Origin of the sequence: Vibrio sp. 05-20-BW147, assembly GCF_013369385.1 — a bacterium.
Taxonomy (GTDB): domain Bacteria; phylum Pseudomonadota; class Gammaproteobacteria; order Enterobacterales; family Vibrionaceae; genus Vibrio; species Vibrio floridensis.
Map to the genome: position 1 here is coordinate 57,672 of NZ_SZTO01000004.1, position 57,671 is coordinate 115,342.

Consider the following 57,671-nt stretch of genomic DNA (forward strand, 5'->3'; position numbering starts at 1 on the left):
ATACCAAATTTGAATTTGGTTACGTCACTGATGCGGCTGGAAATGAAAAACTGATTTACATGGATGAAGTGGGTACACCAGACTCATCACGAATTTGGGATGCCCAAGCGTATCAAGCAGGCAAAATTGTTGAGAATTCAAAAGAAGGCTTTAGACAATTCTTGCTCAACTACTTCCCTGACCCAGATATTTTACTTAATAAAGATCGTATGCCTGAGCGTGAAGCGCTCGCTCGCGACAACGAACTGCCTGAAGAAGCACTGATGGCGGTGTCTCGTACTTACATTAACATCGCAGAGAAAATTACCGGCAAAGAGATCGTCTTAAGCGACAATCCAAAGCAAGAAATCATCGATATCCTTGGTCGCGAATACGGTTTGATTGACTAAGTCATCGGCAACGATTCAAAACAAAAAAACGCCTGCATCGCTGCAGGCGTTTTTTCTCGTCACTTGACATTACTTAATCAAACTGAGACTCACTGAGATCTTTCAAGCGGATCACGAACACATCTTGTTCTCGGCAGTCAATTTTGCTTTCGCTGCGATTTTGAATGAAGTCGATCTGGGTGGGCTCTAGCGCATACGGCATCACCACCGTCAGCTCGTCTATACCCTCCAGTTTTGCCAGTTTGAGTAGCGTCACCAAGTTGGATTCATCGCTACGGCGTGAAGACATGCTCTTTAAGGCGGCGTCCCACAATCGATCTTCTGGTTCTGAAAGCTCTGCGATACTGTTCTTCCACATCACACCAAAAACTGGAGCAAAGGTGGTTAAGGCTTCTAAAAACGTCCATTTTTTACTGCATGAAGCCCCTAGAAAACTGGTGTAGTCGAATTCGACGTGTCTCTTTCCCTGTTTTTCCATTTTGTCCCCCGACAGATTGGCAACACAACATACTCAATATCAGCCAAGTGTTTTGATATAGCAATAGGATATAAAACAATGGTCTTTTATGCCCTAGTTTCGAGAGGAAAAGAAATATTAAAACCAGAGTTGTAACAATCGTCACTCAGACTCTTTAACGATATGCGTCGGATTGATTAATATTTTGCGTTTAAAACAAATTTAGACTTTAACGAACATCAATCACTCGACTCGCTTTACGATATTGCACTCGCCAGCCGGAAAAACGAGGCAGTTCCCAACGCTTTGGATCGCCTTTGCGGTTGCCGCCAGCGAAGACCACTTGTACCAACTTGCCAGCAGGAAAATATTCCACCGTCAGCTGTAAATCAGGCAAAGAGAGCGATAATGGAAATTGCTCGGCAAAATCCTTGTATCGCCACTCTGGGATCCCTCGATACGGGAAATCTCGGCTTTCAAACAGTGCCATTTCATCCACTTCGTTCACTCCCATGGCATCAAGCTGCTCGCGTAACCATTGGTCAAAGTCCAGTAATCCAATGGGGTGCTGCTCTTCATTCAAGCCTAACGCGCAATACAAGTGCCAATGCGTCATTTGCGTCGTGACACAAGCATAGAGCTCTGGCAGCAATTGGCCTTTTTTGACCAGAGCAACGATGGTTTCAATCGCATCCTCTCCTTGAGGTTGTTCAAGCCTGCTCTCCACCACTCGACCAGCGTAAACCAGTTGCATCTCCACTTCGACCGCATCGTTTGATGGGCGCGTTTCCCCTTGTCGCCACTCACCTAACTCGAGTTCGTTAATCAAGGTCAACGAAGCGGGCATGATCACGCTGGCTAAGTTAAGCGTCTGTTTCACACCTTTCCCCGGCAAGCTATGGCTATCTAACACAAGAGCAAGCTCGTGTTTGTCAGAAAAACGGCTTTGGCGACCAACCATCATTTCCATCTTTCCATTCCCCAACGCCTCACGTCGTTTGGCTCGGCGGATAAAGACCAACTCTGGATGCAAACGAGCGATCGCCTTAACCAGTTCAACCCGCGTGTATCTCGAACTCACCTCAAGATCGGGCAGTTCAAACAGATCGCGCATTTGTTGAGACAAGCCTCGCGCTTCCTCTAACGCCCCTTCATCCACGAGCACACCACTAAAGCGCTGACCACGAATGAGTTGAATCATTAACGTGGCGTCGCACTGTTGCGGCTCTTGTTCAAGTAGTGTCTCAGCTTCTTCTCCCCCTTTTACTTGATAGAGCGCCGCTGGGACAGAGAGACCAGCGGCGAGATCAATCATCGCCTCTTTGAGTGCTTTGGTTGGCATGCGAGTGACAAGGTCGGCGTAAAGCGTGTCAACAGGTAAGGGATAGAGCTTTTTCCCGTGCTCGGTCACTTTGCCTTCAGTTGTGATGGCTTGCATGTCATTGAGGATCTTGTGTGCCTGCACAAGGGATTTCTCTGGCAGGCCATCCAAAAACTCAAGCTCGGCCAAGCGATAGCCACAACAGGCCGCTGCCAGCATCGGCTCACTGAGATCTTCTCGCTGCAATTCGGGTGGCGTGGCCAGTTCAAGTGGCGCGTGTTCACCGTACAGACGCAAACATTGGCCAGCCATAACACGACCCGCGCGCCCTGCTCTTTGCGCCGCACTGGCCTTGGAGATATGAGAAAGGATCAAGGTTGTTCGGCCATTTCGTTGTATGGTGCGTCGCTCTAAACCACTGTCAATCACGGTGGTGATGTTCGGTATCGTCAGCGAGGTTTCCGCCACATTGGTCGCTAACACAACTTTGCGCTGGGCTTGCTCGGTTAAAGCAATGCGTTTCTCTTCCTCTGACACTGAGGCATGCAACTTTGCCACAATCAAAGAGGGTTGCGCTTGCAATTGACTGGCAAGGTTCGAAATCTCTTTCCTGCCGGGTAAGAAAACTAAGATATCTTGGCCATCGGTTTGTAACACTTCCTTGATCGCGGCCATCACGTCATGCTCACACTGTTTCTTGCTGGGCAAAAGGTGACTCTCTTTGGCTCGATATTCGATGCTGACTGGGTAGCAGCGACCTTGAGATTGCAGACGTTCGGCATTGAGATATTTCGCCAGCTTTTCACCCGCCAACGTCGCTGAGGTTAAAACCAAGCGATGGTTATTTTGCGCTTTGAGCATCGCAGTGAGAAGATCCATGTCCCATCGACGCTCATGAAATTCATCAATGATGACGATATCAAATGCGCTAAGACCATCTTCTGCTAACCAACGTAATGCCACACCCGGCGTAACAAACACGATATTGGTCTGCGCGTCATAAGCAGCCTGAAGTTTGATCGCATACCCAACTTTACTACCCAAAGGCTGACCAGATTGCTCAGCCAAAAACTCGGCCAATGACGTACAAGCAATTCGCCTTGGTTCAATCACCAGCACTCGACCGTGCTCTGCCGCCCACAATGGCAAGCGAGTGGATTTTCCTGAACCAGTTTCAGCTTCCACCACAAGATGAGCGTGGCCAATGTGGAGATCAAATTGCGCTTTAATGACGTCGATAGGAAGTACGGACATGAGATTTCACTACGTTTAAATTTGTAACGGAGTATAACCTTAATAGGAAAGAAAAGGGTTACCAGAGCGTTGTTTCGCTATCAAGCCACTCGTAGAATCGTCGATACGGCTGTTTGAATGGTGATTTTTTACGCACAAAGGCACTTTTTTCATCCGGGCTTGATTTGATGTATATCAAGCGCTATTTACAACCAATTAGTGAAGCCGTTATCATTTTGCACGATTCCTCTAAAAACCCTACTAAGGCAGCCAATGCATAACGATAAACGCCCACTCTACATCCCATTTGCGGGACCGGCGCTACTAAGTACCCCACTACTAAACAAAGGCAGCGCTTTTTCCGCCGAAGAACGCATCTCTTTTAACCTTGAAGGTCTGCTTCCTGAAACCACGGAAACGATTCAAGAACAGGTTGAACGTGCCTACATGCAGTACAAAGCGTTCGAAAGTGATATGGATAAGCACATCTACCTGCGCAATATCCAAGATACCAACGAAACCTTGTTCTATCGCTTAGTTCAGAACCACATCACTGAGATGATGCCGATCATTTACACCCCAACCGTGGGCGCGGCATGTGAAAACTTTTCCAATATTTACCGCCGTGGCCGCGGGTTATTCGTTTCTTACGCAAACCGCGACCGCATCGATGACATTCTGAACAACGCCTCCAACCACAATGTCAAAGTGATTGTGGTCACGGATGGCGAGCGTATTCTTGGTCTGGGTGACCAAGGTATCGGCGGCATGGGCATTCCTATCGGTAAGCTCTCGCTTTACACCGCTTGTGGCGGGATCAGCCCAGCTTACACCTTGCCTATCGTACTAGATGTGGGCACCAACAACCCACAACGTCTAGCTGACCCTATGTACATGGGCTGGCGTCACCCGCGCATTACCGGTGTCGATTACGATGCATTCGTTGATGAGTTCATCCAAGCAGTTCAACGCCGTTGGCCAGATGCGCTTATTCAGTTTGAAGACTTCGCACAGAAAAACGCGATGCCGCTGCTTGAGCGTTATAAACACCGCATCTGTTGCTTCAATGATGATATTCAAGGCACCGCGGCAGTGACAGTTGGCTCTTTGATGGCAGCGTGTCAAGCCGCTGGCAGCAAGCTATCGGAACAGCGCATCACTTTCCTTGGCGCAGGTTCAGCCGGTTGTGGTATTGCCGAAGCGATCATTGCGCAAATGGTCTCGGAAGGTATTTCCGATGAACAAGCACGCTCGCAAGTGTTCATGGTTGACCGTTGGGGCTTACTGCAAGAGGGCATGCCAAACCTGCTCGATTTCCAACAACGTCTGGTGCAGAAGAACTCGGTGACCGCAGAATGGGAAACCGAAGCCAATGGTTTCTCACTGCTTGATGTGGTGAAGAACGCAAAACCAACCGTATTGATCGGGGTTTCTGGCGCTCCTGGCTTGTTTACTCAAGAAGTCATTCAAGAGATGCACAAACACTGCCCTCGCCCAATTGTCTTTCCACTGTCGAACCCAACTAGCCGTGTGGAAGCGATCCCTGCGGATATCATTCGTTGGACCAATGGCGAAGCGTTAGTCGCAACCGGTAGCCCATTTGATCCTGTGATTCACGAAGGCAAAACCTATCCAATCGCACAGTGCAATAACAGCTACATCTTCCCTGGTATCGGATTGGGTGTCTTGGCAGTCAACGCCAAACGTGTTACCGATGAAATGTTGATGGAATCGAGCCGCGCTTTGGCAACGTGTTCTCCATTGGCAATTAATGGCAAAGGCGCGCTCTTACCACCACTTGAAGCGATTCACACGGTATCAAAACGCATCGCTTATGCGGTGGCGAAAAAAGCCATCGAACAAGGTGTGGCGTTGGAAATTGCAGACGATGCGCTGCAAGTGGCGATTGAACAACACTTCTGGCAACCGGTATACCGCCGTTATAAACGCACAGCGTTTTAATCCTAGTCAAACAGCCCTCTTTACGAGGGCTTTTTTGACGGAAAAATGCGAGACCTAACCAGAATTTGACTTCAACTACTGCGCGACTTTCCGTTAAGATGTCAGTTCAGAAAAATGGAGAGTGATATGTCGTGTTTCATCGCCTAGCCAGTTTGAAAAAATGGAAAAGTTTAAAACGGCTGATTTGGGGATCGCTCGTTACGATACTCTGCATGATATTGTTTGTCATTGCCGTGGACCGCTGGGTGAGCTTACAAGCTTCGGACAAAATCATCACCAGTTACGACCAAGTAGCAGGTTTTGACGTCGCTGTGGTTCTCGGAACCAGTAAATACATCGGTCGCACACTCAATACTTACTACACGCACCGCATTGATGCCGCCATTGAGCTTTACCGACAAAACAAAATACAACACTTACTACTGAGTGGCGACAACGCCCATCGCTCGTACAATGAGCCTTGGACCATGAAACGTGATCTGCTCAAAGCAGGCGTACCTGAAACAAACATCCACCTCGACTACGCAGGCTTTCGCACCTTAGATTCCATTGTTCGCGCAAAAAAAATCTTTGCCTCAGACCATTTCTTAATCATTACCCAACGTTTCCATTGTGAACGTGCATTGTTTATTGCCGATGCCTATCAAATTAATGCTCGTTGTTTGGCTGTATCTGGCCCTAGCAGCCACAAACAAGTTTGGTCGATGAGAGCTCGGGAAATTCTCGCGCGTGTTAAAGCCTTTCTTGACCTCTACATCATTGATACCCAACCTCGATTTTTGGGTCCCCAAGAGCCCATTAACAGTGAAACGGTGAGTGAAGAGGTTCAACCATCCACCCCACTCGCTGAGTAAATGGGTAGAGTTCTACACATTTTACTTTTTAGAACTCACATTTTGTTATTATCACGTTAATTCTCACCAACATAAAAATCACAACTCTCGTAACATTCAAGCAACGCAAGTCAGAAATCAGCCTCAAAAATAGTCTCCATTCTCCATTTTCGGAGTTTAAGACAGAAAACAATATCCCTACAGAGGCGACGCAAAAGGAGCACATGCTATGACCGCACTCGCTGTTACGTTAAAGAACTGGTTACTCACCAGAAACAGCATCATATTCATCGCGAATATTTTGTTGTTTATTACCCTAATGACCACTCTACCTTTTGATCCTAAGGTCGTTGTAGGCCTCAGTATCTTAGCCTTTGTCGCTGTCCTGTGGCTTACAGAAGCCATACACGTCAGTATTACCGCACTGCTTGTTCCATTGCTGGCGGTCTTCTTAGGTGTGTTTGAAACACAAGCGGCATTGAACAACTTTTCAAACTCCATCATCTTCTTGTTTTTGGGCGGTTTTGCGCTAGCCGCAGCGCTGCATAAACAAAAACTCGACCAAGCCATCGCCGATAAGGTGCTGATCTTGGCGAAAGGCAAAATGTCGACAGCCGTGTTCATGCTTTTTGGCGTCAGTGCTGGTCTATCGATGTGGATTTCAAACACAGCTACCACCGCCATGATGCTTCCGCTCGTACTCGGCGTCATGAGCAAACTTGACAGTGAGAAAAACCACAGCACATATCTGTTCGTATTACTTGGTATTGCGTACTGTGCTTCTATCGGCGGTATCGCCACACTCGTGGGCAGCCCTCCGAACGCGATCGCTGCTGCCGAAGTTGGCTTAGATTTTGTCGGTTGGATGAAATTAGGCCTACCAATTACCATTTTGTTGCTGCCTATTGCTTTGATCATTCTCTACTCGATGACCAAACCAAACCTTAAGCACTCCTTTGAACTCGACCATACACCTGTTGAGTGGACTAACGGGAAGAAAATCACCCTCGCGATTTTCCTTGTAACGGTCTCATTGTGGATTTTCTCTAAGCCTGTCAACGCAATGCTTGGTGGTTTCAAAAGCTTCGATACGCTTGTTGCGATTGGTGCGATCGTTGCTCTGGGTGTTTCACGTGCAGTGGAATGGAAAGACATAGAAAAGACGACTGACTGGGGCGTATTGATCCTATTTGGTGGCGGTCTATGTTTGAGTAATATTCTAAAAGTCACTGGCACCAGCGTATTTTTGGCACAAGGACTTGGTGCGTTCCTTGATCAAGCAGGTATCTTCTTAACCATTCTTGCTGTGGTGACGTTTGTGGTGTTCCTAACAGAGTTTGCCAGTAACACGGCAAGTGCAGCACTGTTGGTTCCTGTTTTCGCGACAATCGCTGAAGCGCTAGGACTTTCTCCAGTGATCTTATCGGCACTAATCGCTGTGTCGGCCTCTTGTGCCTTTATGTTACCCGTGGCAACACCGCCGAATGCAATCGTGTTTGCAACTGGCCACATTAAACAAACTGAGATGATGCGAATCGGTATGGTGCTGAACATTGCCTGTATTGCAGCCCTAACCCTGTTTGCAACCTTGTTCTGGTAAAACATGGCAATAGAGCACTACGCTGCAGGTTAGAGCTTGCTCTGCACCCGCACTTCCCCTAGGGTGAATCTGTAGTTTTCAGTTGGTGGCCAAATTGGCCACCTTTTTTTCCACCACAACTTCAACCAATGTTTATCCTCGCAATAACCGTCTAGCTGAAACAAAAAATGCGTACTAATTTGACTCGTACACTGCAACATTAAACACCTATGGTGATATGAGATGAAGAAGGTTAACGCACTTCAAACCTGTTTGGTGTTGTTCAGGAGAAGGTGGTAGTGACGGCAAAAGAAAATGCCATCTTAGAACAGATGGCATTTGACGATGAAGTAACAGTCTTATATACGGCTAAGCGGAGATTTTTTGCTTACCAAAGTTGACTTCAACCCGATTACGCCCACGATGTTTTGCTTGATAAAGCGCCTCGTCTGCCCGTGCAAGAAACTCGGTCACTCGCTCTTCTTCCATTTGCGCGACACCAATACTACAAGTGAGGATACCGCCATGTACCCACATGTGATGCGCGACATTTTTCCGGATCGTTTCGGCCTTTGCAACCGCTTTCATCAAATCGGTTTCAGGTAGGAAAACAATGAACTCTTCCCCACCCCAGCGCACCAAACGTTCACCGTCATCCAACGAACTGGCAATCACCAGAACAAACTCACGAAGAATATCATCGCCCATTTGGTGCCCATAACGGTCGTTGATCTTTTTAAAATTATCTAAATCCAAATAGAGCACCGACAACCGCTCTTGACCCCATCGCACTGAACGTGCTGTTTTTTCCAACCACGTCCTGACTGCATGACGGTTCATCGCGCCAGTCAGCGCATCACGATGGGCAAGCTCTGCAAACTCGTAGTTCTGCGCTCGCAGATCCGCATTCATTTTCTTTAAATGAGCTTGACGTACTCTCACTTCCACAAAAGCCTGCTTACTTTTTCGCAACTCGTGCAGAGAAAATGCTAATCCAAGCAAAACCCAAGAAAGCAGTAGCGCAAACAGTAGCGTTTCTTGCGCTAAATAGGCCCCTTCAAACTCAATTTTCTCTACGCGCAAATGATGTAGGCCATTTGCCGCACTGGAACCCGTAGCCAGTTCAATACGCGTAACATTGTTAAATTCTGGCGCAGAGTGCTCAATCGGAATTTTATTGTCTGCCAGCCACCAGGTCATCACTTGTAAGTTGGCTAAAGGGATCTCTATCGTTTCCATCTTCGCACTTGGCGTGAACTCCATGCCGTTGTACTTGTAAGTATATTCATTCTCTATATTGGAGTAAGCCGGGTTAAAATTACGCAGATAAACCCGTATGCGACCAAGAGAATCACCGCTTTTGTCGTAGCTCAGTTTTAGTCGCATGGTATGGTAGTTGGAAAGATCAATACCTTTGGTTGGTTCCAACGTATCGGTAAAGATAGAGATACCACAATAAGGCCAAGGATAATTTGCCGTTTGAATATTACAGTTCAAATCGACCGCTTGATTGCCGATCGACATCTCCGTTGTGGTCACACCACCAGCAATACGATCATCTGTTGCATAGTAGTCATAGCGATCTGGCGTGATCACAAGTTTACGAGTATCACCAAGCACACTGTAAAGCGCGACTAAGCTAATGGTGCATATTGCGAGAGCAAAAATAAGTTTATGTATCCACTTCATCACTCGCCTCCAATAAAAAGCCAATTTCACACAAATGTTGATACGTCAATGTTTTTTTGATTATTTTAGTTACATTCTCAATCACGAAACATCATACCATACAGATTAAATGTGATATTCATTCCAGCTTAAATTAGCGTTCTATTATGTAAGCAAATGCGACCTACTTCACGATGTAAAATAAGTTACATAAGAATAGCGGATGAGTAGGCAGATTCCTATCACCTCAACAGGGGGGGAATGCCTGCCAAAAATTCATCAGCCTGCATAAAAACCATTCAAACTTATCGCTCTTGAAAGCCCACCTTCATGCACCTGACTCTTTGTCGCTTTATTGGTATATACTTCCGCAAAAACAAATAATGAGTAATGTCATGACTACAAATGCGAAAGGCACGCTGGATAAAATGCGTGCAACTTTAGAGGGTGTGGTACAATACCGATTGCCTGTTGGAGACACTGAAATCGAGTTGACGCCGTTTATCGGCCAGAACATCACCCTTACCCACACAGGCAACATCTTTTGTTGTTCATGCGGTAAAAAAACCAAGAAGAGCTATGCGCAAGGTCACTGCTATGTTTGCATGAGTAAATTGGCAAGTTGTGATATGTGCATCATGAAGCCAGAAACCTGCCATTACGATCAAGGTACCTGTCGTGAACCCGAATGGGCAGACACACACTGCATGGTTGATCACTATGTTTATCTTTCGAATACCTCTAGCCTTAAGGTTGGCATTACACGCCATACACAGATCCCAACCCGCTGGATCGATCAAGGTGCGACGCAAGGCTTACCGATTCTGAAAGTGAAGACTCGCCAAATCTCCGGCCTGATTGAAGTCGAGCTGGCGAAGCACATTGCGGATAAAACCAATTGGCAAGCGTTACTCAAAGGGGATGGCACGCCCCTTCCGCTTGAAGAGCGAGCGCAACAACTGCTGCCATTGATTGAAGAGAAAATCAGTGAAATTCGCGCCAAGTACGGCGATGACAGTATCGAGATTCTTCAGGACGCAACCACCAGCATCCAATACCCTGTGGAGCAACATCCAAGCAAAATCAAGTCGCACAACTTTGATAAAAATCCGGTGGTGAGTGGTGTACTTCAAGGCATTAAGGGGCAGTATCTGATTTTGGATACGGGCGTGATTAATGTTCGCAAATTCACCTCTTATGAAGTGGAATTTGAAGCCTAATGAGACAAAAGAGCCAGCATTCGCTGGCTCTTTCGTTACTATGCACTCGGTTGATCGACAATACTCTCCAAAACATTAAACAACAAGTCGACCTCTTCGACCGTGTTGTAATGCATGCAACCAATCCGAATCACTCCGCCGCTGAACTCCAACCCTAATTGCCGAATCAGGCCAAGGGCATAAAAGTGACCATTCCAGACACAGATGTTGTGCTCACCCAGTGTTTTTGCCATGAACTCTGGAGAATAGCCCTTCACTGTTATCGCAAATGTCGGGGTACGTTTATCACTTGATGCGTCGTTGATGCCGTATAACGTGACCCCATCCAGTGCCGACAAACGCTGCAAGAAATGCTGACTTAATGTTTGCTCATGTTGAGCATAAAGCGCGTAACTTTGCTCTAGTCGCTGGCGCAAACTGGCACCTTCTTCTCCAAATTGAGCGAGGTACTCTATGGCCGCAGACACACCCGCTAAGCCTTCAAAGCTTTGTGTACCTGTTTCAAAACGGCCCGGCCCAATATTCGTGGCGGGCTCCACTTTATAAGGACGCAGCGTCTCTAACCATGGAGAAGCGACATAAGCAATACCGACATGAGGGCCAAAAAACTTGTATGCCGAGCAGGCAAGAAAGTCGCAATCCAAGGCTTGCACATCCACTAAGTGGTGCGGCAAATAGTGCACCGCATCGACATACACCAAAGCGCCCACACTTCGAGCTAACTTCACCACTGACGCAATATCAACAATGGTGCCCGTGGTATTCGAGGCAAAGGTGACGGCCACTAATTTGGTGCGAGCACTGAGCAACTGTTTAAAGTGTTCCATATCCAAGGTGCAATCTTCAGGATTCACCCGCACTTGGTGAACCGTCACGCCTTTGTCTTCTGCTGCCTGCTCCCAGCTCGAGACATTGGAATAGTGATCCAACGCGGTGACAATGACTTCATCCCCCGCCTGCCAATCTCGGCTAATGGCTCGACTTAACTGAAACGTCAAAGAGGTCATATTCGCACCGAAGACAATATTGTCTTGCGATGGCGCATTGAGTAATGCTTGCGCAGATTGGCGCGCTTGCTTCATTACCTCAACCGTCTTGTGACTGGAAAAATAGTGCCCGCCTAAGTTCGAGTTAAAATGCCCGAGGTAGCCGACCATGGCATCCAACACTGATTGCGGCACTTGAGATCCGCCCGGCCCGTCAAAAAACGTTACTGGTCTTTGGTTATGATACTGTGCCAACGCAGGAAACTGCGCTCGAACTTGATTAGGCGACCAATTCATGTGCCATTCCTTTTGCCGTCAACACAAACACATCCATATGACCTTCTCGTTCTTGCTCAATAGCGCGAATGGGTTTGGCGTTGTGCCACAACTTGCTGTCTGCCAGCATCGCGATTTCGCCATTATTCAACACTTTTCTAAAAAACGGCTCGGAGTGAAAATCACTGTACAGCATGATATCTCCCCCTTCGATGTTATTACGGCCAACACCAACAATCGCAATATGATCAAATCCGTCTTGGTGCACGCCTTCAGGGGCGACCTGCGTCTCGTCATATATTGCGGTAATGCGGATTTGATGCACTTCGATTTCCTGTCCATCCCTCAGGTCATTCTTCACCGCAAACAACTGACACATTTCACGAAAACCTTCGCTGTTGAGTGTGCTCTTTTCAATCGGAGAAAACTGTCGAACCACATCACCTTGGAAACGGTTGATATCTGAAGTCTGTACAAAGTCATGCTTGTCCAGCTCAATCACGCTACCTTGATGCAAGGAGACGACGGAATAGCGTCTTAAACGGAATTTGCCATCCGCATGCTCCGTGTGGGGTAACTTGGAAAAAGATGGCGACAACTGTTCAATTGCGCGACGGCTGAGTTGAGTTAAATGTAGGGTACTCTCGTGCGAATGTAGCATCATTCACTCCTTTGATTGATACATTTGTTATTTTATTGTTAAACACAACTCAGACAGAATAATGTCAAATATCGCAAAATCAACTTTACACCACAAAAAATTCCAATCAAAGTCAAAATAAAGCATTTAATTCCATAAAACAAGATAAGACCAACACACAACACCAAAACAAAAACTTAACATTTTCAAAAAGCAGTTCAGTATTCTGCTAGGAAGAACTGATGCTTAAAAATCAATCAGATAGCACCAAATGTCTCTCTAATATCGCTATACATAGAAGCAAAGACCCAATCATTTGAGATCCTATCTCGATGGGAAAAGTGCAACCTCTAAAAAACAAAAAACGACGAAATGATTGAGTACACCCGGACTTGACCAGTCGCACGACAATTCCTGATCGGAAGGTATAACCTATAACCAGAAATTCGTTATAAGCTCTTGGTTTATCCTTTTATTAGCGCCAAATTTTCCATACAATCTCAACAAACTTAACTGCCCGCTAGGGAGTGCGAATGAGCAACATTAAACACAGTAAATTACTAATTCTAGGTTCTGGCCCTGCGGGTTACACCGCAGCAGTTTACGCGGCGAGAGCAAACCTCAACCCTGTACTGATTACAGGGATGCAACAAGGTGGTCAATTAACCACGACAACCGAAGTTGAAAACTGGCCTGGTGATCCTGAAGGTCTGACTGGCCCTGGACTCATGGACCGCATGAAAGAGCATGCAGAGCGTTTCGAAACCGAGATTATTTTCGACCACATTAACGAAGTGGATTTCTCCACACGTCCATTTGTGCTTAAAGGTGATGCAGCCAGTTACAGCTGTGATGCACTGATCATTTCTACGGGCGCGTCTGCAAAGTACCTTGGTTTGGAGTCTGAAGAAACGTTCAAAGGACGTGGCGTGTCAGCCTGTGCAACCTGCGACGGCTTTTTCTACCGTAATCAAAAAGTGGCGGTCGTCGGTGGTGGTAATACTGCGGTTGAAGAAGCACTTTATTTGTCCAATATCGCTTCAGAAGTTCACCTGATTCACCGTCGTGACGGTTTCCGTGCAGAGAAAATCCTTATCAATCGTTTGATGGATAAAGTGGCGAACGGCAATATCATTCTTCATACCGACCGTGTTTTAGAAGAGGTATTGGGCGACGATATGGGGGTGACCGGCGTACGTTTGAAAGACGTAAAATCTGGCGAACTCGAAGATCTCGACGTCATGGGCGCATTTATCGCAATTGGCCACCAGCCAAATACACAGATTTTCCAAGGCAAACTGGAAATGAAAGATGGCTACATTGTGGTGAAATCGGGCCTTGAAGGAAACGCAACACAAACTAGCATCGAAGGTATTTTTGCCGCGGGTGATGTGATGGATCACAACTATCGCCAAGCAATCACGTCTGCTGGTACTGGTTGTATGGCAGCACTAGACGCAGAACGTTACTTAGATTCGCTAAACGACAAATAACTTTTCACATTTGTGTCATATCCTTACAGCCCGGCGGTATTCCCGCCGGGCTTTCTTTTGTATACTAGGCCCCCTCTTAGTAAAACAATTATCATTAAGCCTTCAAGATGGATAAAAAGAAACAACGCAGCTTGAATCTGTGGCTCAAACAGCAAAGCAAACTAGCCAAGCGCTGGTTAATGATTGCCGTTGGCCTTGGCGTACTATCAAGTGTGTTTTTGTTGGCACAAGCCGCCTTGCTCGCCACCATTCTTCATCAATTAATCATTGAGAAAGTCGACAAACATCAGCTCATTACTCACTTCATCGTTCTTGTAGCACTGATTGGCCTGCGTGCCCTTTGCTCATGGGGCCGCGAGATCGCTGGCTACCGTTGCGGCGAGCAAATTCGCATCTACATCCGCCAGCTGATTTTCGATAAGCTGCGAGAGCTCGGCCCGGCGTACATCAAAGGCAAGCCAGCTGGCGCATGGGCAACCTTGGTTCTTGAACAGGTTGAGAATATGCAGGATTTCTTTGCTCGCTATCTGCCGCAAATGTCCTTAGCCGTGCTGGTGCCGTTTGTGATTCTTATTGTTGTTTTTCCTGTCAACTGGGCTGCGGGGCTCATTTTCTTGATTACCGCGCCATTGGTCCCTCTATTTATGGCGATGGTCGGCATTAAAGCTGCCGACGCAAACAGAAAAAATTTCAAAGCGCTTCAACGTCTGTCTGGTCATTTTTATGATCGCTTACAAGCGATGACGACGATTCGCCTTTTTGATCGTACTCACGCTGAAGTCGAAGTAATGCGTGGTGCATCCGAAGTGTTCCGCACTCGAACGATGGACGTATTGAAAATTGCGTTTTTGTCTTCAGCGGTTCTCGAATTCTTTACTTCGATCTCGATTGCTCTCACTGCCGTTTACTTTGGTTTTGCTTTTATCGGCGAACTTAACTTCGGCGACTATGGTGCAGGCGTTACTCTGTTTTCGGGTTTGTTTATTTTAATCCTCGCTCCAGAGTTTTATCAACCGCTCCGAGACCTGGGTACTTTCTACCACGCCAAGCAACAAGCGGTGGGTGCAGCAGAGAGCATCGTTGAGTTCTTGGAAACTGACGTCAGCACAGTGCGCAGCGGCGAGCAAAAAATTGAACAAGGTCAACCTATCACCATCAAAGCGGAACACTTAGAAGTGTTTTCACCGGAAGGGAAAAAGCTACTTGGCCCAGTGAGTTTTGACATTGCCGCTCAACAAACCACGGCGCTTGTCGGTCCAAGTGGTGCAGGGAAAACCAGCTTAATTAACGCTTTATTGGGATTTTTGCCGTATCAAGGGTCATTAACCATCAATGGCATCGAAAGAACGGAGCTTGACCTTGCTCAGTGGCGCAGCCAGATCAGTTGGGTGGGACAAAATCCGCTGCTACTCCATGGAACTATTCGCGACAACGTCAGTTTAGGCAAGTCGGATATCAGCGATACCGATATCCAAGTGGCACTTGAAAATGCATTTGCTGCCGAGTTTGTAAGCCAGCACGGATTGGATTACGCCATTTCTGATCGTTCTGGGGGCCTATCCGTCGGCCAAGCACAACGTCTTGCTCTTGCCCGAGCTATGGTACAAAACGGCCAGTTTTGGCTACTCGATGAGCCCACAGCCAGCCTCGATGCTCGCAGCGAACGTTTGGTGATGCAAGGCCTCGAAGGACAAATCGCAGGTAAAACAGCACTCATGGTCACTCACCAATTAACGCCGCTTAAACAAGTCGATTCCATCCTTGTGATGCGTGCTGGTGACATCGTTCAAGCAGGCAGTTATGACGAACTTGCTCATCAAGAAGGCTTGTTCCAAGAAATGTTATTGGCTAACCAAGCCCTCAAGCAACTTGATAAGGGGAATCTTGATGCGTGATTTAATTCCCTTCCTAAAACTGTATAAGAAACACTGGTTTGGTCTCTCTCTAGGGATGCTACTGGCGTTTTTAACGCTGTTCGCTTCTATTGGCCTGCTGACTTTGTCAGGCTGGTTTCTTTCTGCCGCAGCCATTGCCGGATTGACCATTGCTCGTGAAACGTTCAACTACATGCTGCCTGGGGCGTTTGTGCGTGGTTTTGCAATGGGACGAACAGCGGGACGTTGGGGTGAAAGAGTGGTCAGTCATAACGCGACCTTCAAGCTCTTGACTGATCTGCGTATTTTCTTTTTCTCTAAGTTAGCGCCGCTGATCCCAGGACGAGTCTCCAATCTTCGTGACGCCGATTTGCTTAACCGCTTGGTAGCAGACATTGACGCAATGGATCATGTTTATTTGCGTTTGATCAGCCCTATGGTCGTCGGCACAATTGGCATACTGGGCTTAACGGCCGTGCTGTGTTGGTTTGATATGACATTGGGCCTGACACTGGGTGCCATTCTTACTCTGTTACTGCTACTCTGGCCTGTCCTTTTCTACAAGCTAGGGAAAAGCAATGGACAAGCGCTAACCCACAATAAAGCAGAGCTGCGTGTTGCAACGTTGGACTGGTTGCAAGGTTACAGTGAACTGACGCTCTTTGGTGCCGAATCACGCTACCACCACGCTATTTTGCACGCACAAGAGAAATTACTGAAAAACCAATACTTCAACGCCCATTTTTCTGGTTTGGCACAAGCGTTATTGATGCTCGCAAACGGTTGGACCTTGGTATTGATGCTTTGGCTTGCTGCAGATGGCGTTGGTGGTAATGCACCCGATCCTATGATTGCACTAGTGGCCTTCGCCACCATGGCAAGCGTAGAGCTGCTCATGCCAATTGCGGGCGCTTTCCAGCACCTTGGTCAAACCTTAACGTCCGCCCGTCGCCTCAATGAAGTTATTCTGGCTGAACCTGAAGTCCGTTTTGCCAAGGAGGATGTGGCTCACTCTGGTGAATATTCTATTGACTATCAGGCCGTATCGTTCAAATACCCGGATAGCCAAAGTATGGCATTGAGCAATGTTAGCTTGACGATTCCAGCCCAGCACAAAGTGGCCATTGTCGGCCAAACAGGCTCAGGAAAATCAACCTTGCTGCAACTGCTCAATCGTTATTGGGATGTTAATCAAGGCTCTATCTTGCTTGCAGGCAAACCGATCACCGAGTGGAGTGAAAACCAGCTGCGCCGCTCCATCAGTGTTGTCAGTCAACGTGTAGATATCTTAAACGGATCGTTACGAGACAATTTATTGATGGCCTCCCCTAGCGCAACCGACGAACAATTGTCTGACATGCTCACCAAAGTCGGGCTAGAAAAACTGCTCGACGATAACGGGCTATCCGCATGGCTTGGCGAAGGTGGTCGGCAGTTATCAGGTGGTGAAAAACGCCGTATCGGCATTGCAAGAGCCTTGCTACACAATGCACCAATCTTACTGCTTGATGAACCAACAGAGGGCTTAGATAAGCAGACGGAACAGCAGATCATGCAGTTACTTGAAGCGCACTTTGACGGAAAAACCGTGCTCTTCATTACACACCGCTTGGTCAACCTCGACAAAATGGACAGCATTTGCCTAATCGAACAAGGTGAGATTGTCGAATATGGTCACCATCAAGCACTTTTAGCCGCTCGTGGTCGCTATTTCGAACTCAACCAAACGCTGTAGACTGCACCGCCAGCGCCTCTTAAATGGCTGGGTAGTATTATTACTTAGCCATCAATAGGAAAATGGCAAACAAGAAAAAGGGAAGTGCTGACGCACTTCCCTTTGTTTTTCTCATCTATCGCGCTGAAATTACGCGTTTTCTTGCTCAAACTGACGCATGAAATCGACTAACGCCTTCACACCTTCAATTGGCATTGCGTTGTAAATGGAGGCGCGCATGCCACCCACTACTCGGTGACCTTTTAGTGATTTGAGACCCAACGCTTCGGCTTCTTTCAAGAATTTCGCGTCTAGCTCTGGTTTCACCATTTGGAATGGAACATTCATCAAAGAGCGGTTATCTGAATGAACGTTATTGATGTAGAAGTCTGACTGATCGATGTAGTTGTAAAGTATGGCTGCTTTTTCACGATTGACCTGCTCAATCGCTTTCACCCCACCCTGCGCTTTCAACCATTTGAAAACAAGGCCAGATAAGTACCAGGCAAAAGTTGGTGGCGTGTTAAACATCGAGTCTTGTTCTGCCAACACTTTGTAATTGAGAATACTTGGCAATACTTCTTTCGCCAAACCAAGCAAATCGTCACGTACAATGGCAATCGCAATACCAGAAGGACCGATATTTTTTTGCGCACCTGCGTAAATCACACCGTATTTTGAGACATCAATTTCACGCGACAAAATGGTCGAAGACATATCGGCAACGATCGGCTTATCCGTCACTGGAAGATCATTGATCTCAATGCCATCAATGGTTTCATTGGGACAAAAATGCACGTAAGCCGCATCAGGATGAATTTGCCATTCTGAGGCAGGTAGTACCGCTTGCTTACCGTCTTTTTCTGCTTTGGCAACAAAGACATCCGGCTGACAGTATTTTTTCGCTTCTTCGACAGCACTTTCTGCCCAATAGCCCGCATCAATGTAGGTCGCCGTCGTCGCGTCACCTAGCAGATTCAGCGGCACGGCCGCAAATTGAGCGCGCGCACCACCTTGGCAGAAAAGAACTTTGTAATTATCAGGGATATTCAGTAGATCGCGGAGATCTTGCTCAGATTGCTCTGCGACTGCAATAAACTCTTTGCTACGGTGGCTGATTTCCATAACGGAAGTGCCTAGCCCTTGCCAGTTCAACAATTCTTGTTGCGCCTGCTGCATAACAGGCTTCGGTAGTGCTGCTGGTCCGGCACTAAAGTTAAATACGTTGTCCGTATTTTGTTCCATGACGCTCTTTGCTCCTGCTCGATATTTAGAAAAACTCTGCAAGTAATATCACGTTTTTCACCGCTTAAAAACAAGAAAAGAGGTCTTATGACCTCTTTTTTATTCAAACCGCCTAAATGAGTAATTATTACATTAAGGCCGGCATTAACAATGCAAGTAACGGGAACTGTTGACCATTGTCAAACATCAGCTTTCCTTCGCCAATTTTCGCTTTTAGCGCGTAGCCACCCTCAACTTGCTGTAAAAGTTCCATCACCAGTAACTCATCCACCCCTTCTTGAATAAACGGATATTCAGTGATCAGTTCATCGCTGAAGAAGGTTCTCAGATCACCCGTCATTGAGGTCATGATTTTCATTGGATCTTGAGTCACTTGAGCCGTTCCCTGCGGCATCGATAAGTTCCACGTATTTTCAAACACACCTTCACCCAGCTTCAATGATAAATCGGTGACAGCGACATCAAACCCTTTCTCAAACAGCGTGTCGACATAGGGCATCAACCCATCGACATCCTCTTGTGTCAGTGTGTTCGCGCTTTGGTAAACATCCATGAGCTTGTCGAAAGATTGCATATCTAAATTGGTCAATGAAAAATCCAAGTTGAGATCTTCGATCTCACTGCCATCCGACATCAATAACTTGGTCGCTTTAAATTTAAGGGTACTTGCTAAACGTTCCCCTTTCGCATCAGGTGTGGTTTCACCCACATATTGGGCATCGTATACGCCAAACAAAGGTTGCGCTGAAGCATCTTCAACTTGGAACTCACCTAGGCGAATATCTTGCTGTCCAAGCCAATAGCCTTTTTTGTGTTTGCCTTTGCCATTGCCACTCAAGTTCGCGATATGCAACGACTCACCACTGGCAAAATCAAACTGAATCGAAGGAATATCAAGCACAAAGTCAATGTCACCGAGCACAGTCGCATTGCCTGAAAGCTTCATCGGTGCGGTAGAAACCGCAACACCCTCACTGTCACTAACAAAATGCCAGCTATCCATCATCGCAACGAAATCCGTGTTGCCATTGAGCTGCGTTGTCGCATCAATACGAAGTGGTAACGCCTGCTCTCCCAGCAAATCTGACTGAGAACGAATGGATGTAAGCCCATGCGTGAGCAACGACTGCATCTCATACACCAGAGGTAAACCATCTGCAGTGAGCTGTTCAATCAACATTGGGTCCGTCACAGTGTAACGAGTTAATACTGATGACTGGAGGTAACCACGATCATATTTGACGATTTCTGCTTTGAGCTGAGCACCGTTAACGTTCTCAACGGCATCTTCAATTACATTTTGGCCAATCTGGCCGACAGCCAGCGGCCAGCACAGTGCAAGGGAGATGGCACCACCAACGGCACCAATTTTCTTTAAGTTGTTCATAGTGTCACTTACTTGTGAAGAGTTGCGTTGAGTCTACCTTATCTATGCTTAGGTTAAAACATTGAGATAAATCAGACTATTGCTAAGAACAACAGAATGACTGACGAAATTCAAGCTCAGCTCTCAATCATTTTCGTCACTTCCTGTTAACTTATCTTAGTCGCTATTTGTTCGTTATGATGAGGCCCTGTGAATCGCTACGCTATTTTGTGTTTAGACAATAATCCAATCAGCATCGAGCAGTTTCGCCAAGAGCTCTCGACGTTTGCTCATAAATTTGATGTATTTACCGCAGATTCTCTTGAAGAGGCGCACAACGCTATTGAATATTTGGAGCAAGCAAACCAGACCATGGCACTGGTGATCGCCAGTCATCACAGTGAGTTTGACGGGGTGGAGTTTTTAATTGGCCTCGATAGCAACCCAAGAACAGAAGATGCAAGACGCATTCTTATCAGTTGTTCGAGTGACATCGCTGCAATTCTCACCGCAGTAAATGAAGGTCGCCTCGACCACTGCCTTACCAAGCCTCTTCCTGATCAAATCCTGTTTCAAACCGCGCTAAAAGAGTTAACGCAATTTATTCTCAAGTTCGAAAAAGAGGATCTCCTCAGTTACAGCTCAGTGCTCGATCAAAATCGATTGTTGAGAGCACACATAGAAAATCAGATGCGTCATTACCAAGCGGGTTTTATTCACGATTATCACACGCTCTCTGACGCAGAATTAACGGAACGGTTCACCAACGCACTGCAAAGCTTTTTCAAAGAGAAAGACGAAACTCGCGCCTGTCGAACCTACTCGCCAGACCACTTATTGACGGTCGAAGGCGAAGCGAACAAATTTCTTTGGTTTATCACCTCAGGCGAAGTAGCGTTGTATAAACGTGATGAACTGGGGATGCAAAGAGAAGTCGTACGACACAAAAAAGGCAACTTGGTCGGTGGCATGTCATTCGTCACCGGCGAGAAATCGTTCTCAACCGCCCTCACTCTCACCAAGACGGAAGTGATCAAATTAGATCGCAACGTTTTTGCCCAAGTGATGCAATCCGATTCCAACCTTTTGCCTCTGTTTACCAACCTGTTGCTACGACACTTTAACCGGCGTTTGCAACGCAGTATCAATACCAAACTGCAGTTGCAAAAAACCCTCGAGTCCTTGGAATCGGCACATCAGCAACTGATTGAAAAAGAGAAAATGGCCATGCTTGGGCAGTTAGTTGCAGGGGTCGCGCATGAGCTAAATAACCCCATTGCCGCCATATTAAGGGGAATAGAGAACCTCAACAGTCATTTAGAGCAGGTGCTGGCACTCAATAAGCAGGATGCTCTGACCATGAAAGGCGTAGCTTTGCTTGAAAACGCCAAACTGAGCAAACCCATGTCGACCTCGGCACAAAGGGAAAAAGTCACCGCACTCATGTCGTTGATTGATAACCGCACGATAGCGAAAAAACTCGTCACGTTAGGACTCGATTCCGATACCGAACTACTTAGCCGGGTCAAACGCCAACCAGCACAAGGAGCTCAAGAATTGGAAACCCTCGAGCACTACCATTTCATCGGAAATGCTTTGCGTTCGATTGATGTTTGCTCAGGTCGTATCGCCGATATGGTGAAAAGCCTGAAAGGCTATGCGCGTGCGGATGATGAAAAAACACATATCGCAGACATCCACGAAGGTATCGAAGATACCCTGGTCATTTTTGAGAACAAACTCAAGCGCCATCAAGTCACTACCGAATATTGCGACATTCCGCCCATCTATTGTCAGCCCATCGCACTGCAGCAAGTGTGGACCAACATGATTTCCAATGCATTAGATGCGATGCCAGAACACGGGCAATTAGAGATCAAAACCCAAGTACAAGATTCAAAACACAAGTCGTACGTTACGGTTTCGTTCAAGGATAATGGGTGCGGCATTCCACTCGAACAGCAGTCCACCATATTTGAACTGAACTACACCACCAAAAAAGAAGGTAATTTCGGCCTTGGCATTGGTCTGTCTATTTGCCATCAAATCATTCATAGCCATGGAGGCTGGATAGAGGTGGATTCTATCCCCGAGCAGTACACCTGCATGACCATCTGGCTTCCCCTGCTATCAGAAGGAACATCCCATGAATAAGTATCTGATTTTATGTGTCGATGATGAGAGAGAAGTGCTCGATAGCGTGCTTCAAGATCTTGCACCATTTGAAGAGCATTTCCTACTAGAAGGCGCTGAATCGGTCGCTGAAGCCCGCAGCGTCATCGAACAATGTGATGACGAAGGTGTACCGCTGGCGTTGATTCTGTGCGACCACATTATGCCCGAACAAACTGGTATTAGCTTCCTCATTGAGCTCAGTAGTCACGAGCATACACGGCGAGCAAGAAAAGTGCTGTTAACTGGGCAAGCCGGACTCGAAGACACCGTCGAAGCGGTGAATCATGCCAGCTTAGATTTTTACATCGCGAAACCTTGGCATGGTGAAGATCTGCGTCAGGCAATTAAGAACCAACTGACTTCTTACGTGATTGAACATGACGACAATTTATTGTCATGGACTTCCATCTTGGATCCAGAGCGGATACTCAACGCGATGGCAGAAAAGCGCAGTTCATTTGGTGAATAACCAGCGCTTTAACAATGTGTTATTCGCTGAATAGCAACAGGTAGGGTGGCATTGATTTTGCTTAATTATTGGCTAGACGACAAAAGAATGGCATTTTTTATTGGTGACTTGTCTGCAAGTTGATTAAGATGTCGCAATTGAATTATGCGTTGAGCAGCCTAGGCTCAACCGGGAAGTAACAAAATAAAGAAGGTTTACCATCATTATGCGTAAGACAATTCTAGCTGCAGCTCTGCTGATTGCATCTGGCCACGCCATGGCGAAGGAAGATCCAAACCGCCCTGCTACCATGAGCAACTTTAGTTACGACTATGTCGAAGCCCGTATCGGCGCTAGCCCAATGACATTTGGTGCTGCTTACAGCAAATCCGTCCATCCAAATGCACACATCATCGCGCGCATCGATTCAGAGTTTGAAAGTGATTTCGACGCAGCGGCAGGTTTTGGCTTTCACTCTCCAATCAACAACTGGGCTGATTTGACTGGTGCAATGCTCATGCGCATTGTTGAACCTGCGAACGCAAGCAGTTCAGACATCGGTATGGAACTGAACTTAGGTATTCGCCAATGGCTTGGTCCTCAACTTGAAGTGGGTGGTAAAGTTGGTTACGTCTCTATTGATAACGACGATGACTGGATTGGTTCTGCGTACGCTCGTTTCCATTCGACGGAACTCTTTTCAATCGGTGTAGAAGCGCGCATTAACGATTTTTACGATGACCAATTGATGTTTACCACTCGCTTTAAGTTCTAATCGTCACCCGTACACCGATGATAAACCGAGGCGCTTAGACACCTCGGTTTTTTTTCTTCTGACTCTGTCTTGCCGTCCCGTTTTCGCTATCCGCTACGCCATTACTCTATCAACGAACTGCTGATCACTTGATCGGCGATCTGCTCAAACACGCGCTCGACACTGAACAAACTCGCCACATGGTAAAACTCCGGTCCAGAGGCGCACGACTGCATCAAACTCTGGCTGGCCGCGCCACCAAAATTGATGGTGATGACTTTCACATCGCGACCCGGTCGTTTTAGTTGAGTACAAATCAGCTTCATTTTTTTATCGCGAAAGGCAGGGTCAATTAAATGGTTGCCATCTGAAAATATCACCAAGTACTTACTGCTGTTTTCATCATCATAGTGCCGTGGCAACTGAGGACGAGAAGCATCCCAAATGCCCTGCCAATATGGCGACAAAAGACGCAACGCCCAAACCATTCCCTCGGCGTTGTTGGTATTCATGCCTGGGACTAAGCGTTGAACGGTGCTTTCAAAATGTCGGCGCTCAGTAATAAACGGTACGATCGGGTTAACATGGCATTCGATGTCATCAAAAATTGCCTTATCTTCATGAAACGGTCGATAGTTTTCACGTGTGTTCGTCGACGGATAGACCGCCGGATCGAGCGGCGTACCATCATCGAAGAACAATACCGCAGGTTTGTGAATCGGGCGAATTATCCGTTTGGAGTTGTTGCTGGCGAACTGCGGTTGTTTCTCCAAGTTTCGGAAATAGCGCAAACCGAGTGTACCCGGATTGTTTCCTTCGTAATCCAGATCGCGACACATGGCATTGCGTTTTCTCCCTGGTACGGCTGGTGCACGAGCGCTGCCTTTATCAAACATGTCACTCCAACCATTTTCTCGCTTCACTTGTGCATGATTGTAGCGGCGAAAAGTGCCGAGATAGATCTCCTCCATCGGGCCCGTATTCACATTCCCCGAGGCAGGCACAATGCTCACTACGTAGTTTTGATTGCGATTACCTCGCGAATACAGCTTGTCGGCAAAAGCCAATAACGCTTCTTTGGTTTTGGCCATCGGTTCGCCAGACATCGAATTTGAAACATCCAGCATGAAGACAATTTCCGCCTTGTTGCTGCTCACACCCGCTTTGGCTTGAGCATTAATAGGCACTGTTTCCGTGGCAGCAATATTGAGTGAGTTGGGCACAAAATCGAGCTCAACCTGCAAGTTTTCTTCTTGTTCATCGCGCTGATGTATAACACGCACACCTTGTGCAAAAGGCCTCGCCGCACCCGAACTGAGGTTGGCATTCAACAGTTCAACGGCCGTTGTTTCTGGCACCTCACTGATGATGGCGGAAGCAAGCGCAGCGTCGGTGGCATTGCCCACTTGGTTGTGAACGCTGTAAATACGCATCACATCCGTCACCCAAGCCGCAAACACCAACATGCTCACCAACATCACCAGCATAAAGACGGAAATTCCACCTGCTTGCTTGTGCATCTTATCTCCTTTTAAACATCGCGTGACTAACTAGGGCTTGCTGCTCAGAAAAAAGTACCCACCAATGGGATAACAGCTGTTTTGGTGCTGGTTGATAACAAACACTGACAATCCAAAGATCCACCTCGCTTACCCTAATGTCAGGTTGAGGCGGCTGGCACGCCCCTTCGGCCGCTGCAAACCTGTTCTGCTCCGAAAGAAACTGAACATTCACCCCCAGTACAGAACCTGGCTTTGCCATCAATTGCTCTGCTTTTTGTAAGTAGGCAGGCATTGATTCGCGCAATTGATTTCCGTCTTGGACATCTTGCATCGAAACCGCTCGAACTAAGGTATGGCTGAGCTCTTGAACCTTATCGTTACTGCGGATCAGCGTGGTGAGGTCCATAAAAGCCAGTGCCATAAGTAGAAGAAGCGGGATAAACATCAACGCTTCCATCGACACACTTCCCGATTGCGTTCGGCGGCGATCACATTTACTCGTTTTCAAACGCTTTCTCCGGTATTAAGGCAATCTGATTGCGGTAACGGTATACCATCTCTTTATTGGTCAACAAGGGGATGGCCAAAGGAGGCAGTTCGAGAGAAACGGTGATCATGATAACGCCTTGCTGTAACTGCCCCTGTTGCGCCGTTTCTCTCTCGATAACACCCAGCCATTGCGCTATTGAATCGAAAACTTGGGGTTCAATATTGGCGTTGCGAGCCAACGCCGGGCTGTGTAACTGAAGCTGTTGTGAAAAATGTTCAACTAACGCATTCGGGGTCGCCACCTGTTTCAATTGGGTGGCGCGTCTTGCTTGCTGAATCGCATGATCGAACGCCGAGAAATGCCACTGTACCCTTCCAATTTCAAAAAACAGCACCACTAAGGCAAGCAAGACCGGCATGATCAGCGCCGCTTCTACACTGACGCTGCCTATTTGACCTTTGTGACCTTTCATTGCAATCGGCCCAACTGCTGCTTAAGCAGCGCTATGTCTTGCTCAGCTTGTTGCGACGACATACTGCGTGTAAGCAACTCAAACGCTTGTTGTTCTTGCTCTTGTGCCAACAACACCAAAGCATAATGCTGCGTGACGAAATCTGGGACGCGATTTCCCTTCATCAAGGGCTGCAACTGCGATTGTGCAAGTTTGAATTTCCCTTGAAGCAGGTAGTGAAATGAGAGGTTCACACGAAAGCTTTTGCTGTCAGGCTCTAGCTCGATCGCGCGTAGAAAATGCCTCTCCGCCAGCTCGGTCAGCTGTTGCTCGTCTTTCGTTATGGCCAATAAGTTGTGCAGGCCTGCATGTCGCTCATCAAAGCCTAAGCCTTGCTGCAAATAGTCACTGGCTTGTAAAAGCTCGCCTTGGTTGAGATAGTGGCGCCCTAGTATGAATGCAGCTTCGGCGGCATTGTCTGATTTTTCTAACAGCAACTTCTGCAACTGAGCTTGCGCTGCATGCGGCCTGTCTTCTAACAGGTCAATGCGAGCAAGCATCAAACGCGCGTGGGCTTCCTCGGGGTAGATCTCTAGCACTTGTTGGTATTTATTTTTGGCCGAATCATAACGAGCGTATTCAAAAGCGGTATCCGCCAGACTATTGAGCGATTCTGCACTCGGTTGTGAAGACGGCGCAGCACACCCCACAAGCAAAAAGGCACAAGTCGATAAAAGGAGTTTGTAGACAAATTTCATGGGTGGTTCCTAAATGGGCAGCGAAAACCACTGCCCTAACTGAAGGCTATGCCAAACTGGTTAAAAGCTGGGAGAGAATCGGTGAAATCACCATCACCAACATCGGTAACATGATCATGGTCATCTGAATTAAAGTGATTTTTCCGGGCAATTTGCCGGCTTTTTCCTCAATATCCAGCGCGCGTTGCCGACGTGCATCTTCACTAATTTGCCTAAGCGTGTCAGCCAAAGGTGAACCATACTTTTCTGCCATTGTTAACGTGGTCGCTAAGGTATGCAGCTCAGGAATGCCCGTTCGCCAACTCAAGTTGTTCAGCGCTTGAGTGCGGTCATTAAGCAGATCAAGCTCGGCAGACGTGACGCGAAATTGTTCAGACATTGCGCCATGCTGGCTTTGCAAATATCGCGCAACACGCTCAAATGCCCGATTCAAAGACAAGCCAGACTCCACGCACAACACCAGCAGATCAATCGCATCGGGCGCAGACTGCTTGAGCTTTCTCCGATAGCGATCCGCATTCAGATTCAACCACCATTCAGGGCCATTCGCACCCAATACATAACCGACCAACACTAGGGTCAGTGACCACATGCTGATGATCGCTTCGCCGTTGAATGCTTGGCGTCCCAACAACATCAGCGCAACGATCACACCAGTGCCAAACTTCGCCAATAGAAGCCAGGTCAATGCTTGTGGCTTATGAAAACCCGCGTTGGCCAGCAAACGACTTAAACGCGCTTTTTCATTTTGTGTCACCCAATTGTGCATCAACGCATTGCCCTGCTGAGCAACCAGCTCTTTCCGTTTTACGTAACGTTTTAACCCTGCCTCACGACGCTTACCCTGATGGGTGTTTCTCAACGCGACAATAACCATTGCCAATAGCATCAGCGCACTAAACATCACGATGATTTGTACAAGTTCCATCTTTTACCCCTTGAACTTGGTCAGTTGGCGAATCAGCAACAAGCCACTGGTGACACTGAGCACCACGTAGAGCAGTATCCATTGGCCGGTACCGTCACGCAGCAGGTAATCAAAATGCTCTTTGGCAGAACCATATAGCACGCCAATCAAGACGGGTGGTAAGATCGCCAGCACCTTAGCCGAAGTCCGAGATTCCGATGTGATGGTTCGCACGCGGCTTTCCATCAAACTGCGCTCACGCAGTGTTTGGCCAAGCTGTTTGAGCATATGAGACAACTTGCCTCCGGTTTCACTTTGTAGGCTCAGTAAAGTCGTTAGGAAGCGAAACTCTTGGCTGGGCATTTGCAACGCAGCGAAGTGCATCACTCTTTCGACGCTGTGACCCAGTTTAAGGCGATCATGCATCGCCAGAAACAGACGTTTGGCACTGCCTTGATACTGCTCTGCAAGGGCGAAAAAGATGTCATGCAAAGGCGCCCCCACTTTGACCGCCCGCTCCATGCTGTCGATGATATCGGGCATTTGCGCGTTGAACTCGCTGATGGCAAGCTGCTCAAAATGGCGAAATGCCAACACCGTCATCAACACCGCCATGACACTGACTAAAAGTAAGGCTGTCGACGCTGCCATGCCTTGCGAGAGCAAGGTAACAAATAACCCGGAGCTCGCCATTACTAAGTACAGACGGTACTTTTGTAATCGCGAAGCGCCGATCAAGGTTTCGATACGGCTGTAAAACGCGAGCCATTGGGGGCGTTTCTTCTCCGTCACCGCCAACGATTTAAGGTAGCGTTTACGCTGTTTCTCACGCTTCGCTTCAACGCGACGTGAGTGCATGAACAATATGCCCATCGTTAGCCAAATCAACAAAAACAATAGCCAAAGCATGGTGTTCTCTTAGCTCCCTACCGTGGGAAATAAGCTCGTCCAAGCTTTATCCAACGCAAAGTGACGCGCGCGTTCAATTACATCGTGCGGTAAAACACCTTGGTGGTAATCACCACGCCCTTCTTCATCAAGGCGATATTCAAATAGTGGGTGTATGACGATCTGTCCGTCTTCCAACCCACCAACGGCGGAAATCGCGGTAACACGGCGCTTGCCATCGTGAGAGCGTTCTAGCTGTACCACCAAATCCAGCGCTGAACTGATTTGTTGGCGTAAAACCGCTGATGGGATCTGTTCTGCACCCATCATCAACATATTCTCAAGACGCAGCATCGCATCGGTTGGTGAGTTGGCGTGCAAGGTACATAAGGAACCGTCATGGCCGGTGTTCATCGCTTGCAGCATGTCAAAAGCTTCAGCGCCACGAACTTCGCCCAAAATGATGCGATCGGGCCTCATGCGTAGGGCGTTTTTGACCAAATCGCGCACCGTTACCGCCCCAGTTCCTTCAGAGCTGGCGGTTCGCGTTTCGAGCTGGATCCAGTGAGGTTGAGTGAGTGACAGTTCAGCCGCATCTTCGATGGTAATGATGCGTTCATCGTCGCTGATGGGTGTACTCATGGCGTTCAACAAGGTGGTTTTACCCGCCCCCGTTCCGCCAGACACCAAGATGTTAAAACGACAACGTGCCGCCAACGCAAGGCACTCCGCCATCTCCGCGCTCATGCTGCCAAAAGCAACCAAACCGGGGAGATCGTACTGACGTTCTGGGAACTTACGAATTGAAATACACACACCATTTAACGCCAATGGCGGCGCGATGATATTAACGCGGCTACCATCTTCCAAACGCGCATCCACCAGGGGTGTCGACTCATCTAAGCGACGGCCAACCGCATTCACGATTCGCTGCGCCACATTGAGCAGGTGTTTTTTGTCGCGAAAACGGATGTCTGTTTTCAACAATTTGCCTTGTCGCTCAATGTAGATTTGCTCCGGCCCATTGACGAGAATGTCGCTCACTGACGGATCCTCGACCAAACATTGAATCGGACCCACACCCAGCATGTCATCACACAACTGTTCCACCAACACCGCCAACTCGCTTTGGTTGTATGGCAGCAACTGTTGGGCTGACATTTGTCCGACGGCTTTCTTAATTTCTTGTTGCAGTTGAGAGCGGCTCAGTTTAACGGCTTCTGAAGGCTCAATCAGTTTTTCAAAAGCCGCTTGCGCGGCTTCTGGCATCTCGAGAGGGTTACCTCGGGAGGCTTGTATCAGTTGAGTTTTGTGGCCAAACATTAGGCGATCCCCGCTAGGCGCGTTTTTAGTTTGCTAATCGCTTTGGCTAACTTGCCACCGCGTTTTACCAAAGGTTCGCCGTTGTGTTCCGCGGCTTGTACCGCTTTGCTATCGAATGGCAGTTCACTAAATTGTGTGATTGACCACGCCTCAAACAACTGTTTCTCACTCCATGGTTTGTGCGATTTCGATCGGCTCTGATTACCAACGAGGTGAACATGGTGCAAATACCCATTCAGCTTTGACAAAATGCCATCGGCTCGACGACCCGCTTGCAGCGAGAAATCGTGCACCAATAAGAAGTTGTCCGCCGACATCATCAGATCCTCAACGCTGTCAATCAGATAATGAGGCACATCCAAAATCACATAAGCAAATTGCTGCTTTAACTTATTGACGACATTGATTCGCTGTTGCACAGATAACTCCTCCTGCTGCTCTGTATAAAACAGGCTCAACTGGTGGCCCACGTTTTGACCGAATTGCTGAATCAGTACCGAGTCAACCCGTTCCACTTCCTTCACCAAGCGATGAAGTGACGGTTGATATTCCACGCCCAGCAAAATCGGATGCTGAGTAAAGTTGAGGTTAAAGTCGACTAAAGCGACCGAACGATGCTTAGCCAGATCAGCCGCTAAGTTAGCCGCGACGGTCGACGTCCCCACACCACCGCTGGTACCACTCACCAAATAGACTTGGCCTTGTTGGAAACCCTTGTGCGAATGCAGCCCTAATAGGTGTAACAAGCTCTTGTGCAGCGCCGTCGGATCCAATGGCAATGCAAGATAATCAGCGATGCCCATCTGCATCAGTTGGCGATATTCCGACAAGGAAATTTCCTCACCGAAGAGAATCACTTGGCAACCCGGAGGCGTTACTTTGGCCAGTTCAACCAAGCGTTCCAACTCATTACGTTGCACTTGCAAAAACAGAATGTCGCCACATTGACGCTGCGCTAAATGGTTAACCGCTGCGCTCAAGCTTTGCGTGTGGATTTGGCAATCAAGTTGTGCGATGCGATCCACCACCGACTCAATCACGCTCAGTTGTTCGCCTTTCTGGGCAAACACCATCATCGATTGACGCTTAATTTCCACTTTCACCTCCTGAACCGTCGGTGATCTTCGCTGGGTCCTCGGCAATTCTCACGTTACCTTGGCGTAGACGCTCAACGGCCCCCACTTCTAAGCTGCTTTCGGTAATCAGTAACTGCGCTCCTTGGCGATAATGCTGTTGATTGGCCATGGCCATTTGTAGACGGCGTTTGTGACGACATTGTGCCTCGCTCAACGCTAGGTCAGGCTCAAAACGGCAAGTGTCTGGGATAAGTGCCACATCAATCTTCACCCCAACCTCAGTTTGCTCCACTTGCTGCCAACGCATGTCCACAGGCAATGAAAGTGCATCGCTGAGTTGCTGTTGCCACAGCGCGAGGTTTTTATGAGAAACCTGTTGTGTGCGGATCAACACCGAGACTTCACCTTGCTCAAGCCTATGTTGAGTAGGCAGGAGCAGTTGCTGTATCGCTGGAAAAATTTCGTCTTGTGCGCTCAACGTGAGCTCACGCTGATCGGATAAATTTGGCGTTGAAGAACACCCCGCGTTGAACAGCATCGCGGTTGAAAGCATCCAGAGATGCGGAAGTTTGTTAATCATGTTGTCGTGAAATCCTGTTAGTAGCGATAGCCGTAATCACCAATCAACTTTGGCGTTTTTGCCTCTCCCTCTAACTCACCAAAGAGTAGGCGTTCAAAACGCGTTGGCGAGCGGAAGTTATCCAGTGGTGTCGGTATAGATTCGAGATCACCCGTCGGCTGAACCAGACTCGCGGTGGCAATGATCACCAGTTCACGTTCAATCTGTTTGCTCTTATTGGTTCTAAATAGTGCACCAACACCCGGCAATTCCCCCAAAAATGGAATAGCATCTACCGCGTTTTCTTCTGATGTCCTTAACAACCCAGCCAATGCAAAGCTTTGCCCGTCAGCCAACTCGATCGTGGTGGTGGCCGTTCGCTTATCCAGGCCAGGTACATCAACACCGTTGATCTTGATGGAGTTTTGACGACTTAATGCGCTCACAACTGGTGTCACGGTAAGGGAAATGCGATTTTCCGAGAGCACGGTTGGAGTCACCGAAAGACCGACACCAAAGCTCTTGAACTCGACGCCCACCGAATCGCCATCAATGCTTGGGAAAGGAAATTCTCCCCCCACCAGAAACTCGGCTTTTTCACCCGATTTTGCCGTGAGATTCGGTTCCGCTAACACATTCACTAAGCTCTTTGACGCCAATGCATCGATAATGCCCATAAACGCTGATTCTTTGATCAGGTTATCCGGATCGGTCAAATCCAGCCCTGCGGCAAATTCGTTACCAGGTGAAACGCCCAACATCCAGTTCGGATTGACCGATTGCCAGCGGATGCCCAGCTCTTCACTGGTGCTTTTGGCCATTTCCACCATGCGGATTGAAATGTTTACTTGAGGCGCGGCGGTGATTTTCAGCTGATTGATCACCAAAGGCAGCACCGACTGACCGCCCGGCCCTTCAGGCTGGTTAGCGGATTTACGGCTCACTTCCGCCGTAATTTCTTTCAGACGGTCTTTGTCTGCGACTTGGCCTAGCGCAAAATTGTTCACCAGACTCAAAATATCCGCCGCCATTTCTGGACTTGCTACCGTGCCAGCAACGGCAATCGAATCGCCCACCGATTGAAGGCTAATGTGGTATGCAGGGTATAAAAGTTCTAGGTGACGCTCTAATTGACTCAAACCGCTGTTTTTCACATTCAGCCTGTAGTGCGCAATGGCATCCCCTTCTTTACCAACGATGACCAAGTCGGTTTTCCCTACTTGCGCACCAAACACCAACGCACTGCGTGCAGAGGGCGTTTTGACATCGGCAATGGTCGAATCCACGATGTAAACGCTACGCATCTCTTTCGATAGCGGAATCAGGCGACTTTGGCCCACTTCTAAGGTGATCTCTTTGGCGGCCTGCGCAAAAGGCACGACCAACGTGAAAGCGACAATTAGCCACCATTGTTTAGCCACATGCATCATGATTACTGCCCTTCCTTCACGTTGCCGCGGATCACCGTCACCGACTGGGTTGGTTGTTGTTCAAGGTCATACGCACCCGAAATATCCTTGGCCCATTTGAGCGGTTTATTGGCCACTTCGGTTTGATCGTGGTTACCTCTCAACACCAGAGATAGCTCCCCCAATTTACTCGCCAATACCAACTTTTCTGCATCTTGAAGCGACACTTCAAAAGTCACAGAGGTTGGATCATAACTTTTGCTGGCTTTTTCAGGTTTCTGATGTGTCGAGTACTGGTTACCAATCGCCAATAGGTGAATATTCTGTAGTACCGTTTCGACCGCCATGTTGTTATAGATTGGCGTGCCATTGGCGTCTTGATCGATTTCTGACTGACTTGTCAGCAACACATCCACTTTGTTTCCAGGACGCAGTAAACCGAGCCCAGCCGCCATGGGATCGAGCTCAATCGAAATCGCTCTCATGCCTGGTTTCACCAATGCAGAAAGAAAATCCGATTGTTCAGGGCGCAGCAGCATATCGGGGGATAACACCGTATTGGCTGGGATAAACTGCACCGCTACACTGCCTGCAATCTGTTCGAGTTCAAATACGGGCTGAAGAAACACATCACCCAAGGTTTCCCGCTCTTGCAGCGAGACTTCTTTCCACTCTAAGCTCTCTCGCTCGATAAATGATCCCATTGCCAACGCCCGGTTGGCGACCAACACTTTCGCTTTTCGCTCAACGGGCGACAGGGTGTTTGACGATTGCTGGGTCTGAGCGGTATCTAGCCAAACAAACCCTGCGAGAAATAACGCAATAGACAAAGCTGCAAAAACAGCCATGTACCAACGACTCATGATGAAAAATCCAATTTATAAAAGAAAGTAAACGGTTGAAGCAGCAATCGAAACACCCAATGGAATCGTCCGTTGGTGAATGTTAGAAATGGAGAAATAGGCACGAGTTAACTGCCAAACCGCCAATATTCCTGCCCCAAACGCACTGAGTAACATCAGTTCAAACCAGTTAGGAAAAACAATCCAAGTGCAGACTGCCGCGAGCTTTACGTCCCCTGCGCCGAGCCAACCGTATTGCCAAAGCACCATCCCCGCAACGCAGACAATGAGTGCATACAAAGTGGCATCGAGCCAAAAAGGTGAACCCTCTATACCGCGATAAGCGATCGCCACTAAGAACAAGAGAGCAATGTTAACGTTGTATATCTTTCGCTTTAATGCATCACTAAGCACTACCATCATCAGCAATACCAGCAAAGCAGCGAAGGCGACAATCTCTGGATTCACGTTTACTCGCCTGCTGGGTTCAGGCTGTTTACGATGCCAATAAATTTCTCTTTCAATGCAGAAATAAACACCCCATCAGAACCAAAAATTGCTAGCACGCCAGCTGCAAGACCAGCAGCAAGGATTCCATACTCAATCGCGGTTGCACCGTTTTCATCGTTAATGAATTGTTTCAGCATCATTACTCCTTTTTGAAACAACATGTAAATGGTTATGATAATTAATATCATTTGCAAATGATAACATTTATATTATTATGCGCAACAAATAAAGCGATGAATATTTTACGAAATAGCATTTTAACAGCGTTTGTAATCGACATTTTGACAAAATTTAGATCATTGATCTGACAAGTAGAGTATTTACTCAGCTAATGACGTGATGTCTACCTCATTTATCAAGCAGATTTTTCAATAAGGAGTGAAAATGCGCTTATTTGCCAAGAGTTTGGTTGCCTCAGCAATTGCGGGTCTATTGACTGCGTGTGGTGGTGGTGACGGTGGTGGTTCGACGGCCAGCCCAACCGCACCCTCAACCCCGACAAAAGTAACACTAACGGGCTTTGTGACAGAATCTCAACCCGTACAAACTACGGTTGATCAAACCGTAAAAACAGAAGTGAGATTGCTGGTCGGTGAAAAGATCATCGCGCGCTCGGCACCACAAATACACGCCGGAGAGCATCAACCTCGCTATCTATTGGCCGTGGAACCGAACACACTCAGCGAAAATCTCCCGATGGCCATTGAGGCGGTCAGCATCATCTCCCCACGTGAACAAAAGGCCGATGCGCGCGCTGCAGAGCAAGAACAAACGGCAGATCAAACGGTTTTAGAAACTCGTGAAGTGTTGCTTTATCGCAATGCCATTGGCACTAAGTCATCACTGCTTTCAGCAGATAAAAACAACGACAAATTCATTACCCATGACGAATGGTTGCCACTAACCTTCTCGCAAACCAACTCGTTGTTTGTCGCCCTCGATCCCAGCGGTGAACAAAGTTCACTTGAACTGATGAATGAACATGGACGTGAGAAAATCATGGCCCTCGCCGCGTTGTTACACACCATTTTCGACCCATTTGATAACGAAAAACAGGTTGCACTTTCTTCGCTGGACATGGAGAAAGCGTTGCTGATTGATGCCCTACTAAAACACGAAATGATTGCTTCACCCTTGGTTGATGGCACGCGTTGGCTCGATTTGGTGAGTTCTGCCTATGAGCAGATGGCGCAAGAGCAAGAGATCGTTTTGGCTGATGGGTGGCAGAAGCGTATCGAAGATAAATGGATCGAGATGCATGCGGTCAAGCAAAGCAATGTACTGCGCGAAGTACTCGATAACTCCTACCCAACCCGCACCTTGGTGCTTCGTGGTGAAACGGTTTCGGGAATGAAAAACCCACAGATTTCGCTACAAATTGGTTCTTATCCTAACGATCCTTTAGCAAACAGCCACTACGATAACCCGCTTAAACCGAAACGACCGTTGCTCGTGCCTATCACGCCGCTTGGGGAAGAAAAACCCTCTACCGCCATTGAAGGGGCAAACCACCAGTTTGAGTTTAGCCTCACGCTAAGTGACATCGCTCATGGCTTTGATACCTGTCAGCCGACAGGCAATGAAGTGTACGTTTATTACGATCAGAATGAAGACCTCACCAAGCCAAGCACTCATCCAACCGACAATATGCAAGATTTGCTGACGGTGATTGCGTTTGATCCAGACACGGGCGTTGAAATGCGTTCCTATTTGGGCGCGTTTTGTGAACTGGCGAGAGAAGATATCGATAAGAACCAAGATGGTATCGTCACTGCCGACGAGTTCCCACGTTTAAAAATCTCATTTGAAAATAACGCCCATGCGCTATTGGCCGAACGCAGCGGCTTAATGCATCACGGTGGTGGCCAATACGCAAAACCAGTGAAACAGACGGCTATCGATACGCTATTTGCCAAGCACACACCAGATATGCTGCAACTCATGAGCTCTATTGTGGCGATGCAAATGTCATCGGCGCGCAACGACAAGCTGCCAGCCATCGACAATGCGTCAGATTTTTTCCGTACCGCAGCTCAACTGCTTGATTTGGACTACAACGCCCAATATCGCATGTACAGTAAAAGCAACATTCTGCCCGAACCGTTTCAAGTCATCCAACTGCTGAAAAACATCGCAGATGTTGCTCACCATATGGAAGACACCGATACCACCATCAACACTTTGTTGAAATGGAGCGCTCAGGCATTTAGCCACTTGAGTCAGTTCCCGGCAGATACCAAGATGGCATCCGATCTCAACAAAGCGATTGATTCTAACACCAGCTGGCTACCCGCTGAACCCATCAACGGTTTAGAGTCTATTTGCAGCACAGAGTTTGCTCAGGACCAAATCCGTGGTATCGCCGTTCGTGGACGCGGTGACGACTGGTTAACCCTGGAATGGGAACCACAAGGCAACAGCGATTACACGCTTTACTGGGATAGCAAACCATTTGCTAACTTGAATGACGCAGCCAATCAAACCGCATCTGCAGAGCACATCGTGACGTTAACAGGGCTCACTAAGTTCACTCGTTACTACTTCCAGATTGCACACAAAGGCGCACCGAGCGCACAGTTTGACGTTCGTATCGGTGATGCTGGCCTGACCAACCCACATCTCTTTGATTCGGATTTTAGTTGTGACCCAATGAGTGGTTATGCGCGCAACTCCAATGCCGATGGCTATCAATCACTTTCATTCCTCAAAGTGGATGCCCAAGGCGAACGCTTGACTCGACAAGATCTTCCGTATGTTGCAACCCCTCACAGCTGCGCCGTTGAAACCAAAACTGGCCGAACGTGGGCCGTGCCAAATAGCGAGATGGTGGAAGGTGATCGCATTCGTCACTGGTACAGCATCGATAACCGATATCTGCATGGTGATAACTTGCCGGTGACTGACGACCAGTACAACGGCTTTTGTGTCGCCATCAACGGTGAGGTTTATAGCCAAGACAAAGCGCGCCACTGTACGGTGAATCAGCTTGTTCAACGTGCCAACGAAAGCAAACTTTGCGGCATTACCAATTGGAGGCTGCCAACCTACGAAGAAACGCTCAATGTGATGACTTTGAAAGGTAAGCCTCAGTTGAACTTTGATGACGATTTCTTCCCGAATATTGACGGCAACATGCTGTGGATGAAGCAAGAAAACCCTGATGTTAAAGCCCTAGCAAATCTACTTTTCCCAACCAGTTGGAACGTAAGAACGCAATTGGAAGGCAAAGAGGTGCCTCACCAGGTGATGTTGGTGAGTGATGGTTTAACAGTGAATCAGGAATAAGGAAGCACATATGAAAACGACTTTTCTCATCTCATTAGCAGCAGCGATCTCCGCTCCACTCTACGCGCAATGCCTTCCTGAAGAGGGGCGTTTTGAAAAAACCACGATTGATTACCACGGCACAAACTATTGGGTGATCAACGACAACAGAACCAACCTTCAATGGATGATGTGTCCAATGGGACAACAAGGCGAACAGTGCGCAGGTGATGCCATTTTAGAAAAACGAGTGAATCTTGCCGCACTCGTTGAAACCTTCAATCAAGCGGAGAGTGACGCTGCACTCACATGGCGCATGCCTCATACCCAAGAGTTGATTACCATTACCGATCAGAGCTGCCGTTATGGTACTTATCCTGAGTTCTTTAAGCTGTCACAAACGACCGAAGCACTGGAGCAGTTATATCAAGCCATCGCTCCGTATAAAGAGAAGCTCGATATTCTCTACCAACAACACCAAGACAACCTGGTTGCACTGGAGAAAAAGCGTCAATCCAGCCCTGAGGTAGACGAAAAAGTCATTGAGTGGTTGGAAAACAGTCGCAAGCTGTTTGGTGGTGAATGGTCACGCGAGACGTCAGATTACGTTTATAAAGAACTGGTTCCGTGGCTCGAAGAAAACGCCCCAGAGTGGGTTGCCGTCACAGCAAGCCGCAATAAGTTTTCTAATGCGTTTCATTGGGGCGATGCGGAGCTGGGACTCGAGAAGCTTAGCGCGCATTACCGTACCCACTATGCTGTGTTGGCTCAAAATTATTCAACTCAAGCGGGGTACAGCGTCTCGTTCAAAAACGTACCGGATTTAGGTACAGCAAGTGACAATCACTTAAACATTTCATACATGTACACACAATATACATTAGGAAACCTATCGGACTGGACACAGTATTACGTACGTTTGGTTAGAGCGATACCGCAGGACAATCGCTAATCAAAAAGCAGGGGCATTCGTGCCCCTGCTTTCTAATGTTTGCAACACGGATTAAATAATCAGTTAAAAATCGAATTGCAGATAAATCGTGTTGTAGTTGCTGCCGCCTTTGATGCGCCCAAATTGAGAGGCTTTTTCAAAGATCGCAGAACGATGATGCAAGGAATAGCCAAACCAAACGTTCTTCCAATCGTTCTTACCCACCAAATCACCCACATTCACATCAAACGAAAAGTCGAGGTAATTGAGTAGATGACTTGGAGTATAACCCTTGCGTTCCATTTCACTCTGTTCGATATAGGTGATGTTGTCGATATAAGACATCCCTTCTGCCACACCAAAGCGCCATTGTGTCGGCCAGTTAAAGGTGTAATACGCTTTGATAGACACCACGGTTTCCGTGCTTGCACTTTGCACTTCTGAACTCCAGTGGTGCGCAATGCCCGAATGTAAGTAGAGATCTAACGGCAGTCCAAACAACTCATCCGTTAACGGATGGCCATAGAACAGTGACGTTAACTGGTTGTTGTAAGGATCTTTTTCGCGTTCAAAGTTAAAGATTTCACCAATGTTCGACGGTGTTCCCCAACCGTGTGCCACACGCAGATACGGCTTGTTTTTCAGATTAGACTTTCGTTCTTTGGTTTTATCATTAAAGAAACCAAAGCCAACGTAAAACTCGCCTTCATAGCGGTCTTCAATCGCATAGCTATCATAGGCGTTATTATCTAAACGTGTGATGCTGGTCTTGCCGAGCAAATAGAGATTTGAGGCTACATGGTAACGACCTTTCAAAGCAATATTGGTATCGACACCCGCTCCGATGTACTGCTTGGTGATATCAGCAAAGGCGTAATACGTGCTGTTAAAATCAGCGTCTTTATAGCGCAACGTAACCGAAGGTTCTAGTTCCCAATCACCGAGGTCATACTTGGCGGCCAAGCGATAGTTGGAGTGAAAACGAAAGCCATCGTCAAACATGAGCTCAGCTTCAAAACGCCATTGATCATTGACTTGATATGCTAATTGCCCACCAAAATCGGCAGTATCACCTTCAACCGCGTTTTGCACTATTTTCGGGATATCTATAAATCGCATGCGTGTTAAAGCGTTGAACTGTAGTGGGTATTCATCCGATTCCCACAGATAAGCACCACCTTCAATACCACGAATAAACACGTATTGGTTGTCAAAAAACATCATAGGAACAAAGGTGCTAACCGTTTGATCACCATCTAGGGTATCGAACGGAATCGAAGCGGTACGATACATTGCCGCAATGCCCCAATTTTGCTCTTGTGCCAAAGTGGGGAGGGAAAGCGCGCTTAATGCGGCGACTGAGCCTAATGCCAACCAGTTAGATTTCATATTTGCTTAAATTCCAGTTAATTACGCTGATTAAATCATCAAACAGAAGAAAAGCTCTTATGTTCATTTTCAATTAGCCGTTACAATTAGTAGATATTGTCATTTATTTGAATTTAATGTGAAAGCCTCAGAACTAAAAACTTTTCTAGATAGCCTACCAAATGGCTGCGATCCTGATGTTGTGATGGGAGAAGAATGGCTACCAGAAAGGTTAGTGAATACGCGACTTGACGACAATTTGCTGTTTCTTGAATTCGATAATGCCCCAGAAGAAAACCAAGGCGATGAAGAAGGGCGTGGATTTGTCGAACATGAAATTGCCATGATAAGACAGCGCTTTGAACACATTCTTGATGAAGCCAGCGACACTAGAACCAAAGCCGATGCTATGTTGGCTTTATTTCTGATGGGCCATGAACTTTCGAGCTCTGAAGTGATCGAGATTCTCGAAGAAAACGACGACCGTGATGGATATTAATCTGCGTCACACCTTGTAAAATGACGCAAATGACTTCATGTTGTAGTTAACCTCGTTTGCTGGTGAACACTATGTTTAATGTATTAACTTCATTATTTAAGGAGCTTATTGAGGGTTCTGACCTCAGTAAGCATAAAGCGACCAACCCAAATTTGGCCATTGCGAGCCTACTTTGTGAAGTCGCCGGTGCCGATTACCAAATCGATGAGCGTGAGCAAGCCGTTAAAAGACAGTTACTCAAACGCCTACTCAAGCTAGACGATGCCCAAGTAGAAACCTTGCTAACGCAAGCACAAACCGGTGTCACTGAATCGGCCTCTTTGTATGACTTCACCTCGCAGCTTAGAGAGTTATCTCAAGAAGTCCGCTTTGATTTGATTAAAGGCATGTGGGAAATCGCCCACGCAGATGGTGAGATTGACCCATTGGAAGACGCCGTCATTCGCAAAACAGCAGAACTGCTCTATATCGACCACAGCGAATTCATTCGTGCCAAACTACAAGTGATTGATAAGTAATACTTCAGTCGTACTTTGATGCATAGAAACGAAACCAAAAAACGCGCCAAGGCGCGTTTTTTATTGCGAACTCTAGGTTATTGTCCGTCCACGAGTTAGAACATGGTTAATGCCAATTTAGCAAGGTTATAAGCATCGACATAACCAGAGTGCTGGCGCCCTTCCCACTCAATACCTTTAGCTTCTTGCGCAGCACGATGACCAATACGTTTTTCCTTCAAGCGATGTTGAATTCGGTACAAAGTCGCAATATTAATGAACTCATTAAATGGCGCATCTATGCCTTTTTCTTGGCATTCTTGCATAAGGATTCGGTCATCACGCCCCCAAGAAGCATAGATTTTATTGCTGCCACCGAAATTTTTGATCATCGATTTAATCACTTCGGCTAACGGCCTGCCCTGCTTTTCGATCTTACGTGGCGTAATACCAGTCAACTCAGCGCAAAATAGCGACACTTCATCGTGCTCGGGTTTAACGTAGTATTGAGCGCGCTTGACGATTTCACCTTTGAGCAAATCAATCTCTGCTAAACCGATTTCAATGATTTCACCTGTGCGCCCAACACCATTTTCGTTCCAGCAACACATTTCTAAATCAAAGCAAACAATTCGGTTATGGTTCATAAATCGCCTTTTCGTTTCCCAGCCAATAAAGCGCGGAAGTGTACCTCAATCAAAACAGAAACTCGACTCAAGCCATACCGTTTGTCTATTTACCCTGCAATTGTGGCGCAGTTTCGTCCTTTATCTTTGCTTCGATAAAGCTGAATATCCATCTTTTGGATCAGCTCTTCCACCTCTTCATTTCTATGGATAGCAGCTCCAATACTGAGCGTGCAATGGATCTGGGTTTCCTGAAAATAGCAGGCCGTTGCTTCTATTCCGGATCGAATAGATTCTAGGTAACACGACAGCTCGTTTGGTTGTGTCACCGAAGAGAGAATACCAAACTCGTCACCACCAAAACGGTAAAAGCGGTCACCCGGTTGCAATAACGCACTGATGATGCGCGCGACTTCAATCAATACTTCGTCCCCACCGAGATGGCCATAGCGGTCATTAATTTGTTTAAAATGGTCGACATCAAAGCCAATCAAGCTGAATGGCACTTGTTTTTCAATCATCTGAGTTAAGTCGTGGCGAAACGCTCTACGGTTCAACAGTTGAGTTAACGAGTCGTGATCGACCATAAACTGCAGTTCTTTGGTTTTCTCATTGAGCATATAGTTGAGACGTTGTTTCTCACGAGTTTGCAAATTCACCACGTGTGCCACCAAAAATGCCATGATCAAACCGATCACCACTATCCCCATCAACACCGCGCGATCCCACTTGGATAGGGTTCTTTCTAGTTTGAACTCAACTTGCCAGTCACGGTTTGGCAATGACACCACTTTACTCACCACAGCGCTGTCAATGTTTAACCAGTTAGGGCTTTGATACAGGATTGGGTCATCTTCAGCATCGAAGCCTAAGTCCGTCACTCTCACGACAAGACTTTGCTCAGTCGCGGTTTTTGTCACCAGTTCCTCAAAATAGACCGTACTGCGAATCACACCAACCACGACACCAAGCAAACTTTCACGACGCTGATCGAACACTGGGTGATAGACTAACAATCCCGTTTTTTCTAATGTGCGGTCGTAGCCGTCTTGTAATAAACGGACTTTATCGGAAATGTTTGGCTGCCCAGTGCTAAAAATATCGTCCAGAATCAGTTCAAAACGTAAGCGAGCAGAATAAAAGCCCAGCAGTTCAATGTTTCTCTCATTTCGTGGAAAAATATCACTAGCAATGTAGATAGGTCGACCATCAGAAAAAACATAACCTTCCGTTTTTGGTCCATCTTTAGGTACGGTAAAGACCGAGAAATTTGGAAAGGTTTCTCTAACTTGAGCAATATGCTGTTCAAGCTGTTCGGGATACACCTTTTGCATCCACTGCAAACCAATCAAACTCTTGGAGGATGCCACCGTATGGCGAGCAAAAATTTCAAATCGGTCCCAATCTTCTGGAGCAACGGAATAAAAGAAATTGGCACCCGAGCCTATATAATCCAAATCGTTTTGAACAAACTCGCGTAAAGATTCTGCTTGCCGCTGTGCGAGGTTGTTAAACATAGTCGTGGTATAACGTTGCTGGATTTTGGCAGAAATAAGCAGAAAAATGGCGGTGACGACTAACGTCGCGACAAACGCTTTCAGCGAGGCAGAATGCCTACGCAACCATTGAGTAGAGAAAACAGAAACAGGTTGGCCCACAAACAAATCCATTTAATTCCATATCACCGAATCGAACACCAATTAACACGATAACCGTATAAACATCAAGACTATTAATCGTACGCCAGTCGGTTATGTTGTTTTTTTCAGCAATCGAACCCTGAATTTTGCCTCAATTACGCATTTATTGCAGCCTAGCAACTTGAATATGCTAATATTCATCACCATTTTTACGTCTAATACTAGGTGCAAATCGCAATTTTATTAAACAAGATTGCGTGTAGCGAGCCAATCTACGCACCTTTAAATCAATCGAATAGAGAAAAATTAGCATGAACATTGATTTAAACCTTATTCCTCAAACGTTCGATATGCTTCACGCAGGTCTAGCGGCATCGAGCGTTTTATTACTACTCGTGGCGGTTTCTCGTAAATCCAAAGTGATCGAGAAAGTGGTTGAGAAGCCTGTAGAAAAAATCGTTGAAGTCGAAAAACCGGTCGAAAAAATTGTCGAAGTCGAGAAAGTTGTTGAAGTTGAGAAAGTGATTGAAAAAGTGGTGGAAGTACAATCTAAGCTTGCCACCGCATCCACCGATTCTGCGATGCAACTGCTTTCTATCATGCAACAAGAAGCTCGCTTGATTGACTTCCTACAAGAAGATCTCACCTCATTCTCTGATGAAGAAGTGGGCGCAGCAGCGCGTGTTATTCATAGCGGTGGCCAAAAAGTCCTTAAAGAGTACGTAACGCTTGAAGCGATCCGTAACGAAGACGAAGAGAGCCGCATTGTGGTCGAAGAAGGCTTTAACCCTCAAGCAATTCGTTTAGTCGGAAACGTAACAGGTAACGCGCCATTTAACGGCACCTTAATCCACAAAGGTTGGAAAGCTTCTGCAATGACGCTACCTAAACTGGCGGAAAACTACGACGCTTCGATCATCGCACCCGCTGAGGTTGAGCTGTAATGGAAACGATGATGACACCCGCAACCGAGCAAGTGGCAAAATTCAGCGTTGGTATCGACTTAGGTACCACGCACTGTGTTATGTCATTCATGGATACCCAGGATGAGCAAGCTCGCGTACAAGTGATGGCCATTCCACAATTGACGGCGCCTGGCACCGTTGAGTCTCGCAACCAGCTTGGTTCGTTTCTTTACCAGCCGCATGAGCATGAGATGAACCCTGCGTCACGCGTGTTACCATGGACGACAGAACCGACAGCCCTTGTCGGTGCGATCGCACGTAATCTGGGTGGCAAAACGCCTTTGCGTTTGGTGGCCAGTGCGAAATCTTGGCTTTGCCATGGTGGCGTGAATCGCCGCGATGCGTTTCTACCAGCTGGCAGCCCAGAAGAGATTGAAAAAGTCTCACCACTGCACGCAACCGAGCTTTATTTAGAGCATCTTAAGCAAGCGTGGGATCACGCACAGCCAAACCATCCGCTATCAGAGCAAGATGTGACCATCACAGTGCCGGCATCGTTTGATCCAGCAGCGCGCGATCTGACGGCAGAAGCAGCGCGCAATGTCGGTTTTGTGCATCTTACCTTGTTGGAAGAACCTCAAGCGGCACTTTACAACTGGATCGACAACAGCAATGACAAATGGCGCGATGAAGTCACTGTGGGTGATATCGTGCTGGTGGTGGACATCGGCGGTGGTACCACTGACCTTTCTCTGGTGGAAGTGACCGAAGAAGAAGGCAATCTGACCCTCAAACGTATCGCTGTCGGTGAACACATTCTGCTGGGCGGTGACAACATGGATCTTGCCCTCGCCTACAGCTTAAAAATGAAGCTGGCTCAGGAAGGCAAAGAGCTGCAACCTTGGCAAGTACAAGCCATGACGCACGCTTGCCGCGACGCGAAAGAAGCGTTGCTCAATGATGCAGAGCTGCAATCGGTACCGATTGTCGTGCCAAGTCGCGGTTCTAAATTGCTCGGCGCTACGCTGAAAACCGAACTGACGCAGCAAGAAGTACAGCAAATGCTCGTCGATGGCTTCTTCCCTAAAGTCGCCATCACAGAACACCCAGTTCAACGTAACCGCGGTGCACTGACCCAGATGGGCCTGCCTTATGCACAAGATGCAGGCATCACTCGCCACATTGCGGCTTTCTTGTCAAAGCAAGCGAATGCCAACAGTGAAGCGGCACCTGCACAAGATTACAATCCGTTTGTTGGCGGAATGCCGGGTATGCCTGGCGCTCAACAAGCTTCTGTCGATTTCATCAAACCGACTGCGATTTTGTTCAATGGTGGTGTGCTGAAATCATCTCTATTAGCAGAACGCTTAGAAGAGACCATCAACGAATGGTTGCTTGACGCTGATGCAGAGATGGCAAAACGACTCACCGGCGTCGATTTGGATCTCGCGGTGGCGAGCGGCGCGGCTTACTATGGCGCAGTGCGTCGTGGCCAAGGTGTGCGTATTCGCGGTGGTATTGCTTCAAGCTATTACGTCGGTATCGAGAGCGCAATGCCTGCCATTCCAGGTATGGCACCGCCAATGGAAGCACTGTGTGTGGCGCCGTTTGGCATGGAAGAAGGCACCAGCGTCGATGTACCAAGTCAGCAGTTTGGTTTGATCATCGGCCAGCCAGTGAATTTCCAATTCTTTGGCTCAACGGTTCGTCGTGACGATCTTGCAGGAACACATTTGGACCATTGGGGCCCAGATGAACTTGAAGAATTACCAGAGATTCAAGTGACGTTACCGGTTTCAGAGGGTCGCCGTGAAGGCGAAGTGGTGCCGGTGACATTGGCCTCACGCGTGACTGAACTTGGCACGCTGTATTTAGAAGCGATTGCGGCGGATAACGGTCAAAAATGGCACGTGGAATTTGACGTGCGTGACGATGCCTCTCTGGCAGAATAATCGAACAAAGCAAACGGCATCCGAAGGGTGCCGTTTTTAAATCAATCAAGGGTTTGTCATGGCATCTCCTCGCTATCTTGTCGGCATTGACTTAGGCACCACCAACACGGTGGTTGCGTTTTGTGAACTGACCGAGAACTTACAACAATCCAACGTCTCCCTTTTCGATACTGACCAGCTTATTGGCCCCGGTGAAGTGGTTCGTAAGCCGCTACTGCCCTCTTTCCGCTACCACCCTGCCAACGGGCAAATCGCTCCGGCGGATCTCACCTTGCCGTGGGAAAACCAAACTGTGGCTGGCGACATTGCTAATGTGATCATTGGTGAATGGGCGCGTGAACTGGGCGCAAAGGTAGAAGGGCGTCAGGTTTCAAGCGCTAAGAGCTGGCTGTCTCACCAAGCGGTTGATCGCCATTCAGACATACTGCCGTGGGCTGGGGTTAGCGATGTTGAGAAGGTTTCCCCTGTTATTGCCAGTGCCAGTTACCTTAATCACATTCGCCAAGCATGGAATCATCGCCACCCGGGCAATCTGCTCGAAGATCAAGAGGTGGTGGTCACCGTACCGGCTTCGTTTGATGAAACTGCACGTAAGCTGACCCTCGAAGCGGCTCAACTGGCAGGCTTAAGCCAAGTGCTTCTGCTCGAAGAGCCTCAAGCGGTTTGTTACGACTGGTATGCTCGCCACCAGCACAGTGCCGCAGAGTTATTAAAAGAAATCCCGCTGATTTTGGTGTGCGATGTCGGCGGCGGTACCACCGACTTAAGCTTGATTGAAGCAAAATTTAACCAAGACGCCCTCGCCTTGGATCGCATCGGGGTTGGTGAACACCTCATGCTCGGTGGTGATAACCTGGATTTGGCCCTCGCGCATTTAGCGGAGCAGCGTTTTAATCAAAGCAAAAAACTCAATGCGGCCAGCCTCACCAAACTGATTCAGCAAACTCGCAAAGCCAAAGAGCAACTCCTCTCGAGTACAGCGCCGGAAGAAGTGAAGATCACCATGCTGGGCAGCGGCTCCAAACTGCTTGGTGGCACCAAGAGCATCGCGTTAAATAAACAAGAAGTTCATCAAATCGCCCTCGACGGCTTCTTCCCTCTTTCTGATTTTGCTCAAACGCCGGATAAACGCCGCAGCGCCGTGGTCGAATTTGGTTTGCCTTATGTCGCCGACCCCGCGGTGAGCAAACACGTGGCCGAGTTTTTATCTCAGCACCAACAAGTCTCTCATGCTGCGTTAGGACAATCAGAAAGTGATCAACCCGCCATTCCGGTAGGTCTGTTGTTGAACGGCGGCGTGTTTAACAGTGACCTCGTCACTGCGCGGATGACCGAGTTGCTCGGTCGCTGGCGCGGCGCACCGGTCACCGTCCTTGATAACCCGCATCCAGATTGGTCTGTGGCATTAGGCGCTGTCGCGTTTGCCAAAGCCCGTCGTGGGGCACAACTCAAAATCGGTGGCGGTTCTGCTCGGTCTTACTTTTTGCATCTGCAAGAAAAAAACAAAATGGGTAAAGCGCTCTGTTTGCTTGCAAAAGGCACCGAAGAAGGGCAAGAAATTCGTCTCACTGGACGACGTTTCTCGCTCACCCTTGGCGAACCCGTACGCTTTAATCTGCTCACGTCAACGCATGATGCTTTGTCGCACCATGTGGCGATTCAAAACGGCGTCATGGCGGATATCGACCCTGATATCTTCACCCCACTTCCTCCGTATATCGTTACATTGCAGGGGGAAGGCGCAGAATTAGAAGCCAATCAAAAAGAGCGTGTGGAAGTTCAACTTGCCTGCCAATTGACCGAAGTCGGCACCCTGAAAATGGAGTGCGTCAGTGTCGAAGAAGAAGATAAACGCTGGGCTCTGGAGTTTGAAGTTCGCAACAAAAAAGCGGAAGAACAAGAAAACGCCACACTTCACCCACGATTGAATGAGTGTAAAGAACTGATTACCCGCCTCTATAGTGGCAACAAGAAAAGTGGCGATGGCAATGAGATCAAACTGTTAGCCAAAGAGCTTGAACGCAAACTTGGCAAGCGGGATGAATGGGACTTCACAACCCTACGCCACTTGTTTGATGCCTTTGCACAAGGTCGAAAACGTCGTCGCCGCTCTGAACAACACGAAAAGAACTGGCTACGTTTGGCGGGCTTTTCTCTTCGCCCGGGCTTTGGCGATGCAACCGATTCTTGGCGTATCGAGCAAGTTTGGGGGCTCTACCAACAAGGTATCCAGTTCCAAAATCATCAAGGTTGGACCGATTGGTGGGTATTCTGGCGTCGTATAGCTGGAGGCTTGAGCCAAGAGCAACAAGAAACACTGCTTGCCGACATTGCCAAGTATTTACACCCTGGCGCAATGAAAAACCCACAAACGGCAAAAGCCGCGCAAGATATGGGCTACGAAGCCATGGTTCGACTGGCCGCGTCTCTAGAGCATCTGGAAGTGGAAGATAAAGTCTTGTTAACCAGTTGGTTTTTAAGCAAAGCTCTGAATCAAAACCAATTTGAGCAAGCGCACTGGTGGGCGATTGGGCGCTTGGCCTCTCGAACACCGCTCTACGCAAGCCAACATCGTGTCATTCCACGCGAGCAAGCGGAACAATGGTTACCGAAACTGTTGGATCAGAACTGGCAGAAAGAACCGATGATCGCCTTTGCTGCGGTGATGATTTGTCGTAAAACGGGTGATCGTCTCTTTGATATCTCTGAAGATTTCCGCCAACAAGTGCTCACCAAACTGAAGCAAAGCCGAGTACCGGAAGCGTGGGTAAGCTTGGTCGAAGAGATCAAAGAGCTTTCTGAAAGCGAGTCTAAACGCGTGTTTGGTGATGCTCTCCCAAGCGGGTTGCGTCTGGTGACTCAGTAAACCGTCATTAGCGAACCTCCTAATCAGCCAGCATCATGCTGGCTGATTGTTTTTCATCGAGCACTAACCAATTAGCATCGCCCTTTCTTTGCCTGTCCCGGAGGACAAAATGATTGGCTTTCCTCATGGCTGGAACTCTTGTTCTTCAGTTTCACTTCCACGTCTTTGTACTCCCCTTCAACGCTGGTTAATTGGCAGCCAGATAAAAATGCGCATAAACCTAGCGCAACCCATGTTTTTTTCATCGTTTTATAACCTCATGTTTTGTCGCAGACTTTACTGACTCTTACTTTTAAAATGTCATTCGTTAGTCAACATATCGTTTGGCTTTGTTAGTCCTCGGTAAAAGCGCATAGAAAGGGAGATTGAGATTGTGAATCTAGAAAAATTTGACGACATCTATCAAAGAGCCGCCGAGCGCAAAGGGGGCGAAGCGAAGCTTGAAGCCCTTTTGTCCAAACCGCTCACCCAAGCGCAAATTGCCGCTATTCCGGATGATCGTTGGTTATCTGCCTTCAGTATGAAGATTTTCCAAAGTGGCATTTCTTGGAAAGTCGTAAGAAACAAATGGCCAAACTTCGAAGAAGTCTTCTTTGGTTTTAAAGTGGCGCCGTTGTTGATGCTTTCTGATGAACAGTGGGATCTGAAAGCGGCAGATACGCGCATTATTCGCCATCATGCCAAGGTCAAATCCATTCAGGCGAATGCGCAAATGATGCACGAAGTGGGGTTGCAACACGGCTCATTTGGCCAAATGGTGGCAAACTGGCCGAAAGAAGAGATCACCGGACTATGGGCGTTTTTGAAAAAACACGGCAGTCGACTCGGCGGTAACACCGGCCCTTACAGCCTGCGTCAGCTTGGCGTCGATACCTTTATTTTGTCTGGGGATGTAGAGGCGTACTTGCGCAGCTATAAAATCATTGAAGGCGGAAAAGAAACCAAGCGTTCGTTAGAAGCCGCAACACTGGCCTTTACTCATTGGCAACAGCAAAGTGGTCGCAGCCTCACGGAAATTAGCCAGGTTATCGCTTTTAGCACAGGAGATAACCGCGTACAAAGTGCAATTGAAGAGTAAATTATTGGGCGGGCACGCCAGCCTGATAAATCATTTCAAGGCAATCTTGCTTGTCGTTACTAAGGTTGGGGAACACCATCCACGACCTTAGTCTCCTTGCGGGTTGAAAGCCGGCTTTTTCTAACACTCGCAGACTCGCCGAGTGCTCAATATGAGCATAGCTCCAGACTTTCTTGTAGCCTTGCTGCTTAAGAGCGCCACCAACCACAGCGCAAGCCTCGCTGGCGAATCCTTTGCCACTATGGCATTGACTAATTCCAAAGTGAATCTCTGCTACATCGCTTTCCAATTTCAAAACCATAATCCCCAGTGCACGGTGGGTGGCTTTTTCTGCTATGACTAGGACGAGGGTTTTCGCATTTGGATCGTACAAGTAAGACTGCCACAAGCGCACGCTATTCAAAGTCACATCAGGGGTGGCATGTGGCAAGCGACCAAGATACTTAGCAGCATGAGGATCTGAGAAGTACTCTTGATACAGCGTCCAAGCGTCCCATAGTTCTGGCGCTCGGACTATTAAGCGGATACTGTCAAACTTCATCGCTCTCTCCTTGTAGACGAAGCGATGAGCTTACAAGAAATCACGCTCATTTCACACACGCAAACTTCGATGACACGTTCAAAAAGCGGCTCACTATACCACCAGCGATATCATTTTTTGCTCGATACATGTCTTCATCCGCCAACTTCACCAACTCAGCAATCGAGCTCGTCTGATCCGGGTAACAACTGATGCCGACACTAGCCGACACCGTTAAGGTCTGCCCATTGAATGTGATGGGTTGCGAGACCATTTCCGCAAACTGCTCCGTTTTGTGCATCACACCCGAATAATCTTTGAGCAAATCAAGGCAAATCACAAACTCATCCCCTCCTAATCTCCCTAGAATATCGGAAGCTCGAAAACAGGTTTTCATCCTTTCAGCAATCGCGCACAAAACGGCATCACCCGCGTCATGACCATAGGTATCATTGACTTCCTTAAATTTGTTGAGATCAACGAACAACAACGCCAGCTTAAGCCCACTTCGATTCGCTTTTATTGTCGCCTCATCAACTGCCGTCAAAAAAGCACGGCGATTTTTAAGTCCAGTCAAGGGATCGCTTTCCGACAGATAGCCAAGTTGCTCTTTTTGTTCTCTCAGCTCTGCCGTTTGACGGAAAACTTCCAGCTCCAACTGTTCACGTGTCACCGTAATTTGGCTTAAGGAAGTTTTCATCTCATTAAAATGTTCCGCAACCACGACAAATTCTTGGTCGATACCCTTGGGTTTGATATGGCTATTGAGGTCACCTTGACTCAGTTCATTAAACCCTTGCTGTAACGTTTCGCACCCTTTTTTGAAGCGCTTGAGGATCACCAACGTAATCAGACTGACCAGCAAAGTAAAAAACACTAAGGACAAACCACTATTGAAAACCACCTCCGTGAGTTGTCCTAAACGTTTTTCCAGTACCGTTCGCTGTAATGAGCTGAGCTCTTCATCCATCGACATGACGATCATGTTGTAGCGTGAATGAATGAGCTCTTTCGTTGTATCGTTCACCGCTTTAAGTGACTGCTCATGATTAAGCAGATCCTGAAACGTTTTCGACATCCGCTCCAAGTTTTTCATCACATGGCTAAAAGCCGCCGTCTGCTGAATATGGACCTCTAACCGCTTTTGCGCCGAAAAAAGCTGCTCAAAACTTTCTTGATCTTTGTATTGCAGAAACAGAGACAACTGTGTGCGCAATTGTTCAAGGTGCGAACGTGTTTGACTCACCACAAGAATCTCTTGCTTTATGCGACTTTGTGCCTCGTAAACGTTCAAAAGCGAATGGGCGACAACCCCTACCACCAATAAGGTGGAAAAAACAAAAGTGTGAGCTTTTGAAGGAACGAACGCATTCTGATAGCACCTTTATTGATTCATAATTTGAAGCAGCATGGTTCGGTCAAGCAACTTACGATAATCTGGCATACTGCCGCTCACCAAACCGCTGTCTAACGCCCAGCGTGCTTGTATTTGCAAGTTGGAAAGCAAGCCATTACTCAGAGCCAACCGAAAAACATAATCCTCCCAAGTCCACGAAAGCTGCCCAATTGGCACATTTAAGTGTTGCGCGACACGCTGCTGTGTTTCGATGGGATGCTCGTTCATCCAAATTAACGCCTCTCTAAGCGCCATGAGCAGCCATTCACTCTCCGATTGGTAGTCGTGAATGGTTGATTTGAGTGACAACAAGTTGAAAGAGAGATGGTAAATGCCGCGAACACTTAAATCGATCACAGGATGGGTGTCGGAAGTTTGTAATTGGTAGCCGTAAGGCTCCCAAATCGATATCGCATCCACTTCACCATCGATTAATGCCTGGCTAATCTCTGTCGGAGGTAAATAGGTTTTGATCACATTAAGTTGAGAGTTTTGACTTAGCATGATCATGGCATCAAGAAAAAACTCGCTTTAACTTGCTTTGACAACACCGACTTTTTTATCGTGCAATTGGTTCAGTGTTTGAATGCCACTTTCTCTTAAAGCAAACAGTTTCAAATCGTTATCTGATTCCACAAAGCTGGCTAAAACAGAGAAATCTTGCCGTTTGAAGCTTGAAAACATCACCACGGATTCAGACGCTGTCGCATAGTCAACTTGCCCTCCAAACATCATTTCAGCACATTTTACCCCACCAAAACATGGCACCATTTCGATATCAAGACCATGTTTTTTAAATATGTTTAAGTCATGAGCAATAAGAAAAGGAGCAGAGAGCGGTGTTTGAGAAACGCCAATTGTCAGCTTTTGTACTGACATGTTAGGCGGTTCTTCCCGCATGATATAAACAGACACACTTGCGGCTAAGAGCATCAAACACAAAGCCAGCATTGCACTTACTCGTTTCACAAAGCACCATAAACATAAGCAACTGAGTTAACATAAATGATAGTACTAAATGACCAGTTTGGTAGTGGATCACAAAAACTGCGCCAATGTGTACAAATGATGCCGGTTAGCTGTGATAGGTCAGTCGCCTTCCCCCTAAAAAATAGTAAGTACTCTCTCAGTTAAAACGACCAAAGAGAGAGATTGAGTCGCATTCCGAGCAAGGTACGGTAATAACGTTCACTGGCTGACTTCTTGCGCGGATAATTTCGAAGTAACCTACTAAAAATCATTTGGTTACTGGCTTATATCTGGATTAAATATGTTCAAAATGCACGGTTTTACTCTGATTGAGTTGATGGCCGTTATTGTCATTGTGAGTGTTGTTGGCATTACGGCTGCAACACGTTTCCTTAGCATTCAAACTGAGGCGAGAATTGCAGTGTTACAAGGAGCACGCGCTGCGCTGGAAACAGCCAACACACAAGTGTATACCAAAGCTATTTTACAAGATCAGGAGAACATCGACGCAACAGGCGGACCTAATATCGACTTAGATAATGATGGCCGTGCCGATCTCATTGGTTATTTTGGATTGATTAAGTACGTCATGCCGGCCCGAGAGCTTGCAGGTTTGGATCCTCAATTGACCATCCATAAGTGGTACGGTGTTGATGACCCGTCCGAGCCATTTTTCTTAATAGGATTTGCCAATAAACCGGTGGGACCAACACATCGTTGCTATGTAGAAGTCTTTTACCCATCGATTGCTGGAGGAGAGGTGACTTATCAATTGCAGACGGCGCATTGTTGACACCGTCTTCTTATGCTTGCGAAGCTGTTTTATTGATTATTGAATGATGAGACGAGACAAACGATACCAGCCACTGAGTTGTTTACCGTCATTGGCTAACTGAAGTGGCAAGTCACCATGGCTATCAATTAACGCAATCTCTACTGAATACTCGCCTAAAGGCAATGTTCTCGGTAAAGTCAAACTGGTGCGAGTTGGATGTTTTCCAGGCAGCATTGCTTTGACATCGTAATCTGAAATCGCCATGTAATGGACTTGCTCAGAATCATCCACTAAACGATAGGCGATGTATCGCTCAATATAAGGAGGGGCTACCCCTTCGTTGACAAATTGAGTATCAACAACCCATGTACTTCCCGCGGTGAGTTGCTGTTGGTGTGAAAGGCGTTCGATGCGCAAACGATAGCCGAGCTTGGTGAGCGCTTCATCAAGCAAGGGGCGATATTCGTCTGGAATAGGTTTCGATTTTAAGTTAAGTGACGACGCATGCTGAGCCAATGCCCAATCCAAGCTGGCTTGCACTTCTTGCAAAGAATAACGTTGCATGGTTTGCCACTCTTGCATGGTTCCACAGGTTTCCAAACTGACTGGCGCCTGCTGCCAAGTTTCTTTGAACCCGCTGTCTATTGTTGTCGCCTGTTCTATCCGATGGGGATAATCGTCTTTCATGTGGCTCCAGGAGGCGGAGAAATGGTGCCAATCTCCCCAACAATCGGCGCGCCAACCGGCTCCCTTTTCGGTCGCATAAGCGAGGCTGTCACCGCCACTGATCAGCATCACTTTAGCGGTTTTAGGAAAGGCAGCAAAATGCAAGTCAATGATGTGGTTTAGCTCGTCAGTACTGTATCGCTGATGAAGTGGCGGTAAGTTGGCAAAGTTACTGTTGTGCCATTCTCCCCACGAGCCCACCATGCCAATATCAATGTGGCTTAAGTTGGCATTACCATCGTAACGTTGGCCAAATGCGTTGAGAAATTTCGCCATGTAATCAAGGTAAACGGTGTCATCGAGACTCGGTATAAAGGTGCTGTGATCTTGGCTCCAATCTCCGGCAATGCCTTTGTCTATTAACCACTGCGGGATTTTGCTGCCGGAATTTGGTTCATCGGCAGTCATAAAACGCAGTGCCACCATTTTTGCCGGTAACTCGTGACGATTTTCTAACAATAACTGATCTAGCAAAGCAAAATTATACTCGCCCTCTTTTGGCTCTAACTCACTCCAATAGAAACGGTAATAGTCGATTCCAGCGTCCGGATACTCAGATTTATTCAGTGAGACACCCCAGCTATCGTGGAAAGTTTCTACCCCTACCCCAGGATTACTGATCGGGCCTAGTACCGCGCTAGGTGTGACGGTGACCCATCCCTCATCGATAGAATCCCCACCATCAATGATCGGTTTGTCGGGTTTATTGTTACCTGGGTTGCCTATCTGCTCCTTCTTGGCATAACAAGCCGTTATCGGTAACACACATAACGAAACGATCAGTGCTTTTTGGTAGATGTGGAGCTTCATGGAGAACCCTTTGCTGTTGTTAGTGAATCAAGTCTTTAAACCAATCCCAGAGACCAAGAGAAAAGTTCTCGAAAATATCGATACCAAGCGCAGACTTTAACAGGTAGAGCGCCAAGGACGACAATCCAACCAACGCCAAAATCAGTAGCACAGTGAAACTGACCGCTAAGAAATTGGCCAGTTTGGATTCCTCGGATCTCAGCTGTTGCCTTCTATCTCGGCCACACAACAGCACCAAATAGTATCGTTTACCAAACCAAGGCAAACTTTTGCGTACATCTACAGAGTGCTTAGCCACCAAGCCAAGAGAGAGAACCGCCAGTTCAATCTCTTGCTTTTGCTTAGCATTTAAACTTGCCGCCACCTCAGTATCCAGTGTGTGATAAAACTGAGCCACTGCCTTGTTGGCCTTATTGTTATCCAAATTTATTTCTCCAGTGCCTTTTGATATACGGCGATGGTTTGATCAGCAATTTTGTGCCAATCATACTTGCTAAGGTAGTCAGAATAGTCCACCGGTTTCGCATGCTGAACTTGGTTCAATTTATAGCTCAACGCAGCTGTATCACCAACAGGGAAGTAATCTTCTTGCGGCAATGCGACTTCTACGTTCGCCGGAATGTTGCTCACCACCACAGGCAGAGAATACGACATCGCTTCTAATAAGGCGATGGGTAAACCCTCATGGTAAGACGGCATACAGAAAGCGCGCGCCTTAGAAAACACTGCTTTGAGCTCATCACCATTTAAAAAGCCCGTCAAAATCACGTTCGGCGTAGTGCGTGCCTTCTCTTTTAACGCCTCACTATAGGTGGTTGCATGGTCCGTATCACCGATCAATACCAGAGGTAGTTCGCTGCCAGAGCGCGAATAAGCGTCGATCAGATCATGAAAACCTTTCTCTTCAACAAATCGACCGACACCGACAAAGTAACCTTTTGCGACGACACCATGCTTGGCTAACGTTGACTGAACAAACTCGTCATCGAGCGTTTGCTGCGTTTCAACACCGTTGTAGATCAAATGCGCATCGTAACGATGGTATTTCTCTTGAATGAGGTTATTGATCACATCGGAAATGACGATCACTTCGTTCGCCCAGCGTACCGCGAGTTTTTCTCCTAGCATGAGGACTTTTTTCGCTAAGCCCCCCCACTTTTGACGATCGTAATCGGGCCCATGATGAGTAAAAACAACCTTTTTGCCCAGTAAACGCAATAGTGGCACCACGAGACCGGGTCCAATTGCGTGTACATGAACGACTTGAGAGCGGTCGACCCACGTTGATAGCGCCGCCAACGTAGAATGCATAATGGCTTCAAGTGATTTCTTTTTTGGTGCCCAAACCGATTTGGTTTCCACACCTTGATACTGCGAATGTCGGTAGTCCACATAGGGTGAGCGTGCGAGAACACACACTTCAGAACCGGACTGCTCTACGACTTGAGGGTATAAATGCTGACAATGCGTTTCAACACCACCTAAAACATTGGGAATACCACGGGTACCCAACACGGTAATTTTTAACGTCATGCTTCTCACTAATTGATTAAGGTTCGATAGAGATCCAGCAAGCTTTGTTGATGACGTGATAACGAATATTTGCTTTCTAAACGTTTTCTCGCGTTAGTGCCTAGTTGGACCGCCTTCTCTGGTTGTTGGGCAAAAGCATCCATAGCCTCAGCCAAAGAAGTAGAGTTCCCTGCAACAAATAGGTGCCCTTCCGTTCCCTCTCTTACCTGTTCTGGAATCCCACCAATGTTGGCTCCAATCACAGGTTTTCCATATGCCATCGCTTCAAGTACTGACATTGAGCAGTTTTCATAACACTCCGATGGCACCACAATCGCACTGGCTTTCTTAATCAATCGATGTAATGCCTCGCCTGATTGAAAACCCAAAAATTCAATTGTGTTGTATTGCTGTTTTAGCTCATCGTGAAGCGGACCATCGCCCACGATTTTCAGTGGCAACCGCTGTTGCGACTGCTGATAGGCGGCCGCTAACGTGGCGACCCCTTTTTCCTGACTCAATCTACCTAAGTAGAGGAAATAGCCATCATCACTAACATCACTGCGATCAACATGTTCATCAATACCATTGACGATCACCTCAATGCGGTTGTTAGGTAACTTGCGACGAAGAATGTTCGCAAGAAACTCGCTTGGCGAAACAATCACATCTAATGACTGATAGTTACCCGCGAGCGATTGATAACTCGCTTCCAGTGACAAAAGCGCACTTTTAAACCAAGAGCCTTGCTGACAGCGATTTCTAAATGCATTCCAAACACTGCCATCCAAACACGCTTCGCAAGTTTGACCATTGCGATACATGGTGTAACTCGGACAGGCAATTTTCGTATCATGTGCTGTAAGCACTGTTTTGCAACCATGATATTTTGCCACTTTGATCACAGATGGTGTCAGCTGATGGTAAATATTGTGAAAATGTACGATGTCGGGTTTTTCTTGCTCAAGCAGCGCATCAAGTTTGGCGCA

At 47.4% G+C, this 57,671-nt stretch carries 52 protein-coding genes (2 of these 52 cut by a window edge); 20 read left to right on the plus strand and 32 right to left on the minus strand.

The window, feature by feature from the left end:
- Window positions 1–389, plus strand: the end of a protein-coding gene (locus FC652_RS04675) for a phosphoribosylaminoimidazolesuccinocarboxamide synthase (RefSeq protein WP_176297654.1). Its footprint begins 715 nt before the window's first position; the window shows 389 of its 1,104 coding nt (coding positions 716–1,104); its start codon lies off the left edge, out of view; the stop codon is at window positions 387–389.
- A gap of 73 nt (window positions 390–462) precedes the next feature.
- Here FC652_RS04675 and FC652_RS04680 read toward each other — a convergent pair whose 3' ends face one another.
- Window positions 463–867: a hypothetical protein gene (locus FC652_RS04680; RefSeq protein WP_011080631.1), complete on the minus strand. Its 405-nt coding sequence runs from the start codon at window positions 865–867 to the stop codon at window positions 463–465.
- Between the two features lie 208 nt (window positions 868–1,075).
- Entirely contained in the window at window positions 1,076–3,421 is a 2,346-nt protein-coding gene (locus tag FC652_RS04685; RefSeq protein WP_176297655.1) for a helicase-related protein, read from the minus strand.
- 252 nt (window positions 3,422–3,673) lie between these two features.
- Here FC652_RS04685 and FC652_RS04690 point away from each other — a divergent pair, with 252 nt between their 5' ends.
- The 3 genes from FC652_RS04690 to FC652_RS04700 all read left to right on the plus strand — a co-directional run bounded on the left by FC652_RS04690 (window position 3,674) and on the right by FC652_RS04700 (window position 7,795).
- A complete protein-coding gene (locus FC652_RS04690; protein WP_176297656.1) occupies window positions 3,674–5,362 on the plus strand; it encodes an NAD-dependent malic enzyme in 1,689 nt (562 codons plus the stop codon).
- Between the two features lie 131 nt (window positions 5,363–5,493).
- Window positions 5,494–6,216, plus strand: coding sequence for an ElyC/SanA/YdcF family protein (locus tag FC652_RS04695; RefSeq protein WP_176297657.1), 723 nt, complete (start codon window positions 5,494–5,496; stop codon window positions 6,214–6,216).
- 208 nt (window positions 6,217–6,424) lie between these two features.
- Window positions 6,425–7,795 (plus strand): DASS family sodium-coupled anion symporter, encoded by a 1,371-nt coding sequence (locus FC652_RS04700; RefSeq protein WP_176297658.1) that lies wholly within the window; start codon window positions 6,425–6,427, stop codon window positions 7,793–7,795.
- Window positions 7,796–8,143: 348 nt separating this feature from the next.
- Here FC652_RS04700 and FC652_RS04705 read toward each other — a convergent pair whose 3' ends face one another.
- The gene (locus tag FC652_RS04705) at window positions 8,144–9,463 is read right to left on the minus strand and encodes a GGDEF domain-containing protein (RefSeq protein WP_176297659.1); all 1,320 of its coding nucleotides are present in this window, start codon (window positions 9,461–9,463) and stop codon (window positions 8,144–8,146) included.
- 374 nt (window positions 9,464–9,837) lie between these two features.
- On the opposite strand from FC652_RS04705, the gene FC652_RS04710 reads away from it, so the two are divergent.
- A complete protein-coding gene (locus FC652_RS04710; protein WP_176297660.1) occupies window positions 9,838–10,662 on the plus strand; it encodes a DUF2797 domain-containing protein in 825 nt (274 codons plus the stop codon).
- Window positions 10,663–10,700: 38 nt separating this feature from the next.
- Here FC652_RS04710 and FC652_RS04715 read toward each other — a convergent pair whose 3' ends face one another.
- Complete coding sequence (locus tag FC652_RS04715) at window positions 10,701–11,945, minus strand: cysteine desulfurase-like protein (protein ID WP_013571955.1); 1,245 nt, start codon at window positions 11,943–11,945, stop codon at window positions 10,701–10,703.
- Window positions 11,929–12,588, minus strand: coding sequence for a 2OG-Fe dioxygenase family protein (locus FC652_RS04720; protein WP_011150103.1), 660 nt, complete (start codon window positions 12,586–12,588; stop codon window positions 11,929–11,931). Before FC652_RS04720 ends, FC652_RS04715 begins: the two co-directional genes overlap by 17 nt.
- Window positions 12,589–13,097: 509 nt before the next feature.
- Between FC652_RS04720 and trxB the strand changes: the two genes are divergently transcribed.
- The 3 genes from trxB to cydC all read left to right on the plus strand — a co-directional run bounded on the left by trxB (window position 13,098) and on the right by cydC (window position 17,666).
- Window positions 13,098–14,057, plus strand: coding sequence for a thioredoxin-disulfide reductase (gene trxB, locus FC652_RS04725; protein WP_176297661.1), 960 nt, complete (start codon window positions 13,098–13,100; stop codon window positions 14,055–14,057).
- Between the two features lie 107 nt (window positions 14,058–14,164).
- A complete protein-coding gene (gene cydD / locus FC652_RS04730) occupies window positions 14,165–15,952 on the plus strand; it encodes a cysteine/glutathione ABC transporter permease/ATP-binding protein CydD (protein WP_176297662.1) in 1,788 nt (595 codons plus the stop codon).
- Complete coding sequence (gene cydC / locus FC652_RS04735; RefSeq protein WP_176297663.1) at window positions 15,945–17,666, plus strand: cysteine/glutathione ABC transporter ATP-binding protein/permease CydC; 1,722 nt, start codon at window positions 15,945–15,947, stop codon at window positions 17,664–17,666. Before cydD ends, cydC begins: the two co-directional genes overlap by 8 nt.
- Window positions 17,667–17,795: 129 nt before the next feature.
- Here cydC and serC read toward each other — a convergent pair whose 3' ends face one another.
- Both serC and FC652_RS04745 read right to left on the minus strand, forming a co-directional pair.
- Window positions 17,796–18,890 (minus strand): 3-phosphoserine/phosphohydroxythreonine transaminase, encoded by a 1,095-nt coding sequence (gene serC / locus FC652_RS04740; protein WP_176297664.1) that lies wholly within the window; start codon window positions 18,888–18,890, stop codon window positions 17,796–17,798.
- 127 nt (window positions 18,891–19,017) lie between these two features.
- Complete coding sequence (locus FC652_RS04745) at window positions 19,018–20,277, minus strand: DUF945 family protein (protein WP_176297665.1); 1,260 nt, start codon at window positions 20,275–20,277, stop codon at window positions 19,018–19,020.
- Window positions 20,278–20,466: 189 nt separating this feature from the next.
- On the opposite strand from FC652_RS04745, the gene FC652_RS04750 reads away from it, so the two are divergent.
- The 3 genes from FC652_RS04750 to FC652_RS04760 all read left to right on the plus strand — a co-directional run bounded on the left by FC652_RS04750 (window position 20,467) and on the right by FC652_RS04760 (window position 23,654).
- Window positions 20,467–22,410, plus strand: a complete 1,944-nt coding sequence (locus FC652_RS04750; RefSeq protein ID WP_176297666.1) for an ATP-binding protein — start codon at window positions 20,467–20,469, stop codon at window positions 22,408–22,410.
- Entirely contained in the window at window positions 22,403–22,900 is a 498-nt protein-coding gene (locus tag FC652_RS04755) for a response regulator (protein ID WP_176297667.1), read from the plus strand. Before FC652_RS04750 ends, FC652_RS04755 begins: the two co-directional genes overlap by 8 nt.
- A 205-nt stretch (window positions 22,901–23,105) precedes the next feature.
- The gene (locus tag FC652_RS04760; RefSeq protein ID WP_176297668.1) at window positions 23,106–23,654 is read left to right on the plus strand and encodes a hypothetical protein; all 549 of its coding nucleotides are present in this window, start codon (window positions 23,106–23,108) and stop codon (window positions 23,652–23,654) included.
- A gap of 101 nt (window positions 23,655–23,755) precedes the next feature.
- Here the strand turns inward: FC652_RS04760 and FC652_RS04765 are convergent, their stop codons facing one another.
- From FC652_RS04765 to FC652_RS04825, 13 genes are read right to left on the minus strand one after another with little or no spacing between them, the layout of a single operon-like run.
- Window positions 23,756–25,153, minus strand: a complete 1,398-nt coding sequence (locus FC652_RS04765) for a VWA domain-containing protein (RefSeq protein WP_176297669.1) — start codon at window positions 25,151–25,153, stop codon at window positions 23,756–23,758.
- A 1-nt stretch (window position 25,154) separates the two neighbouring features.
- On the minus strand, window positions 25,155–25,643 hold the full coding sequence (locus FC652_RS04770) for a hypothetical protein (protein ID WP_176297670.1): 489 nt from the start codon (window positions 25,641–25,643) through the stop codon (window positions 25,155–25,157).
- The gene (locus tag FC652_RS04775; RefSeq protein ID WP_176297671.1) at window positions 25,630–26,097 is read right to left on the minus strand and encodes a TadE family protein; all 468 of its coding nucleotides are present in this window, start codon (window positions 26,095–26,097) and stop codon (window positions 25,630–25,632) included. The genes FC652_RS04770 and FC652_RS04775 overlap by 14 nt, the downstream gene beginning before the upstream one ends.
- The gene (locus FC652_RS04780; RefSeq protein WP_176297672.1) at window positions 26,094–26,834 is read right to left on the minus strand and encodes a tetratricopeptide repeat protein; all 741 of its coding nucleotides are present in this window, start codon (window positions 26,832–26,834) and stop codon (window positions 26,094–26,096) included. Before FC652_RS04780 ends, FC652_RS04775 begins: the two co-directional genes overlap by 4 nt.
- A gap of 46 nt (window positions 26,835–26,880) precedes the next feature.
- Window positions 26,881–27,762 carry a type II secretion system F family protein gene (locus FC652_RS04785; protein WP_176297673.1) on the minus strand — a complete coding sequence of 294 codons (882 nt, stop codon included), beginning with the start codon at window positions 27,760–27,762 and terminating at the stop codon, window positions 26,881–26,883.
- A gap of 3 nt (window positions 27,763–27,765) precedes the next feature.
- Window positions 27,766–28,650, minus strand: coding sequence for a type II secretion system F family protein (locus tag FC652_RS04790; protein WP_176297674.1), 885 nt, complete (start codon window positions 28,648–28,650; stop codon window positions 27,766–27,768).
- A 9-nt stretch (window positions 28,651–28,659) separates the two neighbouring features.
- The gene (locus FC652_RS04795; RefSeq protein WP_176297675.1) at window positions 28,660–29,952 is read right to left on the minus strand and encodes a CpaF family protein; all 1,293 of its coding nucleotides are present in this window, start codon (window positions 29,950–29,952) and stop codon (window positions 28,660–28,662) included.
- Window positions 29,952–31,049 (minus strand): CpaE family protein, encoded by a 1,098-nt coding sequence (locus FC652_RS04800; RefSeq protein ID WP_369597875.1) that lies wholly within the window; start codon window positions 31,047–31,049, stop codon window positions 29,952–29,954. Before FC652_RS04800 ends, FC652_RS04795 begins: the two co-directional genes overlap by 1 nt.
- Window positions 31,039–31,608: a hypothetical protein gene (locus tag FC652_RS04805; protein ID WP_176297676.1), complete on the minus strand. Its 570-nt coding sequence runs from the start codon at window positions 31,606–31,608 to the stop codon at window positions 31,039–31,041. The genes FC652_RS04800 and FC652_RS04805 overlap by 11 nt, the downstream gene beginning before the upstream one ends.
- A gap of 17 nt (window positions 31,609–31,625) precedes the next feature.
- Window positions 31,626–33,017, minus strand: coding sequence for a type II and III secretion system protein family protein (locus FC652_RS04810; protein ID WP_255199127.1), 1,392 nt, complete (start codon window positions 33,015–33,017; stop codon window positions 31,626–31,628).
- A 2-nt stretch (window positions 33,018–33,019) separates the two neighbouring features.
- Window positions 33,020–33,859: a Flp pilus assembly protein CpaB gene (gene cpaB / locus FC652_RS04815; protein WP_176297677.1), complete on the minus strand. Its 840-nt coding sequence runs from the start codon at window positions 33,857–33,859 to the stop codon at window positions 33,020–33,022.
- A 15-nt stretch (window positions 33,860–33,874) separates the two neighbouring features.
- Window positions 33,875–34,306 (minus strand): A24 family peptidase, encoded by a 432-nt coding sequence (locus FC652_RS04820; protein ID WP_176297678.1) that lies wholly within the window; start codon window positions 34,304–34,306, stop codon window positions 33,875–33,877.
- A gap of 2 nt (window positions 34,307–34,308) precedes the next feature.
- Window positions 34,309–34,485, minus strand: coding sequence for a Flp family type IVb pilin (locus tag FC652_RS04825; RefSeq protein WP_176297679.1), 177 nt, complete (start codon window positions 34,483–34,485; stop codon window positions 34,309–34,311).
- Window positions 34,486–34,732: 247 nt separating this feature from the next.
- Between FC652_RS04825 and FC652_RS04830 the strand changes: the two genes are divergently transcribed.
- Complete coding sequence (locus FC652_RS04830) at window positions 34,733–37,633, plus strand: DUF1566 domain-containing protein (protein ID WP_176297680.1); 2,901 nt, start codon at window positions 34,733–34,735, stop codon at window positions 37,631–37,633.
- 10 nt (window positions 37,634–37,643) lie between these two features.
- Window positions 37,644–38,564: a DUF1566 domain-containing protein gene (locus tag FC652_RS04835; RefSeq protein ID WP_176297681.1), complete on the plus strand. Its 921-nt coding sequence runs from the start codon at window positions 37,644–37,646 to the stop codon at window positions 38,562–38,564.
- Between the two features lie 63 nt (window positions 38,565–38,627).
- Here FC652_RS04835 and FC652_RS04840 read toward each other — a convergent pair whose 3' ends face one another.
- Window positions 38,628–39,932, minus strand: coding sequence for a MipA/OmpV family protein (locus tag FC652_RS04840; protein WP_176297682.1), 1,305 nt, complete (start codon window positions 39,930–39,932; stop codon window positions 38,628–38,630).
- Window positions 39,933–40,050: 118 nt separating this feature from the next.
- On the opposite strand from FC652_RS04840, the gene FC652_RS04845 reads away from it, so the two are divergent.
- Both FC652_RS04845 and FC652_RS04850 read left to right on the plus strand, forming a co-directional pair.
- The gene (locus FC652_RS04845; protein WP_176297683.1) at window positions 40,051–40,410 is read left to right on the plus strand and encodes a hypothetical protein; all 360 of its coding nucleotides are present in this window, start codon (window positions 40,051–40,053) and stop codon (window positions 40,408–40,410) included.
- 71 nt (window positions 40,411–40,481) lie between these two features.
- Window positions 40,482–40,928 carry a TerB family tellurite resistance protein gene (locus FC652_RS04850; protein WP_176297684.1) on the plus strand — a complete coding sequence of 149 codons (447 nt, stop codon included), beginning with the start codon at window positions 40,482–40,484 and terminating at the stop codon, window positions 40,926–40,928.
- 95 nt (window positions 40,929–41,023) lie between these two features.
- Here the strand turns inward: FC652_RS04850 and FC652_RS04855 are convergent, their stop codons facing one another.
- Together FC652_RS04855 and FC652_RS04860 are read right to left on the minus strand one after the other, a co-directional pair.
- A complete protein-coding gene (locus tag FC652_RS04855; protein WP_130341522.1) occupies window positions 41,024–41,554 on the minus strand; it encodes a 3'-5' exonuclease in 531 nt (176 codons plus the stop codon).
- A gap of 89 nt (window positions 41,555–41,643) precedes the next feature.
- Entirely contained in the window at window positions 41,644–43,203 is a 1,560-nt protein-coding gene (locus FC652_RS04860; protein ID WP_176297685.1) for a sensor domain-containing diguanylate cyclase, read from the minus strand.
- A 281-nt stretch (window positions 43,204–43,484) separates the two neighbouring features.
- Between FC652_RS04860 and FC652_RS04865 the strand changes: the two genes are divergently transcribed.
- From FC652_RS04865 to FC652_RS04875, 3 genes are read left to right on the plus strand one after another with little or no spacing between them, the layout of a single operon-like run.
- The gene (locus FC652_RS04865) at window positions 43,485–44,117 is read left to right on the plus strand and encodes a DUF2760 domain-containing protein (protein ID WP_045596488.1); all 633 of its coding nucleotides are present in this window, start codon (window positions 43,485–43,487) and stop codon (window positions 44,115–44,117) included.
- A complete protein-coding gene (locus FC652_RS04870; RefSeq protein WP_176297686.1) occupies window positions 44,117–46,030 on the plus strand; it encodes an Hsp70 family protein in 1,914 nt (637 codons plus the stop codon). Before FC652_RS04865 ends, FC652_RS04870 begins: the two co-directional genes overlap by 1 nt.
- A 58-nt stretch (window positions 46,031–46,088) precedes the next feature.
- A complete protein-coding gene (locus FC652_RS04875) occupies window positions 46,089–48,896 on the plus strand; it encodes an Hsp70 family protein (RefSeq protein WP_176297687.1) in 2,808 nt (935 codons plus the stop codon).
- Window positions 48,897–48,967: 71 nt separating this feature from the next.
- Here FC652_RS04875 and FC652_RS04880 read toward each other — a convergent pair whose 3' ends face one another.
- Window positions 48,968–49,141 (minus strand): hypothetical protein, encoded by a 174-nt coding sequence (locus tag FC652_RS04880; RefSeq protein WP_176297688.1) that lies wholly within the window; start codon window positions 49,139–49,141, stop codon window positions 48,968–48,970.
- Window positions 49,142–49,269: 128 nt separating this feature from the next.
- Here FC652_RS04880 and FC652_RS04885 point away from each other — a divergent pair, with 128 nt between their 5' ends.
- Window positions 49,270–49,974 carry a DNA-3-methyladenine glycosylase I gene (locus FC652_RS04885; RefSeq protein WP_176297689.1) on the plus strand — a complete coding sequence of 235 codons (705 nt, stop codon included), beginning with the start codon at window positions 49,270–49,272 and terminating at the stop codon, window positions 49,972–49,974.
- Between the two features lies 1 nt (window position 49,975).
- On the opposite strand, the gene FC652_RS04890 is transcribed toward FC652_RS04885, so the two are convergent.
- From FC652_RS04890 to FC652_RS20540, 4 genes are all read right to left on the minus strand, one after another.
- Complete coding sequence (locus FC652_RS04890) at window positions 49,976–50,515, minus strand: GNAT family N-acetyltransferase (protein ID WP_176297690.1); 540 nt, start codon at window positions 50,513–50,515, stop codon at window positions 49,976–49,978.
- A 46-nt stretch (window positions 50,516–50,561) separates the two neighbouring features.
- Complete coding sequence (locus tag FC652_RS20815; RefSeq protein ID WP_369597876.1) at window positions 50,562–51,740, minus strand: diguanylate cyclase; 1,179 nt, start codon at window positions 51,738–51,740, stop codon at window positions 50,562–50,564.
- A 138-nt stretch (window positions 51,741–51,878) separates the two neighbouring features.
- Window positions 51,879–52,394, minus strand: coding sequence for an ABC transporter substrate-binding protein (locus tag FC652_RS20535; protein ID WP_255199128.1), 516 nt, complete (start codon window positions 52,392–52,394; stop codon window positions 51,879–51,881).
- Window positions 52,395–52,421: 27 nt separating this feature from the next.
- Window positions 52,422–52,805, minus strand: a complete 384-nt coding sequence (locus tag FC652_RS20540; RefSeq protein WP_369597877.1) for an ABC transporter substrate-binding protein — start codon at window positions 52,803–52,805, stop codon at window positions 52,422–52,424.
- A 355-nt stretch (window positions 52,806–53,160) separates the two neighbouring features.
- Here FC652_RS20540 and FC652_RS04905 point away from each other — a divergent pair, with 355 nt between their 5' ends.
- Window positions 53,161–53,652: a prepilin-type N-terminal cleavage/methylation domain-containing protein gene (locus FC652_RS04905; protein ID WP_176297691.1), complete on the plus strand. Its 492-nt coding sequence runs from the start codon at window positions 53,161–53,163 to the stop codon at window positions 53,650–53,652.
- A 36-nt stretch (window positions 53,653–53,688) separates the two neighbouring features.
- Here FC652_RS04905 and FC652_RS04910 read toward each other — a convergent pair whose 3' ends face one another.
- The 4 genes in view from FC652_RS04910 to FC652_RS04925 are tightly spaced (at most 19 nt apart) and all read right to left on the minus strand, a layout consistent with a single transcriptional unit that may run on beyond the window.
- A complete protein-coding gene (locus tag FC652_RS04910; protein WP_176297692.1) occupies window positions 53,689–55,170 on the minus strand; it encodes a DUF4832 domain-containing protein in 1,482 nt (493 codons plus the stop codon).
- 19 nt (window positions 55,171–55,189) lie between these two features.
- Window positions 55,190–55,594 (minus strand): hypothetical protein, encoded by a 405-nt coding sequence (locus FC652_RS04915; RefSeq protein WP_176297693.1) that lies wholly within the window; start codon window positions 55,592–55,594, stop codon window positions 55,190–55,192.
- A 2-nt stretch (window positions 55,595–55,596) separates the two neighbouring features.
- The gene (locus FC652_RS04920) at window positions 55,597–56,703 is read right to left on the minus strand and encodes a glycosyltransferase family 4 protein (protein ID WP_176297694.1); all 1,107 of its coding nucleotides are present in this window, start codon (window positions 56,701–56,703) and stop codon (window positions 55,597–55,599) included.
- A gap of 8 nt (window positions 56,704–56,711) precedes the next feature.
- Window positions 56,712–57,671 carry the 3' portion of a glycosyltransferase family 4 protein gene (locus FC652_RS04925; protein WP_176297695.1) on the minus strand. The gene runs 243 nt beyond the window's last position, so 960 of the gene's 1,203 nt are visible here — the last part of the coding sequence; its start codon lies beyond the right edge, outside the window — the gene reads right to left on this strand; it ends in the stop codon at window positions 56,712–56,714.

What these genes read in the sequence shown, in the direction of transcription:
- FC652_RS04680 (WP_011080631.1), bottom strand. Translation starts at nt 867, where the DNA reads ATGGAAAAACAGGGAAAGAGACACGTCGAATTCGACTACACCAGTTTT.
- FC652_RS04685 (WP_176297655.1), bottom strand. Translation starts at nt 3,421, where the DNA reads ATGTCCGTACTTCCTATCGACGTCATTAAAGCGCAATTTGATCTCCAC.
- FC652_RS04690 (WP_176297656.1), top strand. Translation starts at nt 3,674, where the DNA reads ATGCATAACGATAAACGCCCACTCTACATCCCATTTGCGGGACCGGCG.
- FC652_RS04700 (WP_176297658.1), top strand. Translation starts at nt 6,425, where the DNA reads ATGACCGCACTCGCTGTTACGTTAAAGAACTGGTTACTCACCAGAAAC.
- FC652_RS04705 (WP_176297659.1), bottom strand. Translation starts at nt 9,463, where the DNA reads ATGAAGTGGATACATAAACTTATTTTTGCTCTCGCAATATGCACCATT.
- FC652_RS04710 (WP_176297660.1), top strand. Translation starts at nt 9,838, where the DNA reads ATGACTACAAATGCGAAAGGCACGCTGGATAAAATGCGTGCAACTTTA.
- FC652_RS04715 (WP_013571955.1), bottom strand. Translation starts at nt 11,945, where the DNA reads ATGAATTGGTCGCCTAATCAAGTTCGAGCGCAGTTTCCTGCGTTGGCA.
- FC652_RS04720 (WP_011150103.1), bottom strand. Translation starts at nt 12,588, where the DNA reads ATGATGCTACATTCGCACGAGAGTACCCTACATTTAACTCAACTCAGC.
- trxB (WP_176297661.1), top strand. Translation starts at nt 13,098, where the DNA reads ATGAGCAACATTAAACACAGTAAATTACTAATTCTAGGTTCTGGCCCT.
- cydD (WP_176297662.1), top strand. Translation starts at nt 14,165, where the DNA reads ATGGATAAAAAGAAACAACGCAGCTTGAATCTGTGGCTCAAACAGCAA.
- cydC (WP_176297663.1), top strand. Translation starts at nt 15,945, where the DNA reads ATGCGTGATTTAATTCCCTTCCTAAAACTGTATAAGAAACACTGGTTT.
- serC (WP_176297664.1), bottom strand. Translation starts at nt 18,890, where the DNA reads ATGGAACAAAATACGGACAACGTATTTAACTTTAGTGCCGGACCAGCA.
- FC652_RS04745 (WP_176297665.1), bottom strand. Translation starts at nt 20,277, where the DNA reads ATGAACAACTTAAAGAAAATTGGTGCCGTTGGTGGTGCCATCTCCCTT.
- FC652_RS04755 (WP_176297667.1), top strand. Translation starts at nt 22,403, where the DNA reads ATGAATAAGTATCTGATTTTATGTGTCGATGATGAGAGAGAAGTGCTC.
- FC652_RS04760 (WP_176297668.1), top strand. Translation starts at nt 23,106, where the DNA reads ATGCGTAAGACAATTCTAGCTGCAGCTCTGCTGATTGCATCTGGCCAC.
- FC652_RS04765 (WP_176297669.1), bottom strand. Translation starts at nt 25,153, where the DNA reads ATGCACAAGCAAGCAGGTGGAATTTCCGTCTTTATGCTGGTGATGTTG.
- FC652_RS04775 (WP_176297671.1), bottom strand. Translation starts at nt 26,097, where the DNA reads ATGAAAGGTCACAAAGGTCAAATAGGCAGCGTCAGTGTAGAAGCGGCG.
- FC652_RS04780 (WP_176297672.1), bottom strand. Translation starts at nt 26,834, where the DNA reads ATGAAATTTGTCTACAAACTCCTTTTATCGACTTGTGCCTTTTTGCTT.
- FC652_RS04785 (WP_176297673.1), bottom strand. Translation starts at nt 27,762, where the DNA reads ATGGAACTTGTACAAATCATCGTGATGTTTAGTGCGCTGATGCTATTG.
- FC652_RS04790 (WP_176297674.1), bottom strand. Translation starts at nt 28,650, where the DNA reads ATGCTTTGGCTATTGTTTTTGTTGATTTGGCTAACGATGGGCATATTG.
- FC652_RS04795 (WP_176297675.1), bottom strand. Translation starts at nt 29,952, where the DNA reads ATGTTTGGCCACAAAACTCAACTGATACAAGCCTCCCGAGGTAACCCT.
- FC652_RS04805 (WP_176297676.1), bottom strand. Translation starts at nt 31,608, where the DNA reads ATGATTAACAAACTTCCGCATCTCTGGATGCTTTCAACCGCGATGCTG.
- FC652_RS04810 (WP_255199127.1), bottom strand. Translation starts at nt 33,017, where the DNA reads ATGATGCATGTGGCTAAACAATGGTGGCTAATTGTCGCTTTCACGTTG.
- cpaB (WP_176297677.1), bottom strand. Translation starts at nt 33,859, where the DNA reads ATGAGTCGTTGGTACATGGCTGTTTTTGCAGCTTTGTCTATTGCGTTA.
- FC652_RS04825 (WP_176297679.1), bottom strand. Translation starts at nt 34,485, where the DNA reads ATGCTGAAACAATTCATTAACGATGAAAACGGTGCAACCGCGATTGAG.
- FC652_RS04830 (WP_176297680.1), top strand. Translation starts at nt 34,733, where the DNA reads ATGCGCTTATTTGCCAAGAGTTTGGTTGCCTCAGCAATTGCGGGTCTA.
- FC652_RS04835 (WP_176297681.1), top strand. Translation starts at nt 37,644, where the DNA reads ATGAAAACGACTTTTCTCATCTCATTAGCAGCAGCGATCTCCGCTCCA.
- FC652_RS04840 (WP_176297682.1), bottom strand. Translation starts at nt 39,932, where the DNA reads ATGAAATCTAACTGGTTGGCATTAGGCTCAGTCGCCGCATTAAGCGCG.
- FC652_RS04850 (WP_176297684.1), top strand. Translation starts at nt 40,482, where the DNA reads ATGTTTAATGTATTAACTTCATTATTTAAGGAGCTTATTGAGGGTTCT.
- FC652_RS04855 (WP_130341522.1), bottom strand. Translation starts at nt 41,554, where the DNA reads ATGAACCATAACCGAATTGTTTGCTTTGATTTAGAAATGTGTTGCTGG.
- FC652_RS04860 (WP_176297685.1), bottom strand. Translation starts at nt 43,203, where the DNA reads ATGGATTTGTTTGTGGGCCAACCTGTTTCTGTTTTCTCTACTCAATGG.
- FC652_RS04865 (WP_045596488.1), top strand. Translation starts at nt 43,485, where the DNA reads ATGAACATTGATTTAAACCTTATTCCTCAAACGTTCGATATGCTTCAC.
- FC652_RS04870 (WP_176297686.1), top strand. Translation starts at nt 44,117, where the DNA reads ATGGAAACGATGATGACACCCGCAACCGAGCAAGTGGCAAAATTCAGC.
- FC652_RS04875 (WP_176297687.1), top strand. Translation starts at nt 46,089, where the DNA reads ATGGCATCTCCTCGCTATCTTGTCGGCATTGACTTAGGCACCACCAAC.
- FC652_RS04880 (WP_176297688.1), bottom strand. Translation starts at nt 49,141, where the DNA reads ATGAAAAAAACATGGGTTGCGCTAGGTTTATGCGCATTTTTATCTGGC.
- FC652_RS04890 (WP_176297690.1), bottom strand. Translation starts at nt 50,515, where the DNA reads ATGAAGTTTGACAGTATCCGCTTAATAGTCCGAGCGCCAGAACTATGG.
- FC652_RS20535 (WP_255199128.1), bottom strand. Translation starts at nt 52,394, where the DNA reads ATGCTAAGTCAAAACTCTCAACTTAATGTGATCAAAACCTATTTACCT.
- FC652_RS04905 (WP_176297691.1), top strand. Translation starts at nt 53,161, where the DNA reads ATGTTCAAAATGCACGGTTTTACTCTGATTGAGTTGATGGCCGTTATT.
- FC652_RS04910 (WP_176297692.1), bottom strand. Translation starts at nt 55,170, where the DNA reads ATGAAGCTCCACATCTACCAAAAAGCACTGATCGTTTCGTTATGTGTG.
- FC652_RS04920 (WP_176297694.1), bottom strand. Translation starts at nt 56,703, where the DNA reads ATGACGTTAAAAATTACCGTGTTGGGTACCCGTGGTATTCCCAATGTT.